The 57671-nt window shown below is 75.7% G+C and carries 55 protein-coding genes and 1 pseudogene (1 of these 56 running past the window's edge); 26 read left to right on the top strand and 30 right to left on the bottom strand.

Features of this window, described 5'->3' with window-relative positions:
- Positions 1-2165 carry the 3' portion of a Z1 domain-containing protein gene (locus tag ACI8AD_RS17265; protein WP_456871748.1) on the top strand. 889 nt of this gene lie to the left of the window's left edge, so only the last 2165 of its 3054 coding nucleotides appear in the window; its start codon lies off the left edge, out of view; its stop codon occupies positions 2163-2165.
- Between the two features lie 590 nt (positions 2166-2755).
- On the opposite strand, the gene ACI8AD_RS17260 is transcribed toward ACI8AD_RS17265, so the two are convergent.
- The 3 genes and pseudogenes from ACI8AD_RS17260 to ACI8AD_RS17250 all read right to left on the bottom strand — a co-directional run bounded on the left by ACI8AD_RS17260 (position 2756) and on the right by ACI8AD_RS17250 (position 3899).
- Positions 2756-3076: a hypothetical protein gene (locus tag ACI8AD_RS17260; RefSeq protein WP_456871747.1), complete on the bottom strand. Its 321-nt coding sequence runs from the start codon at positions 3074-3076 to the stop codon at positions 2756-2758.
- Positions 3077-3357: 281 nt separating this feature from the next.
- Positions 3358-3705 (bottom strand): annotated as a pseudogene (locus ACI8AD_RS17255) (GGDEF domain-containing protein); the annotation flags it as partial.
- A gap of 5 nt (positions 3706-3710) precedes the next feature.
- Positions 3711-3899, bottom strand: a complete 189-nt coding sequence (locus ACI8AD_RS17250; protein WP_456871746.1) for a hypothetical protein — start codon at positions 3897-3899, stop codon at positions 3711-3713.
- Between the two features lie 248 nt (positions 3900-4147).
- Here ACI8AD_RS17250 and ACI8AD_RS17245 point away from each other — a divergent pair, with 248 nt between their 5' ends.
- The gene (locus ACI8AD_RS17245; RefSeq protein ID WP_456871745.1) at positions 4148-5131 is read left to right on the top strand and encodes an NAD(P)H-dependent flavin oxidoreductase; all 984 of its coding nucleotides are present in this window, start codon (positions 4148-4150) and stop codon (positions 5129-5131) included.
- Between the two features lie 26 nt (positions 5132-5157).
- Here ACI8AD_RS17245 and ACI8AD_RS17240 read toward each other — a convergent pair whose 3' ends face one another.
- On the bottom strand, positions 5158-5490 hold the full coding sequence (locus ACI8AD_RS17240; protein ID WP_456871744.1) for a GYD domain-containing protein: 333 nt from the start codon (positions 5488-5490) through the stop codon (positions 5158-5160).
- A 248-nt stretch (positions 5491-5738) separates the two neighbouring features.
- On the opposite strand from ACI8AD_RS17240, the gene phaZ reads away from it, so the two are divergent.
- The 4 genes from phaZ (at position 5739) to ACI8AD_RS17220 (ending at position 10650) form a co-directional block, all read left to right on the top strand.
- The gene (phaZ, locus tag ACI8AD_RS17235) at positions 5739-6974 is read left to right on the top strand and encodes a polyhydroxyalkanoate depolymerase (RefSeq protein WP_456871743.1); all 1236 of its coding nucleotides are present in this window, start codon (positions 5739-5741) and stop codon (positions 6972-6974) included.
- A gap of 25 nt (positions 6975-6999) precedes the next feature.
- Positions 7000-7929, top strand: coding sequence for a hypothetical protein (locus tag ACI8AD_RS17230; RefSeq protein ID WP_456871742.1), 930 nt, complete (start codon positions 7000-7002; stop codon positions 7927-7929).
- A 75-nt stretch (positions 7930-8004) separates the two neighbouring features.
- The gene (locus tag ACI8AD_RS17225) at positions 8005-9549 is read left to right on the top strand and encodes an acyl-CoA synthetase (protein ID WP_456871741.1); all 1545 of its coding nucleotides are present in this window, start codon (positions 8005-8007) and stop codon (positions 9547-9549) included.
- 477 nt (positions 9550-10026) lie between these two features.
- Positions 10027-10650: a hypothetical protein gene (locus ACI8AD_RS17220; protein WP_456871740.1), complete on the top strand. Its 624-nt coding sequence runs from the start codon at positions 10027-10029 to the stop codon at positions 10648-10650.
- A 12-nt stretch (positions 10651-10662) separates the two neighbouring features.
- Here ACI8AD_RS17220 and ACI8AD_RS17215 read toward each other — a convergent pair whose 3' ends face one another.
- A complete protein-coding gene (locus ACI8AD_RS17215) occupies positions 10663-11124 on the bottom strand; it encodes a hypothetical protein (RefSeq protein WP_456871739.1) in 462 nt (153 codons plus the stop codon).
- On the bottom strand, positions 11115-11702 hold the full coding sequence (locus ACI8AD_RS17210; RefSeq protein ID WP_456871738.1) for a helix-turn-helix domain-containing protein: 588 nt from the start codon (positions 11700-11702) through the stop codon (positions 11115-11117). The genes ACI8AD_RS17215 and ACI8AD_RS17210 overlap by 10 nt, the downstream gene beginning before the upstream one ends.
- 8 nt (positions 11703-11710) lie before the next feature.
- On the opposite strand from ACI8AD_RS17210, the gene ACI8AD_RS17205 reads away from it, so the two are divergent.
- The 3 genes from ACI8AD_RS17205 to ACI8AD_RS17195 are packed head-to-tail and all read left to right on the top strand — an operon-like array spanning position 11711 to position 13506.
- Positions 11711-12520: an alpha/beta hydrolase gene (locus ACI8AD_RS17205; protein ID WP_456871756.1), complete on the top strand. Its 810-nt coding sequence runs from the start codon at positions 11711-11713 to the stop codon at positions 12518-12520.
- Between the two features lie 60 nt (positions 12521-12580).
- Positions 12581-13033 (top strand): hypothetical protein, encoded by a 453-nt coding sequence (locus tag ACI8AD_RS17200; RefSeq protein ID WP_456871737.1) that lies wholly within the window; start codon positions 12581-12583, stop codon positions 13031-13033.
- A complete protein-coding gene (locus ACI8AD_RS17195; protein ID WP_456871736.1) occupies positions 13030-13506 on the top strand; it encodes a hypothetical protein in 477 nt (158 codons plus the stop codon). Before ACI8AD_RS17200 ends, ACI8AD_RS17195 begins: the two co-directional genes overlap by 4 nt.
- On the opposite strand, the gene ACI8AD_RS17190 is transcribed toward ACI8AD_RS17195, so the two are convergent.
- Positions 13503-14762 (bottom strand): diguanylate cyclase domain-containing protein, encoded by a 1260-nt coding sequence (locus ACI8AD_RS17190; RefSeq protein WP_456871735.1) that lies wholly within the window; start codon positions 14760-14762, stop codon positions 13503-13505. The genes ACI8AD_RS17195 and ACI8AD_RS17190 overlap by 4 nt on opposite strands.
- 67 nt (positions 14763-14829) lie before the next feature.
- Positions 14830-15579, bottom strand: coding sequence for an enoyl-CoA hydratase/isomerase family protein (locus ACI8AD_RS17185; protein WP_456871734.1), 750 nt, complete (start codon positions 15577-15579; stop codon positions 14830-14832).
- A 119-nt stretch (positions 15580-15698) separates the two neighbouring features.
- On the opposite strand from ACI8AD_RS17185, the gene ACI8AD_RS17180 reads away from it, so the two are divergent.
- Both ACI8AD_RS17180 and ACI8AD_RS17175 read left to right on the top strand, forming a co-directional pair.
- The gene (locus ACI8AD_RS17180) at positions 15699-16763 is read left to right on the top strand and encodes a hypothetical protein (RefSeq protein ID WP_456871733.1); all 1065 of its coding nucleotides are present in this window, start codon (positions 15699-15701) and stop codon (positions 16761-16763) included.
- Between the two features lie 65 nt (positions 16764-16828).
- A complete protein-coding gene (locus ACI8AD_RS17175) occupies positions 16829-18007 on the top strand; it encodes an LLM class flavin-dependent oxidoreductase (protein ID WP_456871732.1) in 1179 nt (392 codons plus the stop codon).
- A gap of 40 nt (positions 18008-18047) precedes the next feature.
- Here ACI8AD_RS17175 and ACI8AD_RS17170 read toward each other — a convergent pair whose 3' ends face one another.
- The 3 genes from ACI8AD_RS17170 to ACI8AD_RS17160 all read right to left on the bottom strand — a co-directional run bounded on the left by ACI8AD_RS17170 (position 18048) and on the right by ACI8AD_RS17160 (position 20095).
- The gene (locus tag ACI8AD_RS17170) at positions 18048-18890 is read right to left on the bottom strand and encodes an SGNH/GDSL hydrolase family protein (RefSeq protein WP_456871731.1); all 843 of its coding nucleotides are present in this window, start codon (positions 18888-18890) and stop codon (positions 18048-18050) included.
- 70 nt (positions 18891-18960) lie between these two features.
- Positions 18961-19533: a TIGR03086 family metal-binding protein gene (locus ACI8AD_RS17165; protein ID WP_456871730.1), complete on the bottom strand. Its 573-nt coding sequence runs from the start codon at positions 19531-19533 to the stop codon at positions 18961-18963.
- Positions 19534-19585: 52 nt separating this feature from the next.
- On the bottom strand, positions 19586-20095 hold the full coding sequence (locus ACI8AD_RS17160; RefSeq protein ID WP_456871729.1) for a hypothetical protein: 510 nt from the start codon (positions 20093-20095) through the stop codon (positions 19586-19588).
- A 137-nt stretch (positions 20096-20232) separates the two neighbouring features.
- On the opposite strand from ACI8AD_RS17160, the gene ACI8AD_RS17155 reads away from it, so the two are divergent.
- The 5 genes from ACI8AD_RS17155 (at position 20233) to ACI8AD_RS17135 (ending at position 24290) form a co-directional block, all read left to right on the top strand.
- Complete coding sequence (locus ACI8AD_RS17155; RefSeq protein WP_456871728.1) at positions 20233-21000, top strand: DUF6308 family protein; 768 nt, start codon at positions 20233-20235, stop codon at positions 20998-21000.
- Between the two features lie 184 nt (positions 21001-21184).
- Entirely contained in the window at positions 21185-21754 is a 570-nt protein-coding gene (locus ACI8AD_RS17150) for a hypothetical protein (RefSeq protein ID WP_456871727.1), read from the top strand.
- Positions 21755-21903: 149 nt separating this feature from the next.
- A complete protein-coding gene (locus ACI8AD_RS17145) occupies positions 21904-22647 on the top strand; it encodes a hypothetical protein (protein WP_456871726.1) in 744 nt (247 codons plus the stop codon).
- 27 nt (positions 22648-22674) lie between these two features.
- A complete protein-coding gene (locus ACI8AD_RS17140) occupies positions 22675-23187 on the top strand; it encodes a DUF1810 domain-containing protein (protein WP_456871725.1) in 513 nt (170 codons plus the stop codon).
- Between the two features lie 47 nt (positions 23188-23234).
- Entirely contained in the window at positions 23235-24290 is a 1056-nt protein-coding gene (locus ACI8AD_RS17135; RefSeq protein ID WP_456871724.1) for a glutathione S-transferase family protein, read from the top strand.
- An 11-nt stretch (positions 24291-24301) separates the two neighbouring features.
- Here ACI8AD_RS17135 and ACI8AD_RS17130 read toward each other — a convergent pair whose 3' ends face one another.
- From ACI8AD_RS17130 to ACI8AD_RS17115, 4 genes are all read right to left on the bottom strand, one after another.
- Positions 24302-24535 (bottom strand): hypothetical protein, encoded by a 234-nt coding sequence (locus ACI8AD_RS17130; RefSeq protein ID WP_456871723.1) that lies wholly within the window; start codon positions 24533-24535, stop codon positions 24302-24304.
- A 328-nt stretch (positions 24536-24863) separates the two neighbouring features.
- A complete protein-coding gene (locus ACI8AD_RS17125) occupies positions 24864-27041 on the bottom strand; it encodes a hypothetical protein (protein ID WP_456871722.1) in 2178 nt (725 codons plus the stop codon).
- 98 nt (positions 27042-27139) lie between these two features.
- On the bottom strand, positions 27140-27874 hold the full coding sequence (locus ACI8AD_RS17120) for an alanyl-tRNA editing protein (RefSeq protein WP_456871721.1): 735 nt from the start codon (positions 27872-27874) through the stop codon (positions 27140-27142).
- Positions 27875-27879: 5 nt separating this feature from the next.
- Positions 27880-28614, bottom strand: coding sequence for a type 1 glutamine amidotransferase (locus tag ACI8AD_RS17115; RefSeq protein WP_456871720.1), 735 nt, complete (start codon positions 28612-28614; stop codon positions 27880-27882).
- A 47-nt stretch (positions 28615-28661) separates the two neighbouring features.
- Between ACI8AD_RS17115 and ACI8AD_RS17110 the strand changes: the two genes are divergently transcribed.
- Positions 28662-29549: a DNA-3-methyladenine glycosylase family protein gene (locus ACI8AD_RS17110; protein WP_456871719.1), complete on the top strand. Its 888-nt coding sequence runs from the start codon at positions 28662-28664 to the stop codon at positions 29547-29549.
- 90 nt (positions 29550-29639) lie between these two features.
- Complete coding sequence (locus tag ACI8AD_RS17105; protein ID WP_456871718.1) at positions 29640-30260, top strand: putative quinol monooxygenase; 621 nt, start codon at positions 29640-29642, stop codon at positions 30258-30260.
- 27 nt (positions 30261-30287) lie between these two features.
- Here the strand turns inward: ACI8AD_RS17105 and ACI8AD_RS17100 are convergent, their stop codons facing one another.
- From ACI8AD_RS17100 to ACI8AD_RS17075, 6 genes are all read right to left on the bottom strand, one after another.
- Entirely contained in the window at positions 30288-31361 is a 1074-nt protein-coding gene (locus tag ACI8AD_RS17100; protein ID WP_456871717.1) for an acyl-CoA dehydrogenase family protein, read from the bottom strand.
- Positions 31358-32527, bottom strand: a complete 1170-nt coding sequence (locus tag ACI8AD_RS17095; protein WP_456871716.1) for an acyl-CoA dehydrogenase family protein — start codon at positions 32525-32527, stop codon at positions 31358-31360. The genes ACI8AD_RS17100 and ACI8AD_RS17095 overlap by 4 nt, the downstream gene beginning before the upstream one ends.
- Before the next feature lie 82 nt (positions 32528-32609).
- Positions 32610-32936 carry a hypothetical protein gene (locus ACI8AD_RS17090; RefSeq protein ID WP_456871715.1) on the bottom strand — a complete coding sequence of 109 codons (327 nt, stop codon included), beginning with the start codon at positions 32934-32936 and terminating at the stop codon, positions 32610-32612.
- 230 nt (positions 32937-33166) lie between these two features.
- Entirely contained in the window at positions 33167-35431 is a 2265-nt protein-coding gene (locus ACI8AD_RS17085) for a SpoIIE family protein phosphatase (protein ID WP_456871714.1), read from the bottom strand.
- Between the two features lie 14 nt (positions 35432-35445).
- Positions 35446-36210: an alpha/beta fold hydrolase gene (locus ACI8AD_RS17080; protein ID WP_456871713.1), complete on the bottom strand. Its 765-nt coding sequence runs from the start codon at positions 36208-36210 to the stop codon at positions 35446-35448.
- A gap of 120 nt (positions 36211-36330) precedes the next feature.
- Complete coding sequence (locus ACI8AD_RS17075) at positions 36331-36462, bottom strand: hypothetical protein (RefSeq protein ID WP_281252231.1); 132 nt, start codon at positions 36460-36462, stop codon at positions 36331-36333.
- 250 nt (positions 36463-36712) lie between these two features.
- On the opposite strand from ACI8AD_RS17075, the gene ACI8AD_RS17070 reads away from it, so the two are divergent.
- Complete coding sequence (locus tag ACI8AD_RS17070; RefSeq protein WP_456871712.1) at positions 36713-37369, top strand: hypothetical protein; 657 nt, start codon at positions 36713-36715, stop codon at positions 37367-37369.
- Between the two features lie 230 nt (positions 37370-37599).
- A complete protein-coding gene (locus ACI8AD_RS17065) occupies positions 37600-39927 on the top strand; it encodes a HelD family protein (protein WP_456871711.1) in 2328 nt (775 codons plus the stop codon).
- Positions 39928-40086: 159 nt separating this feature from the next.
- On the opposite strand, the gene ACI8AD_RS17060 is transcribed toward ACI8AD_RS17065, so the two are convergent.
- On the bottom strand, positions 40087-41319 hold the full coding sequence (locus ACI8AD_RS17060) for a cytochrome P450 (protein ID WP_456871710.1): 1233 nt from the start codon (positions 41317-41319) through the stop codon (positions 40087-40089).
- Between the two features lie 38 nt (positions 41320-41357).
- The gene (locus ACI8AD_RS17055) at positions 41358-42977 is read right to left on the bottom strand and encodes an SIR2 family NAD-dependent protein deacylase (protein WP_456871709.1); all 1620 of its coding nucleotides are present in this window, start codon (positions 42975-42977) and stop codon (positions 41358-41360) included.
- Positions 42978-43074: 97 nt separating this feature from the next.
- Here ACI8AD_RS17055 and ACI8AD_RS17050 point away from each other — a divergent pair, with 97 nt between their 5' ends.
- Complete coding sequence (locus ACI8AD_RS17050; RefSeq protein WP_456871708.1) at positions 43075-44325, top strand: hypothetical protein; 1251 nt, start codon at positions 43075-43077, stop codon at positions 44323-44325.
- 20 nt (positions 44326-44345) lie between these two features.
- On the opposite strand, the gene ACI8AD_RS17045 is transcribed toward ACI8AD_RS17050, so the two are convergent.
- Positions 44346-45002, bottom strand: a complete 657-nt coding sequence (locus tag ACI8AD_RS17045; RefSeq protein ID WP_456871707.1) for a hypothetical protein — start codon at positions 45000-45002, stop codon at positions 44346-44348.
- 135 nt (positions 45003-45137) lie between these two features.
- Here ACI8AD_RS17045 and ACI8AD_RS17040 point away from each other — a divergent pair, with 135 nt between their 5' ends.
- Together ACI8AD_RS17040 and ACI8AD_RS17035 are read left to right on the top strand one after the other, a co-directional pair.
- Positions 45138-45980: a DUF1206 domain-containing protein gene (locus ACI8AD_RS17040; protein ID WP_456871706.1), complete on the top strand. Its 843-nt coding sequence runs from the start codon at positions 45138-45140 to the stop codon at positions 45978-45980.
- 2 nt (positions 45981-45982) lie between these two features.
- Complete coding sequence (locus tag ACI8AD_RS17035; RefSeq protein WP_456871705.1) at positions 45983-46849, top strand: DUF1206 domain-containing protein; 867 nt, start codon at positions 45983-45985, stop codon at positions 46847-46849.
- 71 nt (positions 46850-46920) lie between these two features.
- On the opposite strand, the gene ACI8AD_RS17030 is transcribed toward ACI8AD_RS17035, so the two are convergent.
- The 3 genes from ACI8AD_RS17030 to ACI8AD_RS17020 all read right to left on the bottom strand — a co-directional run bounded on the left by ACI8AD_RS17030 (position 46921) and on the right by ACI8AD_RS17020 (position 49545).
- Positions 46921-47682, bottom strand: a complete 762-nt coding sequence (locus ACI8AD_RS17030) for an SDR family oxidoreductase (protein WP_456871704.1) — start codon at positions 47680-47682, stop codon at positions 46921-46923.
- Positions 47683-47812: 130 nt separating this feature from the next.
- Complete coding sequence (locus tag ACI8AD_RS17025) at positions 47813-49027, bottom strand: acetyl-CoA C-acetyltransferase (RefSeq protein WP_456871703.1); 1215 nt, start codon at positions 49025-49027, stop codon at positions 47813-47815.
- A 152-nt stretch (positions 49028-49179) separates the two neighbouring features.
- Positions 49180-49545 (bottom strand): STAS domain-containing protein, encoded by a 366-nt coding sequence (locus tag ACI8AD_RS17020; protein ID WP_456871702.1) that lies wholly within the window; start codon positions 49543-49545, stop codon positions 49180-49182.
- A gap of 248 nt (positions 49546-49793) precedes the next feature.
- Between ACI8AD_RS17020 and ACI8AD_RS17015 the strand changes: the two genes are divergently transcribed.
- Both ACI8AD_RS17015 and ACI8AD_RS17010 read left to right on the top strand, forming a co-directional pair.
- Positions 49794-50084 (top strand): hypothetical protein, encoded by a 291-nt coding sequence (locus ACI8AD_RS17015; protein WP_456871701.1) that lies wholly within the window; start codon positions 49794-49796, stop codon positions 50082-50084.
- Positions 50085-50292: 208 nt separating this feature from the next.
- Entirely contained in the window at positions 50293-50667 is a 375-nt protein-coding gene (locus ACI8AD_RS17010; protein WP_456871700.1) for a hypothetical protein, read from the top strand.
- A 72-nt stretch (positions 50668-50739) separates the two neighbouring features.
- Here ACI8AD_RS17010 and ACI8AD_RS17005 read toward each other — a convergent pair whose 3' ends face one another.
- Positions 50740-53784 carry a sacsin N-terminal ATP-binding-like domain-containing protein gene (locus tag ACI8AD_RS17005; RefSeq protein ID WP_456871699.1) on the bottom strand — a complete coding sequence of 1015 codons (3045 nt, stop codon included), beginning with the start codon at positions 53782-53784 and terminating at the stop codon, positions 50740-50742.
- 75 nt (positions 53785-53859) lie between these two features.
- On the opposite strand from ACI8AD_RS17005, the gene ACI8AD_RS17000 reads away from it, so the two are divergent.
- Positions 53860-55368: an aldehyde dehydrogenase family protein gene (locus ACI8AD_RS17000; protein WP_456871698.1), complete on the top strand. Its 1509-nt coding sequence runs from the start codon at positions 53860-53862 to the stop codon at positions 55366-55368.
- A 4-nt stretch (positions 55369-55372) separates the two neighbouring features.
- Here the strand turns inward: ACI8AD_RS17000 and ACI8AD_RS16995 are convergent, their stop codons facing one another.
- Together ACI8AD_RS16995 and ACI8AD_RS16990 are read right to left on the bottom strand one after the other, a co-directional pair.
- Positions 55373-55771, bottom strand: a complete 399-nt coding sequence (locus tag ACI8AD_RS16995; protein WP_456871697.1) for a DUF6958 family protein — start codon at positions 55769-55771, stop codon at positions 55373-55375.
- A 104-nt stretch (positions 55772-55875) separates the two neighbouring features.
- Positions 55876-57201: an MFS transporter gene (locus ACI8AD_RS16990; protein WP_456871696.1), complete on the bottom strand. Its 1326-nt coding sequence runs from the start codon at positions 57199-57201 to the stop codon at positions 55876-55878.
- Between the last annotated feature and the right edge of the window lie 470 nt (positions 57202-57671).

Raw genomic sequence — 57671 nt, 5'->3', positions numbered from 1 at the left:
GCCTCCAGCAGGGACTGTCGACACTGGACTTCCGCGCAGGGCACGAGTTGGCGGAGAAGGGACGGCCTCTGTACGAACCGGTCAACCTGTTCCGCAGCGCTGTCCGGTTGGCCGTCGTCAAGAAGAACAGCACGGTACTGCAGAAGCTCGTCGACGACCTCGGCAAGATTCACGCCGACCTGGGCGAGATCCCGACGCTGATCATCGACGACGAGGCCGACCAGGCCTCCGTCAACACCAAGAAGCAGAAGAACCCCACGGCCGAGCAGAAAGAACGCACGGCGGTCAACCAGCGCATCTCGGATCTGCTCAAGCTCCTGACCAGGGCTCAGTACGTGGGCTACACCGCCACACCGTTCGCCAACGTCTTCGTCGACCCCGACGACTCCGAGGACATCTTCCCCAAGGACTTCATCGTCAGTCTCGAGCGGCCGGACGGGTACATGGGCGCTTCGGACTTCCACGACCTCGACGTCGACTTCGCCGGCGAGCCCAAAACCATTCACAACTCGAACGAGAAGGCGTTCGTCCGCGATCTCGTGGCCGACACCAACGATGCGCGACTCGAGGAGCTTCAGGCAGCGCTCGATGCCTTCGTGTTGACCGGAGCCATCAAGCTCTACCGGCGAGGGCCGCTCGGCGAGAAGTTTCGGCATCACACGATGCTCGTCCACGAGTCCGTCAAAATGGACGACCACGCGATCCTCGCGGACAAGATCCGCGAACTGTGGAAGCGAGCCGGCTACGACACCCCGGACGGGGTTGCCCGTCTGCGGAGGATGTTCGTTGCCGATTTCTCTCCGGTCTCGAAGGCACTACACCAGCGAGCAGCTTCGGAGGCCGAGCGAGACGGGAAGGCTGTCCCCGCCGAGCTGCCCTTACCGCCTTCGTTCGATGATCTCGTCGCCGGTGATTGGATCGGTAAGGTGCTAGATCTGATCGATACCGGCACATCCCCGGTCATCGTCGTGAACGGGGCGGCGGAGAAGGACTACGCGCAGGACGCCCTCGACTTCCAAGGCAGCGACGTGTGGAAGATCCTCGTGGGCGGCACGAAGCTGAGCCGAGGGTTCACCGTCGAAGGCCTGACGATCTCGTACTACACGCGCCGCACGCAGCAGGCGGACACCCTTATGCAGATGGGGCGCTGGTTCGGCTTCCGCCGCGGGTACCGCGACCTGGTTCGGCTCTACATCGGCCGAAGCGTGCCCGGGCCCAGGAACACGACCATCGACCTCTACGAGGCTTTCGAGGCTGTCGTGCGCGACGAGGAGGACTTCCGCGAGGAGCTCGCTCGTTACGCCGCGATCAACGAGGTCACGGGCCATCCCCAGGTGCGTCCCGAGGACGTCCCGCCCATGGTCTTCCAGCAGTTGCCCTGGCTGAAGCCGACGGCAACGAACAAGATGTACAACGCCGAGCTGACGACGCAAGGGGCCGGCGGCAAGCTTCAGGACTTCTCCCGGCAGCCGGAGCGCGGCAGCGGGCAGCACAACAAGCTGCACTTCGATCTGGTCCAGCCGCTGCTCAACGAGATGGAGGAAGACGGGACCTTCTCCTACCGCGACACCAACGATCAGGTGCGCACCTACGAGTCGCGCTACGGAGTCGTGACGGCGAAGGTACTCAGGGACATCCTGGCCGGCTTTCAGTGGACACCGAACTACAACTTCGGCCCGCACCTCCGGTTCATCGACGACGCCATCAGCGAAGGCACTCTTACGGACTTCGTCGTCCTGCTCCCGTCGCTGGCGAACACCGTCACGCGACCGGTAGGAAGCCGTCCTGAGGATCTGCCGATTCTCAAGCGCGCAAGGCGTGAGCGTGGCGGTTTCTCCGGAAGCTCGTTCCGACAGCGAGCTGCCGTGCAGACGATAGCCGGAAAGCGGTCGACCAAGAATCGCCAGGACCTCGACGAAGAAGGGGGTCCCTTGGCGGTCAGCCTCCACACGCCGACGCGCGGTGCCCTGTTGCTCAGCTTCGCGTTGGACAGCGGTGTTCCGAACGCCTCACCTGTAGGCCTTCCTCCGGGACCCATTGCCGCGGGGGACGTCGCAACCCTCTTCTCATACGCGCTCCCTTACCTCTCCGCCCCCGTCGGCAGGATCGGGTTCAAGACGCGCAAGTCCGGCGCTGGTGCAATCATCAAGCGCAGCTCAAGCTAACGAAGCTTGTCCTTGGCTTGACGGCGGGTGGCTTGACGTCGCGCAGTTGCACCATGACTGCGCGACGTCAACCCTCAGGCTCGGGTCTTGCAGTGACTTGACCCGCGACTAAACCGAGGCAACTCCTGCGGGCGGGTTTCGAAATCTCGATATTTGTAGGACGCTCGTGTCGAGCTTCCGCCGCCGTACATTTCACTGTCCGCCCTCGGGGGCGGCTCGTCTAGCACCCTTCCAATGCAAGCCATTGCCGGACGCTGTTCGCGCCGGAACCAGCACGGACTGCCGTTTCCCCTCCACCAACACAACGGTCGATCGGTGTTCACTACTCCCGCAGCAGCCACCTACACCCGGTACCACTTCCCCAACTTCCCACATCGCGCGGCCGGTGCAGAGTGGGTAGCCGTGGTTGACCAATTCAACGTCCTCCGCGCGTCGTCAGCTGCCCGTACCGCACTCCGATGCAACCTGGCCCATGACGACGCCGACCGGTCAAGCATCGCCCAACAGTGCAATACGGCCAACTACGAATGTCAGGAGGATGGAGGCGCGCCTTCCGAGGCTGCCCGGAAGTTGCTGGAAAGGGACGCCAGTCACAGTCGGTCGATCCAGGTCGCTTCAGCGCGGTCGTCCCAAGCCGATCCGCCGCTCCTCTGCGGCGTTGCCACGGAAGCGAGCGACGACAGGACCCGCAGCGCCTCCGCACGCGTCAGCGACCGCAACGACTCGACGGGTCGGTCGACGATGGCTTCGATCGCCTGTTGGCGCTCGGCCATCGTCGTCAGGCCAAGGGTGGTGAGCGCTGTCCTGATGTCATTGACCAGCCAGTCGGCGATAGGAGCCTCGGTCGGAACCGCCTGAACCGGCTCCTCCGGGGATGCGTCGCCGCCGAACAAGGAGAGCTCGCCTGACACGAGGCGATGCTAGGTGGTCACGCCGGGGATCCCGCTCAACGGCCAAACACTCAAGGACGTGGAGGAGGTGGCGGCGAACCGACGGAGCCGGCGGCGACCGAGCCAGCCGGCTGAGTGCGCCAGGCAAAGCTACGGCCGCGTCTGCGCCGCTGCAGGCTGGGTGACAGCCGTCCAAGCCCACGGCACCCTCATGACTTCGTCGCGGACGTCGCCTCTCGCCACCGGGATGGCTCCGGATTGGCAACCACAAGGCGGGTCGGCTCGAACGCCAAGTTGCGGCCTCAGCGCAATCTCGGCTGCTCCCGGAGTCGACCATGCAGGACGCCGCGGCCGCGCTCCCTGGCGCCGTACATCGCCCGGTCCGCCAGCGAGAGAACCTCGTCAAGCATCGTTCCAGGTGAGGCCATCGCCAGCCCGATGGAGGCCGACACCCGAACTATCCGCCGTCCCACCTCGACCTCGTCCACCCGGACTGCAGCCAACCCGTGACCGATGGCCTCTGCCGTCGCCGCGTCCACCCCGGGTAGGACCGCCACGAACTCGTCCCCGCCCAGTCGGCCGACCACGGCCCCCGGCAGCTCCCGCTTCACGTGCCGGCGCAGCCGGACGGCGAGCCGAACGAGCAGCTGGTCCCTTACCGCGTGCCCGCAGCGGTCGTTGACCTCCTTGAACCGGTCGACGTCGACGAACTACACCGCTCCCCGACGGCCCGCGCCGCCCGGCCGGTGCCGAACAGGGGGCTGCGGTTGGCCAGCCCGGTCAGCGGGTCCTGCCGCACCGAGCGCAGCAGCGCCTGCTGCCAGCCGTCGGCCCGGATCGCCACCGCGGTCAGCCGGTCCAGCGTCTCCCGCGACGGCGTAGAGGTCGGACGCCTCTGCGTGCCCCCCGGCAGCCGGTACCTCGCAATCCCGGCCGAGCGAACTGGTTGCCGACGGTGGACGAGTACGACAGGCGTCGGAGGGCAGCGTCCGCACGCGTCGACGGGAGGTGCAGCCCTCCCGTGGGTCCAATCCTGATGAAGAGTCCGATGGACGCCTTGACGGCGCCGGCTGGCGGCGGGACCGTCCCGCCGTGCGGACGCGCTTCACCGAGCTGGTCGGCTGCACGGTGCCGGTCCAGCAGGCGCCGATGGGACCGGTGTCCCCGCCGGACCTCGCCGTGGCGGTCGCCGACGCCGGCGGCGTCGGCACCGTCACCGCGCTCGGCACCCCGCCGGAGGCGCTGCTGCGCCGGGTCGACAGCATGCGCGAGCGGACCCAGGGGGCGCTGGCGGTCAACGTCCTCACCACGGACGTCGACGACGGCCTGCTCGCCGACCTCGCCCGGAGAGTGCGGCTGGTCGACTTCTTCTGGCTCGACCCGTCCCCCCGTCAGATTGGGATCGCCCACGAGGCCGGCGCGCTCGTGAACTGGCAGGTCGGGTCGCTCACCGAGGCGCGCGCCGCCGTGGACGCCGGCTGCGACCTCGTCACCGTGCAGGGCATCGAGGCCGGTGGCCACGTCCGCGGCCGCGAGCCGCTGCTCCCACTGCTCAGGAAGGTGCTCGACGCCGTCGACGTCCCCGTCCTCGCGGCCGGCGGCATCAGCGACGGGCGGGCGCTCGCCGCCGTCCTGAAAGCCGGGGCCGACGGCGCCCGCATCGGCACGGGGTTCATCGCGACGACGGAGTCCGGCGCCCACCCGGCGTACAGGCAGGCCGTTGTCGACGCCACCGGCGACTGCACCGAGATCACCGGCGCCTTCGCCACCGACTGCCCGCTGTGCGCCACCAGCGCCCGGGCGCGGGTGCTGCGCCGCGCGGTCGAGCGGCTCGCCGAGATCGACGACGACGTCGTCGCCCGGGTGGGCCGCGGCCGCATGCCCGTGTGGTGCGGCTCCGGGATCCCGCCGATGGCCGGCGCCGAGGGCCACGTCGACGCCATGGCCATGTACGCCGGCGCCGGCGTCGGCGCAGTCACCGAGGTCAAGCCGGCCGCCGACGTCGTGGCCGAGCTGGTCGCGCACCTCGAACGGCACGACGGCGCCGATGCCGCTCCGGATGGCCTACAGGCGTAGCGGCGGGCGCGGGCGGACCCGGCCGCTCAGGTGCCGGGTGCACGGAAGACGGCGCGGCCGGTGCGCACCTTCCCCAGGATCGACTGCAGCTGGTCCTGGTCGAACAGCTGGTGGGTGCCCAGCGTGCGCACCGTGCCGGTGCTGGCCGAGGTGAGCGTCACCGCCTCCGCGGTCTCGGCGTCCGGCGCCTCGAGGACCACCATGCCGTCGGCCTCGCCGAGCATCCAGTACAGGGCCTCCAACCGCGCCCCCACGGCCTCGGCCGACGCCCGCACCGCGGCGGTGCGGTCACCGGGCTGCTGCACCAGCCGGTCCCACGTGTCCGGCAGGTAGGCGAAGAAGATGACGAACTTCGGCACGGCGTCCACCTCGTCCCGGGTTGTCGGGCCGCCGATTGCACCAGCGGTCCCCCCGCGGCAGACCGACGCGGACCGCGGCCCCCGGGTCGGCCGAGCGCGCCCGGACACGCCGCAGCAGGACGGGCACCGTCCGCCGTGCCAGCGACGCGCCGCCGACACTCTGATCACCGCGCCACCGTCCCCGGTTGCGGTTACGTTTCCGCAGGGTGACACACGTCACTCCACCGCCCACAGGGACAGGCAGGCCGATGCTCTACACCGCCTACGAGCTCAACCGCCGCGCGGGCGCCCCCGCGGTCGCCGCGACGGCGCTCACCGCCCGGGCGCTGCACGCCCTGCCGGGCCCGCTCGCCACGAACCCCGCCGTCCGGCACGCCCGCGCCGCCTGCGAGATCCTCGCCAAGGCGCGCCCCACCCACGACCGCCCCGCCTACGGCATCGACACCGTGCGGGTCGACGGCCGCGACGCCGACGTCGTCGAGCGCAACGCCATGACCACGCCGTTCGGCACCCTGCTGAACTTCGCCAAGCCGGACGTGCCCGGCCAGCCCCGCGTGCTCGTCGTCGGCCCGATGTCCGGCCACTTCACCACGCTCATCCGGCCGACCATCCGCACGCTGCTGAGCGACCACGACGTCTACGTCATGGACTGGCACAACGCCCGCGACATCCCCACCGCCCACGGGCGCTTCGGCCTTGACGAGTACATCGCGCACGTCATGGACGCGCTGCGGCACCTCGGCCCCGGCAGCCACGTCGTCGCCGTCTGCCAGCCCGCCGTCCCCGTGCTGGCCGCCGTCGCGCTGCTCGCCGCCGACGACGACCCCGCCCAGCCGGCCAGCCTCACCCTCATGGCCGGGCCCATCGACACCCGCATCAACCCCAACCGCGTCAACACCGCAGCCGCCACCAAGCCGCTCGAGTGGTTCGAGCGGCGGCTCATCGACACCGTCCCCCGCCGGTACGCCGGCGCCGGGCGGCGGGTCTACCCCGGCGTCGTGCAGCTGACGGCGTTCATGTCGATGAACCCGCGGCGGCACTGGGGCGCGCACGCGCAGATGTACCGCGACCTGGTGCGCGGCGACACCGCCGCGGCCGCGGCCACCCAGGCCTTCTACGACGAGTACGGCGCGGTCATGGACGTCCCGGCCGAGTTCTACCTGGAGACGGTCGACCGGATCTTCATGCGGCACGAGCTGCCCCGCGGCCGGCTCACCTGGCAGGGCCGGCGCGTCGACCCCGGCGCCATCCGGCGCACCGCGCTGCTCACCGTCGAGGGCGCCAACGACGACATCTGCTCCCCCGGCCAGACCGAGGCCGCCCACCGGCTGTGCACCGGCATCCCGGCCGAGCGCAAGCGCCACCACCTGCAGCACGGCGTGGGGCACTACGGCGTCTTCAGCGGCTCCCGCTGGGAGGCCGAGATCGCCCCCGTCGTCCGGGAGTTCATCGCGTCGGCCGACCGGGTCCCCGCCGCACACTGACCGGCGCGCCGCCGTCGCGCTCGCCGTGCTGCTCGCGGCCGGCTGCACGGGCGGCGTCGACCCGCACGTTCCCCGGGTCCTGGACACCGTCGACCTCGACGCCGCCGTCGGCACCGACGTCGTCGTCCACGACCTCGCCGGCCCCCTCGTGCTCGTCGGCGACGACGACCGGCGCTGGCTGGTCCCCCTCGACGGCGGCGCCCCGACCGCCGTCGACCCGGGCGGCGAGCTGGTCGTCACCGGCGACGGGCCACCGCTCGTCGTCGGCACCGCGCTGACGCCGGTCGGCGGCGCCGCCCTCCCGCTGCCGATCGACGGACCGCCCACCGCCGCCCTCCTCGACGGCGACGCGCTCGTCCTCGCCCGCGGCACCCGGCTGGCCGCCGTCGACCCCGCAACCGGCGCCGCCCTGGCCACCGCGGAGGCGCCCGCCCCGGTCACCCACCTGGCCCGCGCCCCCGGCGGCGGCCTGCTCGCGCTGGCCGACGACCCGGACGACGGCGTCCTGCTGCTGCGCCTCACCCCCGACCTGCAGCCGGACGGCGACCCCGTCACGGTCGTCCCGGAGCTAGTGGGCACGCCCACCGCGCTGCAGGTGACGGACGACGGCACCGTCGTCGTCGCCGCCCACGTCAACGTGGCGCGGGACGCCGGGCGGCTGGTCACCGTCGCCGGCGGCCGGGTGCGGACCGTCGCCGAGCTGGAGGGCACCGACGCCACCGCCCTCGACGTCGCCGTCGTCGGCCGGACCGCCTACCTGGTGCTGTCGGCGTCGTACCACCCGGCCGAGCTGACGGCGGTCGACGTCGGCACCGGCGAGCGCACCGGCGTCGTCGGGCTGTGCGACGGCGCCGGCGCCTTCGGGGCCCTCGCGGCGGACGGCGCCACGCTGACCGTCGTCGGCTCCTGCCTCGACACCGACGGGCCGACGACCACCGCCTTCGTCCTGGGCTGACCGGGCCGTCCGCCTCTGTCGGCGCCGTCGCCGTCGGCGCCAGGATCCGGACCCACCCGAACGGAGGCCAGCGCCGTGTACCTCACCCAGGGTCTGCACCGCCACGTCCAACAGCGACCGGACGACGTCGCCACCGTCTGCGCCGGCCGCACCCGCACCCACGCGGAGTCGGTCGACCGGATCGCGCGGTTCGCCGGGGCCCTCCAGCGGCTCGGCATCCGCGACGGCGAGCGCGCGGCGATCCTGTCGCTGAACTCCGACCGCTTCCACGAGTTCCTCGCCGCGACGCTGTGGGCCGGCGGCGTCGTCGTGCCGGTCAACATCCGGTGGAGCGTGCCGGAGATCGCGGAGTCCCTGGACGAAGTGGACGCGCAGGTCCTCGTCGTCGACGACCTGTTCGCCGGGCACGTCGAGGGCATCCGGGCGGCCCACCCGGCGCTGCGGGAGGTCGTCCACACCGGCGACGGCCCCACGCCCGACGGCATGCTGTCCTTCGAGCAGCTGGTCGCCGACACCGAGCCGGTCGAGGACGCCCGCCGCGGCGGGGACGAGCTCGCCGGCGTCTTCTACACCGGCGGCACCACCGGCCGGTCCAAGGGCGTGATGCTCAGCCACGAGAACCTGCTGACGTCGTCCATGGGTGGGCTGGCCACCGAGCACTTCACCCGCGACGGCGTCCTGCTGCACGCCGCGCCGATGTTCCACCTCGCGGCCTTCTCCACCTGGGTCAGCGGCGGCGTGCTCGGCGGCACGCAGGTGATGATCCCGGTGTTCGACCCGGTCGCGGTGCTCACCGCCGTGCAGGAGCACGCCATCACCGACCTGCTCCTGGTGCCCACGATGATCCAGCTGGTGGCCGACCACCCGCGGGTCGACGAGTTCGACCTGACCAGCGTCCGCCGGGTGATGTACGGCGCCTCACCCATGTCCGACGCGCTGCTCGGCCGGGCGGTGAAGACGCTGCCCAACGCCCGCTTCATGCAGGCCTACGGCATGACCGAACTCGCGCCCGTCGCGACCCTGCTGACGGCCGAGGAGCACGAGGACCCGCGGCACCGGCGCTCCGTCGGCCGCGCCGCCCCGCACGCCGAGGTGCGCGTGGTCGGCCCGGACGACGCCGAGCTGCCGCGCGGCGAGGTCGGCGAGATCGTCGTCCGCGGCGGCCACCTGATGCTCGGCTACTGGAACCGGCCGGAGGAGACCGCCGAGGCGCTGCGCGGCGGCTGGATGCACACCGGCGACGCCGGGCGGATGGACGACGAGGGCTACGTGTACCTCACCGACCGCATCAAGGACATGATCATCTCCGGTGGGGAGAACGTGTACTCCGTCGAGGTGGAGAGCGTCGTCGCCCAGCACCCGGCGGTGGCCACGTGCGCCGTCATCGGCGTCCCCGACGAGACCTGGGGCGAGCGCGTGCACGCCGTCGTCGTCCCGGCGTCCGGTGCCACGGTGACGCTGGAGGAGCTGCACGACTTCTGCGAGCAGCGCATCGCCGGCTACAAGGTGCCGCGGTCGATGGAGCTGGTCGACGCGCTGCCGCTGTCGGCCGCCGGGAAGGTGCTCAAGCGGACACTGCGCGAGCCGTACTGGGCCGGGCAGGAGCGCGCCGTCCACTGACGCGCCTGCTCGGCCGGCGTCCTCAGGTGCCGGTGCGCGCGGCCGCCGATCCCGGCCAGCCGGGGCCGGGCAAGCTGCCGCGCCGCGACGACGCCCGGTCGGCTCCCCCACCCGCGACGACCCGCAACGGCGCCGTGTGCGGCCGCCTCGGACGGGGCGGCAGGTTGTCGCGGCACCACCGCTCGCAGTCGGCCAGCAGGTTCCCTGTGGACGGCGCGCGGAGAGGCCTACCGGAGGACGTGCCGGACAACGCTGCGGGCTCCCTGGACGAGACGACGGTCGCGGGGTCCTCGATCCGGCACGGGCGCGCGGCGAGGACGACCGGCTCACGCTAGGCCACGACGCCCGTCCGGCCGTGGCACGAGCGCCCCGGCGCGCCCCCGCTCCGTTCCCCTGGCCCCGCCCGGACGGGACCGGCAGAGTGGGCCGCGCGGCGGCGCCGCAGGGGCGTCCCGTCTCATCGCGAGGAGCGGCGGCATGCACGCACGGTCGACCAGCATCCGGGGCAACCCCGCCCACCTCGACGCCGCCATCGGCTACGTGCGCGACGAAGTGCTCCCGGCGTCCGAGCGGGCGGAGGGCTGCGTCGGCCTCTCGCTGCTCGCCGACCGCGGAGCCGGCCGCTGCATCGTCGCCACCGCCTGGCAGGACGAGCGGGCCATGCGGGCGACCGCCGCGGAGGACCGCACCGTCCAGCACCGCCTGCTGCACACCCTCGGCGGCGAGCACGCCGACGTCCAGGAGTGGGAGATCGCCGTCCTGCACCGGGACCGCCCGGCCGGGGACGGCGCCGGCGCGCAGGTCACCTGGGCCCGCATCGCGCCCAACCACCTCGACGACCTGCTCGACGCCTACCGGGACAACCTGCTGCCCAAGCTCCGCGAGCTCCCCGGTTTCTGCAGCGTCAGCATGCTGGTCGACCGGCGCGCCGCCCGGACCGTCAGCGTCACGAGCTTCGAGAACCGCGACGCCGCGGGGCTGGTGCGCCGGCACGCCCGCTCCCTGCGCGAGCAGTTCGCCCAGGCCATGGGCGCCAAGATCGTCGACGTCGCCGAGATGGACCTCGTCCTCGCCCACCTGCGGGTCCCCGAGACCGTCTGACCGGTCCCCGGGTCAGGCGTCCCCGCGAACACGAGTCCGGCCGGCGCGGAACAGGGTCGTGGCCGTGGCTGCGGCCGCGGTCGCCGCCGCCGCCGTGATCGGCTGGGCGTTGTAGCGCTGCCGGTTGCGGTCCCGACGCATGCGGTCGTAGTGCTGGGACACGGCGTTCTCCGGTGGGGTGTCGAAGATCGCCGCCAGGAACCGGCCGAGGGCGTCGTGCTGGCCAGGGCCGTGCCTGGTGCGGAAGCCGTACGCCGCGAGCATGGCCTCGCCGACGTCGTGGGCGGCGTCGTAGGCGAGGTTGTAGCGGTTCTGTGCGTGCACGACGTTCGGCAGATCGCTCAGCGCCGTCTCCGCCTGGTCCAGGAACGCCGCACACCGCTGCTCGTCGACGGGGACCCGCTCGAGCCGGTGCTGTGCCACGAGGTCCTCGACGGCGCGCTGCTGGGCCGATGTGAGGGGTGTCACCGCCACGGCAGGTCCCCGAGGACCGGCACGACCGGGCTGCGCCGGACCTGGGCGAGGAAGCCGCTGTGCCGCTCGAGCTCGTCCGGAGTCATGATCGTCGCGTTCACCTCGCGGCCGACCTGGTCGCCGACGCGCTGACACACCTCGTAGACGGCCATGGGGTCGGGAGTGCCGACCACCATGAGGTCGATGTCGTTCGGCGCCTCACCGGGTTCGCCGCGCATCCGGGCGGCGAACGAGCCGTAGAGGAACGCCGCGTGCACGCCGGCGACGGCGCCCAGCTCGGCGGCCAGGAGCGGGACCGGGCCTGCAGAGACCAGCAGCAGGTCCCGGACCGGCCGGGTCAGCGGGGATCCGGGGTTGGGCCGGACGAACCTGGCCTGACCGACCCGCCGCTCGGAGAGCAGCCCGGCCTCGAGCAGCCGGCGCACCTCGCGGTGGACCGTGCCGTACGCCAGCCCGGCCCTCGTGGCCAGCTCGTTGAGGTTGAGCTCGTCCTCCGTCGACAGGAACAGCTCCGCCAGCAGTCGCGCCTGTCCGTCCGAGCGGAACAGTGGCGCGACCAGCGGCGGGGCAGTTCTCACAATGATGGATACTACTCTCCACTATTGAGAGGTCAAGTTCGGCGGACGTCCTGGACGACTTCGCCGAGCACTTCGCCGCCGGTGGGCTCGGCGTGCTGGTCTACGACAACCGCAACCTGGGCGGGTCCGACGGCGAGCCGCGCGGGGAGATCGACCCGTGGCAGCAGGTCCGCAACTACCGGACGGCGATCACCTGGGCGCAGACCCAGCCGTGGTGCGACCCCGACCGCATCGGGATCTGGGGGTCCTCGTACTCCGGTGGCCACGTGCTCGTCGTCGGGGCGATCGACCGCCGCGTGAAGTGCGTCGTCTCCCAGGTGCCCCTGGTGAGCGGGCTGGCCAACGCGCGGCGGCTGATCCGCGCCGACCAGTTCGCCGACCTGCGGGCGGTGTTCGACGCCGACCGCGCCGCCCGCTACGCGGGCAAGCCGCCGGAGATGATGCAGGTGACCTGGGAGAAGGACCCGGCCGAGGTGTGCGCGCTGCCCACCGCCGACACCTCGGAGTTCTTCTTCGGCCCGATCCAGGAGCGGGCGAGCACCTGGCGCAACGAGGTCACGCTGCGCTCGGTGGAGATGTTCGTCGAGTACGAGCCCGGCGCCTACATCGCCGACATCGCGCCGACCCCGCTCATGGTGGTGGTGGCCGCGCAGGACCACCTCACCGTCGCCGACCTCACCCTCGAGTACTACGAGCGGGCCCGGCACCCGAAGGAGCTGCTCGTGCTGCCGGTCGGCCACTTCGAGGCCTACACCGGCGAGGCGTTCGCGCGCTCGGCGCCCGCGCAGCTGGACTGGTTCCGCCGACACCTGACCTGACCGTCGGCGGCCTGTGGAAAACCCGGGGGCGCGTCCTCCGGGGCTGCCACGGTGGGCCGCGTGACCACACCTGCGCTCGCCGACGTCCCCGTCCGTTCCTCCCAGGCGCTGACCCGCCGCTGGGTCTCCCTGCTCACCCCGCTGACCTCCGTCCGCCGCAGCCTCTGGTTGACCTGGCTGGGCGCCGACGGCCGGCAGTCCCCGGTCGTGCTCCCCGTGGACGACGTCCCGGTCGAGCCCGACCGGGGACTGCTGAGCAGGGTGCTCGACGTCCACGCCGAGGTGGGCACCCACCTCACCGGTGACGGCGCCCACCTGGCCCTGGCGCTGTGCCGTCCCGGCGAGCCGGTCGAGACCGACGACGACGGCGAGTGGGTGGGCGCCCTGCACGAGGTCCTCGACGGCGCGCTCGACGGCACCTGGAGCCTGCACCTGGCCGCCGGAGGCCGGGTCGAGCCGCTGGTCGACGTGCCGTCCTCCTTCCTGCTGCGGGCCGGGGACAGCCGGCGGTGACGGCGCCGGACGGCTGGTCCCCCGGCCCGGGCGACTGGATCGTCGACCCGCACGCCCGCACCGGGCGCTCCCCCGCCCTCGCGGTCGCCGGCGCGGTGCTGCTCGCGCTGCTGCTCGCCGCGGCCGGCGTCCTCACCCACCGCGCCCTCGCCCCCGACCCGGACCCGGACCCGCCACTGCAGGCGGTCGAGGAGCACCCGGCCGTCCAGCGCCCCGACTGGCTGCTCTCGTGGCGGCAGCTGTGCGCCGCCACCCAGCGGCAACCGGAGGCAGCCGACCGGCCCGTCCGCATCGAGGACGCCGTCGAGGCCCTGGTCGAGCAGTACGACGCCGGCTACACCGTCTCGGTCGGGGAGGTCCGCCGGACCTCGTCGCAGACCTGGGCCGTCGACGTCGAGATCGGCCGCGACGGCGACACCCACCACGTGGACCTGCTCGTCGTGGACGACGGCGGTGGCTCCCGCGGGTGCTAGCTCGCCAGGCCCTCGGGCTCGACGACGTGCAGCACGCCGCGGCCGCGCTCCTTCGCGCCGTACATCGCGCGGTCGGCCAGGGAGAGGACCTCGTCGAGCCTCGCCCCCGGCGCGGCCATCGCCAGCCCGATGCTGGCCGACACCCGCACGGTGCGCCGTCCGACGTCGACCTCGTCGACCAGCGCGGCGGCCAGCCCGTGCCCGAGCGCCTCGGCGGTGGCCGCGTCGACCCCGGGCAGGACAGCGACGAACTCGTCCCCGCCGAGGCGGCCGACCACGGCACCCGGCAGCTCCCGCTCCACGTGCCGGCGCAGCCGCTCGGCCAGCCGGACCAGCAGCGCGTCGCCCACCGCGTGTCCGCCGCGGTCGTTGACCTCCTTGAACCGGTCGACGTCGACGAACAGCACAGCACCGCCGGGCGCCAGCGCCACCCGGCCGGTGTCGAGCAGGTGGCTGCGGTTGGCCAGCCCGGTCAGCGGGTCCTGCCGGGCCGAGCGCAGCAGCGCCTGCCGCCACCCGTCGGCCCGGCTGGCCACCGCGGTCAGCCGGTCGACGGCCTCCTGCAGCCGCACCCGCTGGGCGGCGTCGGCGTCGGCAGCCGCTGCCGCCACCGCGTCGGCCAGCACCTCCAGCACCTCCGCCAGCGGCAGCCCGGCCGCCACCGCCTCCAGCACGCGGCCCTGCACACCCAGCAGCTCGCCGTCCCACCGGTGCGCGGCCACCTGCCGCCGCAGCGACAGCACGCCGCGCACCAGCCGGACCTGGATCTCGAGCACCTCCTGCTCGGCCGGCGTGTACTCGCGCGGGACGTCGTCGACGACGGCCAGCGCGCCGAGCACGAAGCCGTCCTCGTCGACCAGCGGCACCCCGAGGTAGGAGCGGATCACGCCTGCGGCCACCGCCGGGGTGTGCCGGAACACCGGGTGGGCCAGCGCGTCGGGCACCTGCAGCGGCGCCCGCAGCGCCACCACGTACGCGCAGAACGACTCCTCGTCGCGCACGTGCGAGTACGGCACGTCGACGCCGCGCTCGGCCGGGTAGCACTGCTCGTCGGTGCCGACCAGGTTGATCAGCGCGATCGGCGCGTCCACCGTCCGCGCCGCGTAGGACACCACCGCGTCGAGGTCAGCGATCCCGGCGTGCCCCGGCATCCGGTAGCTGGCGAGGGCGGCGAGCCGTCCGGCGTCGGCGACGGCGGGACGCGGGTCGGGCAGCACCGACGTGGACGGGCGGGGCGTCGGGACGGCGGCGCTCACGTGTAGTGACTCTAATTGCCGACCGTCACCGTCGGAACACGAAGCGGCGCGGGTCCCGAAACCGGCGTCAGTCCTGCCGGGCCTGGCGGCGCATCGACCACATCTGCGCCGGACGCTCGAACTGGGTGGCGACCTCCCAGCTCACCGCGCCGTTGACGACCTCCTTGCGGAAGTTGCCCACGGCCACCCGCGCCAGCTCGGGGTCGGCGGCCACCCGGCGGGCCAGCTCGAGGGCGCGGTCCTCCACGGCGGCGTCGTCGAGGGACTCCCACGCCAGCCCGAGCTCGACCGCGCGGCGCCCGTCGACCTCCTCGCCGAACAGCGCCATCGCCGCGGCCGCCTCCCGCCCGATCAGCCGCGACAGGATGACGAAGTGCCCGCCCCCGGGGTGCATGCCGCGCTTGAGGAAGCCGGCCAGCAGCCGGGCGTCGTGCGCGACGATCCGCAGGTCGGTGGCCAGCAGCATGTTCATGCCGGCGCCCACGGCCGACCCGCGCACGGCGGCGATCGTGGGGACGCGGACCTGCCCGAGCCGGTAGAAGGAGTCGTAGATCCGGCCCATGCCCTCGTAGGCGTCCGGCGCCGCGGGGTCCTTGCCGGCCCAGGTCAGCGTGCCGACGTCGCCGCCGGCGCAGAACGACCGCCCCACCGCCCGCACCACGAGCGCGCCGACCTCCGGCCGGGCGTCGACCTGCTCGAAGACGTCGATGAGCTCGCCGGCCATCTGCGGCGTCAGCGCGTTGCGGCGGTCGGGCGCGTTGAGCGTCACCACCGCCACGCCGCCGTCGACCTCGAGCAGGACCTCGGCGTCAGCCACCAGCGCACCTCCGGACTCCGGGCCGGCCCCGGCGCCGGCTCCGCTGCCGAGCATCAGACCACGCGGTTGCCGCGCCGGTCCGGGCGGCCGGACACTCGGCTCCCGACCCCGGAGCCCGCATGCCGACCACCCGCCGCGCCGCCGCCTGTGCCGTCGTCGCGCTGATGGCTGCTACCGGGTGCACGGAGGTGCGGGGCGACCCCGTCCCGGCGCCGCGGACGTTCGAGGAGCTGCGGGCCATCGTCGACCTCGACGCCGTCGCACCGGCCGGCGTCGACGTCCTCGACCTGGCGGCCGGGCCCGAGGGGGCGGTCGCCCTGCTCGCCGACACCGCCGACCCGGCCGTCACCTACCTCGCCCCGGTCGACGAGGACGGCGTCGGTGAGCTCCGGCGGCTCGACGGCCCCGCCGACCAGCTGTTCGTCACCGACGACGGCACCGCCGTGGTCACGGCACCCGGCCGACTGACGACCGTCCCGCCCGGCGGGGAGCCGGCCGTCACCGACCTCGACGTCGCCGGGGACACCACCGCGCTCTCCCCCGACGGGCGCAGCCTCTACCTGGCCACGCAGAGCCGGCTCGCGGCGGTCGACCCCGCGACCGGCGACGTGCGGGCCACCGCCGACGTCGACGCCGGCCTCACCGTCCGCGCCCTCGCCGTGAGCCCCGGCGGCGGGCCCACCGCGCTGCTCAGCGACGCCCGCGCCGTCGACCTCGCCGACGTCGCCGTGCTGGGCACCTGGTCGGCGGACCTGGCGCCGGGCGACCTCGTCGAGCTGGCGCCCGACCGCCCGGCCAGCATCCCGAACGCGCTGCGGATCGCCGACGACGGCACCGCCGTGGTCACCCTGACCGCGGGCTCGGGCGAGGACCCCTTCCGGGTCGTCACCGTCTCCGACGGGGAGGTGACGGCGTCCCACCGCATCCCCGGCACCGACAGCCCGCTGGCCGACCTCGCCGTCTCCCCCGATGCCCGCGTCGCCTACCTGCCGGTGGCCGGGTTCGAGGTGGAGTCCGGCGTCGTCACCCTCGACCTCGCCAGCGGTGAGCAGCTCGGCGCGGTGCGGGTGTGCGAGGGCCAGGCCAGCTTCGGCCGCGTGGCGCTGAGCGGAGACCGGCTCACCGTGATCGGGTCCTGCATCACCGCGGCGCCGTCGTCGTCCACTGCTTTCGTCGTGGCCTGAGGGCATGGCCTCCGGGGTGTGACGTGCACCACTATGGGCCCATCCCCGACCCGAGGAGGACCCTCATGGACCGGCTGCGTTTCGGCACCTTCCTGGCCCCGTTCCACCCGCCGGGGGAGAACCCGACGCTGGCGTTGCAGCGCGACCTCGAGCTCGTCGAGCACCTCGACCGGCTCAGCTACGACGAGGCCTGGATCGGTGAGCACCACTCGGCCGGCACCGAGATCATCGCCTCGCCCGAGATCTTCATCGCCGCGGCCGCCGAGCGCACCCGGCACATCAAGCTGGGCACCGGCGTCACCTCGATCGCCTACCACAACCCGCTCTGGGTGGCCGAGCGCATGGTGCTGCTCGACCACCTGACCCGCGGGCGCGCGATGCTCGGCTGCGGGCCCGGCTCGCTGCCCACCGACTCGATGATGCTGGGCCTGACCCCCACCGACACCCGCGAGCTGCTCGAGGTCGACCTCGACATCATCATGCGGCTGCTGCGCGGCGAGACGGTCACGCAGAAGACACGCACGCACGACCTGGTCAACGCCCGGCTGCACCTGCGGCCCTACACGCAGCCCTGCTTCGAGATCGCCGTCGCCGCCGTCGCCTCCCCCACCGGGCCGCGCATGGCCGGCCGGCACGGCGTCGGGCTGCTGTCGATCGGCGCCACCCTGACCAAGGACGGCTTCGACGCGCTCGCCCACCACTGGAACGTCGTCGAGGAGCGGGCGGCGCACTACGGGCAGACCGTCTCGCGGCGCGACTGGCGGCTGGTCGGGCTCATGCACATCGCCGAGACGCGGGAGCAGGCCTACGCCGACGTCCAGTTCGGCATCGAGACGTGGTTCCGGTACTTCCAGAAGACGGCGGCGTTCCCGCAGATGGCGGTCGAGGGCGGTGACGCCAAGGAGATGATCGACTTCATCAACGAGGCGGGCATCGGCGCGATCGGCACCGTCGACGACGCCCGCGCGCAGGTGCAGCGGCTGTGGGACCAGTCCGGCGGTTTCGGCGCCATGCTGCTGCTCGGCCACGAGTGGGCCAACCCGCAGGCCACCAAGCGGTCGTGGGAGCTCATCGCGCAGCACGTGATGCCGCACTTCCAGGGCGGCGAGGTCAGCCACGCGCAGCAGACCCTGGGCGCCAAGGAGTACGCCATGGGCAAGCGCGAAGACTACGCCGCCGCGCAGCTGCAGGCCGTGGCGACCATGACCGAGCGCTACGAGAAGGAGAAGGCGGGACAGGCCTGAGGACGGCGGTGGGGTGGCGGCGGCGCCGTCACCCCACCGCTCACCTGGCCAGGGTGGCGTAGAGCTCCCCGGCGATCACCTCGTGCCCCTCCGCGTTCGGGTGCAGGCAGTCCCGTCCGCCGACGTGGTCCTCCGGCCCGAGGGCGCCGTACAGGTCGGTCACCTGGGCGCCGGTGGCCGCGGCGACCTGGCGGATGACGTCGTTCAGGCCGCTCTGCACCGACAGCACCCCCGGGACGGTCCCGCCCTCCAGGACGACGTCCGCGATCGTCGGCGCGGCCGGGTTGATCCCGGTCAGGAAGCAGGAGCCGATCGGGTTGTAGTACGTCGTCACCACGACCTCGGCGTCGCGGCCCGCGGCGGCGACCAGCGATCCGAGGATCGTGGTGAGCCGGTCCTCGACGCCGGCCAGCACGGTGTCCACCGTGGCCTGGCAGCCCGCCGGCGTCGCGGTGGTGATGCAGGCCTGCGCGATCGGGGCGAAGACGTCGTTGCCGCCGACGGTCACCGTGACGACCTCGACGTCGTTCTTCGGGTCGCGGTCGGCGTCGCGGGCCGCGATGAGCTCCAGCGCCGCGGGGAGCTGGAGCTCGAGCAGGGTCGACGTCGTCGCGCCGGGCACCGCCAGGTCGACGAGCTGGAAGTCGGCGAGCGACCGCCCCGTCGCCTTGTCCGCCGCCGGGTTGTAGTCGGCGTCGAGCAGCTCCTCGAGCAACTGCGGGTAGCCGGGGGCGGTGGGCACCGCGCCGATGCCGGCAGCGACGGAGTCACCCAGGGCGAGGTACACCGGCGTCCCGAGCGGGGCGTCGTCCTGGGCGGCCGCCGGTGCGACCGTCACGAGCGGCAGCAGCGCCGCGATCCCGACCATCAGCTGCCTGCGCACGGTGTCCCCCTGTCCCGCGGTGTGCACGCACCTCAGCACCGTGCTGCGGAACCGGCCAGGGTCGAAGGGCTCAGCCTGGAGGCCGCCAGGACGGGTCGCGGCCGGTGGCGCCGAGCAGCCGGTGCAGCGCCGGGGCGTCGGCCGGCACCGGCACGACCGGTCCGTACAGGCCGGGCGGGCGGTCGTCGCCGAAGGACTCGGCGAACGCGCGGCACGCCTCGGCCGCGGCGTCGTCGACGTCGTAGGGCTGGCCAGTGGCGACGGCCAGGTCCCAGCCGTGCACGACCACCTCGTCGAGGGCGACGACGGCCGCGACGCCGGCGGGCATGTCCACGCCTCCGGCGCGTGCGGTGCCCTCGTGCGCCGCCGGGTCGCGCCAGGCGGCGGCCAGCGCGTCGAGCTGCGCGGGGATGCGGGTGCGCCAGTCGGCGGGCAGGTGGGCGGGGTCGGCGGAGCCGGTGCCCTCGACCGGCGTCTTCTCCGCGGCCATCCGGAACGCGTGGGTGAGCCCGGTGAGGTGGTCGAGGAGCCCGGCGACGGACGTGCCCTCGCACGGGGTCGGCGCGGTCAGCTGCTCGTCGCGGATGCCGGCCACGACGCGTGCCACCTCGGCGGTCGCAGGGCCCAGGTCGATCGTCTGCACGTTCCTCAGACCGCCCGGCCCGCCCGGACTCATCGGGGCCGGGCTGCCGCCGTCAGGCCGGCTCGGCGCCGAGGGCTCCGCACAGCGCGGCGTTGAACTCCTCGAAGGTGTTGTTCCCCGCGGCCACCTCGACGTCCTGCGTCCCGAGGTCGAGCACCTGGCGACCCGCGGTCAGCACGAGCTCGCCGCCGTCGGGCAGGGTCGCCTTGCCGACCAGTCCCTGCCGGACGGAGACGCCCTCGTCGTAGAAGTCGACGACCCGGAAGTGGCCCTCGTAGGTCGTCTGCGTCCCCGTCGGACCGGTGAGCGTCCCGCTGTAGGAGACGTTGCGCACCTCCTGCACGACGCGGTCGCCGTCGCTGAACGTCTGGATCCTGAGGCGGATGTCGAAGTCGCTGACGGTCACGTCCGGGCAGGGCCCGTAGGGGAAGGTCAGGTCCTCGATGACGAGCGTCGTCGGCCGGCTGGGGGTCAGCGGTGCGGCCGCGGCGGGAGCGGCCACCGCCGCGACGAGGCCGGCGGCCACGGCCGGGACCAGGACGAGACGACGCAGGCGGGCCATGGGGACCTCCGGCACAGGCGGGTCGCGGGCTCGGGCCCGGGAGGAGAGCCTCCTCCCGCTCCGGCAGCTCGCCCAGTGCCCTTGGACCCGGCACGCCTGGACTCATCGGCGCCGCGGACGGGGTACCAATGACAGACGTGACAGGGGGACGAGGGGGCGGTGCCGCCCTCGTCCTCCCCAGCACCGGCCCCGATCCGATCCCGCTGCCGACCGCGCTGGCCGCCGTCCTCGGGTACGCGCGGGGCCGCCGTCCGCTGTTCTTCCGCTCCCCCAGCCACCCGCACGGCCGGTGGGTGCAGGTGCTCGCCTACGCCCACGACCGCTTCGACGGGCAGCCGCCCGAGACCGCCGACTCCCCCACCGACCGCGACGTCCTCGTCGCGGAGGGCTTGCACGGCCGGCTCGACCCGGCCGGGTGGCGCCGGGTGCGCACGGCGCTCGACGACGTCTGGCCGCTGGTGGGCGCGCTGGTCGACCGGGCGGCCGGGCGCGCGTTCTGGGAGCTGCCCGCCGACGAGTTCTCCGTGCTCATGGAGCCCGGGACGGTGGGCGCGGCGCTGCGCGAGGTCGGTGACCGGCACGTGCGGGCCGTGCTGCACTCCCGGCACCCGGCGCTGGTGCCCCTGCTCGACGGCGTCACGCGGCGGCAGCTGTACGGGCACGTGGGTGAGGGCGACAGCGGGCCCGAGGCCGTCGTCCACCGGGAGCTGACCGCCAACGCCGCCGCGTTCACCACGCTGGAGACGGCGACGGCGACCCTGCTCGGGCGGCCGCTGACCCGGCTGCGGCTGCACGACGTGCTGCTGTGGCTGGCCGGGTCGCTGCGGATGACGCACGCGGTCGCGGTCGGGCGGGCGCTGGCGGCCGACTCGGAGCAGGGCCTGGAGGCGCTGCTGCCGGCGTGAGGGGGCTCTGCAGTTGATCATCGGGTTGGTGCCGCTGACACGCGCGGGCACGCCGCTGCGGGCGGCAACGACCCGATGATCGACGGCGACCGGGCAGCCGTTCGGGTGGCTCGTCCACAGGGGTGACCGGCGTTCGCCTCCGTTCTGGTTATCGTCCCCAGCCGTGCGTGATCACCGTGGGGGGATGCGACTGGCGGCTGCGGCCGTCGCACTCGGGACGACGCTGCTCACCGGCTGCGGCAGCGCGGACGCCGAAGCCCCCAGCACCAGCCTGCCCTCGGCCACGTCCGCGGCACCGACCACCGAGGCGCTACCCGTGGTCGGGCCGGCCGACTTCCCCGTGCCGCCGGAGGCGCGCACCCAGGACGCCGCCGGCGCCGAGGCCTTCCTCCGCTACTGGATCGACCTGCTGAACCGGCAGCAGGCCATCCCCGCAGGTCAGCCGCTGCGCGACCTGGGCCCGGAGTGCGACGAGTGCCTGCGCATCGCGAAGAACCTCGATGATGCGGCGGCCGCAGGCAACCGATACGTGGGCGGCGAGGTGAGCCTCAACGATGTTCCACCGCCCGTCTTCGATGGAGACACCGCCGAGTTGAGCTTTGGTGCCCGACGCGAGCCGGTGTCGCTGGTCAATAGCGCTGGGCAAGTCCTTGAGGAACGACGCGAGGCGGCCCCCAACTTGGGGTCCGGTCTCGTCCTCGCTTGGTCGGCTCCCACGCAATCATGGACAGTCACGGCGTTTCAGCTCGGATGAAGAAACTCGCCCGCGGACTACTGGTTCTAACGCTGCTCGGCGTACTGGTCGTCACCCGCGACGGATCCGCCACTGCCTGCACCTTCTTCGACTGCGGAGAGACCGACATTGGCAATGGTGACGTTGGCGTCGGCTACACCAGCGGAGCGGTGGGCTCCGTCGTCGGCGCGAGCGCCGCGGAGATCGTCGACTACGTCTGGCGCCTGCGGCCTCCCTGCGTGATCGCGGAGGACGGTGGCGACCTGTGCACCCCGTTCGACTTCCAGGACTGTCCGGCAGAGCCCGGACAGGTGGTCCGCTTCCTCACCGTGCAGCAGCGGCCGGTCGTCCGGCCGGACGGGACCGCGGTCATTCCGGTGCCCGCAGGTTTCCTCCCGGGTGACCTCCTCGGCGCCTGGACCGACGTGCGCACGGCCTGCATCGACATCACTGCGCTCAACCCGCCACCGTCGCCGGAGGAGGTCTTCACCTACTTCCAGCGCCTCCCGCTCCCGCAGCTGACCACCCAGCACGCGCCGCCGGGCGACGGCCTGTCCGGGCTGCCGGTCGTCTTCTGGACCGACTCGCCGGCCACGCAGACCTTCACCGTGGACATCCGCGGCTTCACCGTGGTGATCGTCGCCCGGGCCGAGCAGTACACCTGGCGCACCGGCGACCCGGCAGCCCCGACGCTCACCAGCACCGAGCCGGGCGGCGCCTACCCGGACCACGCCGCCGAGCACCTCTACCGGTCCGGCACGTACTCGGCGAGCCTGACGGTGACCTGGGGTGCGACGTTCACCGTCGACGGCAGCGCGCCGGCCGACGTCCCCGGCACCACCACGACCGACGGCCCGCCCGCGACGTTCGACGTCGTCGAGGCCACCGCCGTCCTCACCGACCCCTACGACTGAGCCCATGGGTCGTCGATCATCGGATGCGTGCACGACGACGCGCCGACGACGGGCGTGTCGTGCGGCAAGCAGACGATGATCAACAAGCCGCGCGCGAACCACCACCTCGGGAGCGCACCCATGACCGACCCGTTCGACCTGCAGCGCTTCGTCGACGCCCAGGACGGCACCTACCCGCAGGCCCTCGCCGAGCTCCGTGCCGGGCGCAAGCGGAGCCACTGGATGTGGTTCGTCTTCCCCCAGGTGACCGGGCTCGGCCGCAGCCCGACGGCGCAGCACTACGCGATCAGCGGCCTCGACGAGGCCCGCGCCTACCTCGCCCACCCGGTGCTCGGCCCGCGCCTGGTCGAGTCCGCGCAGGCGCTCACCGAGATCGACCGGCGCGACCCGGAGGCGGTGCTCGGCCCCATCGACGCGGTCAAGCTGCGCTCGTCGATGACGCTCTTCAGCCACGCCGACCCGGGGCAGCCGGTCTTTCGCACCGTCCTCGACCGGTACTTCGGCGGGCAGGAGGACGAGGCGACGACGTCCCGGCTGTAGGCCGCCCTGCCGCGCGGTGGCACGCGGCGTCGGCCAGTCTTGATCGTGTGAGCGACAACAGCGGTTCCGGATACGTCAGCGACGGCCAGGAGTACAGCCGCGACACGAACTACATCACCGACCGGATCACCGCCGACGGCTCGAGCCCGTGGCCGGTCGAGGCCGACCGCTACCGGCTGGTCATCGCTCGCGCCTGCCCCTGGGCCAACCGCGCGGCCATCGTGCGCCGGCTGCTCGGCCTGGAGCCGGCGTTCTCGATGGGCATCTGCGGGCCCACGCACGACGAGCGCAGCTGGACCTTCGACCTCGACCCGGGTGGTCACGACCCGGTGCTGGGCTACGAGCGGCTGCAGGAGGCCTTCCTCGCCCGCGACCCCGAGTACCCGCGCGGCATCACGGTGCCGGCGATGGTCGACGTCCCGACCAAGGCCGTCGTCACCAACGACTTCATGCAGATGACGCTGGACTTCTCCACCCAGTGGACGGCGCACCACCGCGACGGCGCCCCCGACCTCTACCCCGAGCACCTGCGCGACGAGATGGACGACGTCATGCAGCGGGTCTACACCGAGGTCAACAACGGCGTGTACCGGTGCGGCTTCGCCGGTTCCCAGGGCGCCTACGACAAGGCCTACGAGCGGCTGTGGACGGCGCTGGACTGGCTGGAGGAGCGCCTCACGACGCAGCGCTACCTCATGGGCGACACGATCACCGAGGCCGACGTCCGGCTGTTCACCACGCTCGCCCGCTTCGACGCCGTCTACCACGGCCACTTCAAGTGCAACCGGCAGAAGCTGTCGGAGATGCCGGCTCTGTGGGGCTACGCGCGCGACCTGTTCCAGACGCCGGGGTTCGGGGACACCACCGACTTCCCGCAGATCAAGGAGCACTACTACGTCGTCCACGCCGACATCAACCCGACGCAGGTCATCCCGATGGGGCCGGACACCCGCAACTGGCTGACCCCGCACGGCCGCGAGGAGCTCGGCGGCTCCCCCTTTGGCGACGGCACCCCGCCCGGCCCGGTCGCGTCCGGCGAGGAGGTGCCGGCCGACCACGGTCCCGGGGGCATCGGTCACCGTCCCGACGACGAGCGGGGATGACCACTCGGCGGTCAGTCCCCGCCGCCACCTCCGCCGCCGTCCCCACCGCCGCCGTCGCCACCCCAGCCGCCGGAGTCGGAGTGGCCACCGTGGTGGCCGTCGGACCAGGAGGAGTCGCCGTACGACCCGCCGTCGCCCCCACTGGACCGCGCGTGCCGGCCGGGTGGCCGCGACTGGCTCAGCCGTGAGCTGAGCACCATCAGGAACGCCCCCACCAGCACGGTCACGATCACGAAGGCCGTCACGGGCGGCACTGTGCACGACGCCGGGCCCGTGCGGGAGTGGTCACCGCGCGGTGGTGTCCGCGGCGTCGTGGTGTCAGGTCGACGGGGGCGGAGGCGATGGCGTCACCACCGCCCCCGTCGTCCTGGGGTGTGGGCGGGGAAGTCAGGGGTGCCGGGCTGACGGCCGGCCGTCGCGCGGAACCCCCAGCCCCGATACCTCCCCGCCCGGTGGCCCCGGCCCAGTGCTGGCCAGGTCGGGGTCACGCCCGGGAGGGCGACGCACGGCCGGCGGTGCGGTGCGGGGTGGCCCCGACCTCGCCCGGCGGCTGGTGCGCGCCCGGCAGGGAGGTCAGTCGGGAGAGAAGGACGGGTCGCGCAGGTGGGCGGACGCGACGGCGGCGGCCGCCGTCGGCGCCGGGACGAGCGAGAAGGCGGCCGGCGGTGCCGCGGACGGGCAGACCGCCGCGACGGCGGCGAGCGCGGTCGACGACGACAGCGTCGGCGCGGCGGGCGCGGCCGGCGGGGACTCCGGCGACGCGGGGCGGCCCGGGTCGGGGAGGCGCGGCGTCAACGGCAGGTTGCCGGCCGCTGGCCTCGACGCCGGGCTCGAGTCGGTCACCGGCTGGGTGCGCGCGGCGTCCCCACCGCCGGCCGAGCGGGCGGGCGGTCCGACCAGCGCCACGATGGCCGACCCGCACCCTCCCGGGTCCGCGAGGACGACCTGCACGGGGGTGCCGACGACGGCGGCAACGGCGGACAGCGCCGCCCCGACCACGACGTCGGTGGCCGCGGCCGTGGTCGTCGGAGTGGTCGTCGTCGAGGTGGTCGCAGTCGTCGGGGTCGTCGCGCTCGTGGCGTCCGGCACCTCGGTCTCGTCGGACGCGACGGCCGGCTCCGCCGGGGCACCGGCGGTGTCGGTGACCTGCTCGACGACCGGTGCGATGACCTCGACCACCGGCTGGACGACCTCGACCACCGGCTCGACGACCTCGACCACCGGCTGGACGACCTCGACCACCGGCTCGAGGACGTCGGGGACGACCGGCGGGAGGACGTCGAGGACGACCGGCGGGAGGACGGGGTCCACGACCACCGGAGGAACCACATCGACCACCGGCCCGGCCACGTCGGGCAGGGGCACCGGGACGACGGGGACCACCGGCGGCAGACCCGGCTGCTCGGGGATCGCCGGCACGTCGATGACCGGCGGGACGACCGGCGGCACGACGTCGGGCAGGGGCACCGGGACGACGGGGACCACCGGGTCGACGATCGGGACCACGGGCGGCAGCTCGGGCAGGCCGGGGGTCCCTGGGAGGACGACGACGGGCGGGACCCCGGGATCGACGACCGGCCCGACGACGTCCGGGACGACGTCCGGGACGGGGACCACGACCGGCGGGAGCACCGGAGGATCGACGGGCAGCACCACCGGAGGGATCACCGGCGGGTCGACAGGCAGCACGACCGGCGGCAGAGCCGGCGGGTCGACGGGCAGCACGACCGGCGGCAGAGCCGGCGGGTCGACAGGCGGCTCGACCACCGGCGGCAGCGCCGGCGGGTCGACAGGCAGCACGACCGGCGGCAGAGCCGGCGGGTCGACGGGCAGCACGACCGGCGGCAGAGCCGGTGGGTCGACAGGCAGGACGACCGGCGGCAGCACCGGAGGGTCGACGGGCAGCACGACGGGCGGCAGCACCGGCGGACCGGCGTGCTCGGGCGGTCCACCGATCGGCGGGACCTCGACGATCGGCGGGAGCTCGACGACCGGGGGGACCTCGACCACCGGCGGGACCTCCACCACCGGCGGGACCTCCACCACCGGCGGGACCTCCACCACCGGCGGGACCTCCACCACCGGCGGGACCTCCACCACCGGCGGCAGCTCGGGACCACCGGGAGCGCCCGGGCCACCGGCGGCCGGCGGCAGCTCCGGACGACCGGGCGGCGGACCCGGACGCGTCTGCGGTCCGGCCCCGGGAGCGGCCGCGTCGACGACCGGCTCGGCGACCTCGGCGACCGGCTCGGTCACCGTCTCGACGACCTCGGCGACGGGCTCGGTCACCGGCTCGACGACCGGCTCCACGACCTCGGCGACCGGCTCGGTCACGGTCTCGACGACCGGGAGCACCGGGTCGGCGGGCGGCTCCGGCGTCTCCGCGGGAACGTCGACGACCGGAGCAGGCGTCTCCGCGGGAACGTCCACCGGAGCAGGCGGCTGCACCGGAGCGGACGGCTCCACCGGGACGTCGCCAGCCGGAGCAACCGGCTCCACCGGGGCCTCCGGCACCGCCTCGGCAGCCGGCTCCAGCGGGATCTCCGGCTCCGCCGGGGCCTCCGGCACCGCCTCCGCGACCGGCTCCACCACCTGCGCGGCGTCGTCGACGGTGGCCGTCACCTCGTCCACCGCACCGCCGACGGGAGCGAGCGGGTCCTCGGCCCGCGCTGGGGAGGACACCAGGAGCACCACGGCGTACAGGCCGGTCACCAGGCAGGCGAGCAGCAGGATCCTCTGCAGCCACGGCACGGCAGCTGCAGGACCCGCAGCCGGTGCCGAGTCTGCTCCCCGCACACGAGCAGACTAGAGCGGTTGAGTTCCGACCGCTCGTGGATCACAAACTCGCATCACACGATCCGGATCCGGATCCGGCGGAACCCCCGCCCCTTGCTCTCCAGCTTGACCACCTCGACCCGGCCGACCATCGACGTCGACGCGACGTGCGTGCCGCCGTCGGCCTGCAGGTCGAGGCCGACGATGTCGACCACGCGCACCTGCTCGATGTCAGGCGGCAGCAGGTCGGTGGCCGTGCGGATGAGGTCGGGGATCGCGTAGGCCTCGTCGCGCGGCAGGGTGCGCACCTCGATCGGCCGGTCGGCGGCGATCTCGGCGTTCACCGCCTCCGCGATGCGGTCGCGGAAGTCGGCGGGCACCTCGGGCAGGTCGAAGTCCATGCGCGCGGTCAGCGGCTCCATGTTGCCGCCGGTGACCTTCGCCCCGAAGTCGCGCAGCACCACCCCGGTGAGCACGTGCAGCCCCGAGTGGGTGCGCATGAGCGCGGTGCGCCGCTCGTCGTCGAGCGCGCCGCGGACCGCCGTCCCCGGCGGGGGCACGGGGTCGCCCTCGACGGGGACCAGGTACAGGTCGTCGCCCTTGACCGTGCCGGCGATGCGGGTGCGCACCCCGCCCCACAGCAGCACGCCCTCGTCCGGCGGCTGCCCGCCGCCGCCCGGGTAGAAGGCCGACCGGTCGAGGACGACGCCCCGCTCCGGGTCGACGGCGACGACGGTCGCGTCCCACTCGCGGACGGTCGGGTCGGCCAGGTCGAGGCGGTGGGTGTGGCCGTGGTGGTCAGCGCTCACGCCGCTCATGCTGCCGGTGCGGCGGCCGGCCCGGTGAGGGCGTCGGCGCGGGCGAGGAACGCCGCGACCAGCCGCGCGCACGCCGCGGCCGCCTCGGGCGCCCGCTCGGCGATCTCCCGCCGCAGTCCCGGGACCAGCGCGGCGGCCTCCGGCGGCGGCGGGCCGGTGAGCGCCCAGGTCTCCTCCCACGCGGCGAAGGCGCCCGGGTCGATCTCCGGGTGGAACTGCACGCCCAGGTGCGGGCCGTGCGTGAACGCCTGCACCGCGCGCCCGGTCCGCGCGACCTCGACAGCGCCGGGCGGCACGGTGAACCGGTCGCCGTGGTACTCGAACCACGGGCCGGCCGGCACCAGCGCGGGGTCGGCGGTGTCGACGTCGAGGAAGCCGTGCTCGCCGGCCGGGGCCTGCGACACCTCCCCGCCCAGCACCCGCGACAGCGCCTGCCCGCCGAAGCAGACCCCGAGCACCGGCGTGCCGGCGTCGACCGCCCGCCGCAGGTAGGCCAGCTCGGTCCCGAGCCACGGCACCGCGTCGTCGTAGGCGGCCGCCCCGGAGCCCATCACCACGAGCGTGCGCAGGCCGGCGGGGTCGGGCAGGTCGGTGAGCAGCGGCGACGGCCCCACGGTGGTGCCGACGACGACCGTGAGCCCCTGCGCCTCCAGCGCGGGCCGCAGCGTGCCGGGCAGCCGGGCGCCGCGGGAGGGGTCGGCGTCGTGGACGAGGACGAGGGCGGTCTGCACGGGTGCAGTATCGGCGGGTGCCCGCCGCGCCCCGATCCTCCGTCCGCGTGGTGCCGACCGGGGACGTCGACCTCGCGGCCACGCTGGGCTCGGTCGTCTGGCTGCCGCGCGACCCGACGGCGCGGCTGTCCCCCGGGCGGTTCGAGCGGGCCACCTGCACACCCGAGGGCACCGGGACCGTCGTCGTCACCTGGGAGCCGGGCTCCGGCACCGCCCGGGTCGAGGCGTCCGGGGACGGCGCCGGGTGGCTGCTCGACCGCGCACCCCGGCTGCTGGGCTGCGAGGACGACGTGACCGGCTTCGACCCCGCCGGCCCGCCGCTGCGCGACCTGTGGCGGCGGCACGGCCGGCGACGCATCGCCCGCACCGGCACGCTGTGGCACGACCTGGCCTGCCTGGTCGTGCAGCAGCGGATCAGCCGACTCGACGCCGCGGAGCAGTGGCGCCGCCTGGTCACCACCCACGGCTCGCCCGCTCCCGGCGTCCCCGGGCTGTGGGTGCCGCCGGCACCGGCCACGCTCGCCCGGCTGTCCTCCCCCGCCCTGCACCTCCTCGGCCTGGAGCGCCGGCGGGCCCAGACGCTCGTCGCCGCCGGCGCCGCGCTGGCCGGGCACCAGGACCTCGCCGACGGCGACGTCGCGGCCGGCACGGCGGCGCTGCGCGCCCTCCCCGGCGTCGGCGCGTGGACCAGCGGCTGCCTGGCCGCGCTGACCTGGGGCGACCGCGACGCCGTGGTACCCGGCGACAGCGGCATCCCGTCGCTGGTGACGTGGGTGCTCGCCGGCCGGCCGCGCGGCGACGACGCGGCGATGCTCGAGCTGCTGGCGCCGCACCGGCCGCACCGCTACCGCGTGCTGGGCCTGGTGATGGCCAGCGGCCGCCGGCCGCCGCGGACCTCGCCGCGCGGCCGGCGGGAGGACATCACCCGCCGCTGACGGGCGGGGGCTTCCGCTGGCACCGCCGGCCGAGGAAGCTGAGGCACGCGGCGGTGCCGCGCGGGTGCCGCCGTCCGACAGGAGGACGGCATGTACGCACGCTCGACCACGCTCACCGGCACGCCCATGACCATCGACGACGGCATCGCCTACGTCTGCGACGAGGTCATGCCGGCGATCACGGGCATGCCGGGCAACGTGGGCCTGTCCATGCTGGCCGACCGCGAGACCGGGCGCTGCGTCGTCACCTCCTCCTGGCGCGACCGCGAGGCGATGGCCGCCAGCGAGGACGGGGTCAAGGGGCTGCGGGAGCGGGCCGGCAGCATCTTCGGCGGCCCGCCCGAGGTGCACGAGTGGGAGATCGCGGTGATGCACCGCCGCTCGGAGGCGCCGTCGGGCGCGTGCACCCGGGTGACGTGGACGCGGGCCGACCCCGCCGACGTCGACCGCATCCTCGACGCCTACCGGACGATCATGGTGCCGCGGATGGAGGGCTACGGCGGCTTCTGCAGCGTGAGCCTGTTCCTCGACCGGGAGCAGGGCCTGGGCGTCTCGGCGGTGACGTTCGAGGACCGCGAGTCCATGGCCGCCAGCCGCACCCACGCCCGCGCCAGCCGGGACGACTTCGCCCGCCTCATGCGGATGGAGGTCGTCGACCACGACGAGTTCGACCTCGTCCTCGCCCACCTCCGCATCCCCGAGACGGTCTGAGGCGCCAGCCGGCCGGCGCCCGGGAGCTCACACCACCCGGGTGAAGGCCGGCCAGACGTCGTCGGGGGCGGCGGCGACCAGGCCGGCGCCGAGCGTGCGCGCCCAGGAGAGCTCGGTACCCGCCTCGTCGCGCCACGACCAGCAGCGCCGGGTGAGGTGGTGCAGCCGGTGCTCCTGGGTGAAGCCGATGGCGCCGTGCACCTGGTGGGCGAGCTTGGCGACGGTCTCCACGGCCTCCCCCGCGCGCACCTTCGCGGCCGCGGCGGCGAGCACCACGGTGTCCGCGCCGCGGTCGAGCGCCTGGACGGCGGCGTCGACGAGCGCGGCGGTGGCGGTGACCTCGCCGGCCATCTGCGCGAGCTCCACCTGGATCGCCTGGAACTTGCCGAGCGGCCGGCCGAACTGCACCCGCTCGCCGGCGTACTGCACCGTCCAGGCCAGCACCTGCTCGAGCGCGGCGGAGACCTGCACCGCGCGGGCGAGCGCCGCGCGGGCCCGCACGAGGTCGACGGCGGCCGGGGACAGCAGCGCACCCGGTACGCCGACGCCGTCGAGCACCAGCGAGCCGCGCGGCTCCCCGGCCAGGTTGACCGCCCGGGAGGCGTCGAGGCCGGCGGCGTCGACGACGGCGAGCACCGCGCCCTGGATGCCGGCCGGCGGCGCGGCGAGCACCGCGACGTGCCGGGCGACGCCGGCCCACGGGACGTCGGTGGCGGTGCCGGTGAGGACGAACCGGCCGGGGCCGTCGCCGTCGTCGGAGGGCTCGGCGGTGACCGCGCCGTCCAGGGCGACCGTCAGCGGCTCCTCCGGGGAGGGCAGGTCGAGGTCGGCGGCCAGCAGCGCGGGCCCGGCGACGAGGAGCTGCTCGGCCACCGGCACCGCGCCGGCGCCCGCGGCCAGCGTGCGCACCACCGCGACGGCGTCGGCCAGCTCGCCGCCGGAGCCGCCGGCCTCCTCGGGCAGCCCGACGCCGGTCAGCCCCGCGTCGGCGAGGTCGGCCCACAGGCCCTCGTCCCACGGCCGCTCGGCGGTGAGCACGAACGGCTCGTGCCCGGCGAGGATCTCCCGGACGGTCGCGACCACCAGGTCCTGGTCGCTCATCGCAGCCCCAGCCCGCGCGCCACGATCCCCTTGAGGATCTCGTTGGTCCCGCCCCGCAGCGTGTAACCCGGCGCGTGCAGCTGCGCCTCGGCCAGCGCCCGCCCGAGTGGGTCGGGGCTGTCCAGCGACGCCGGCACGTCGGCCACCCGCCGGACCTCGTCGACGACGTCCTGCTCGAACGTCGTCCCCACGTCCTTGACCAGCGCGGCCGGGATGTCGGGCAGCTCCCCGCGGTCGAGCGCGGCGGCGATGCGCAGCGACAGCTGCCGCAGCGCCAGCGCCCGCGCCGACAGCCGGCCGAGCACCGCCAGCTGCGCGGGGTCGCCAGAGGCGGCGGCGCGGCGGCCGAACTCGGCCAGCAGCGGCCAGGTGGACAGGAACCGCTCGGGCCCGGACCGCTCGTAGGCCAGCTCCGCGGTCACCTGGTGCCAGCCGGCGCCCTCGACGCCGAGCAGCATGTCGCCGGGGACGACGACGTCGTCGAACACGACCTCGTTGAAGTGGTGCCCGCCGTCGAGGATGCGGATCGGGTTGACCGTGATGCCCGGCAGCGACAGGTCGACCAGCAGCTGGGTGAGCCCCTGGTGCTTGCCGCGGGGGCCCTCCCCGGGCGGGCCGGAGCGGACCAGCACGATGCCGTAGTGGGAGTGGTGGGCGTTGCTCGTCCACACCTTGGCGCCGTTGACCACCCAGTCGCCGTCGGCGTTGCGGGTGGCGCGGGTGCGGATGGAGGCGAGGTCGGAGCCGCTGTCGGGCTCGCTCATGCCGATGACGAAGTAGCACTCGCCCGCGGCGATGCGCGGCAGGATCTCCTTGCGCTGCGCCTCGGTGCCGTAGCGCAGCAGGTTGGGCCCCGACTGGCGGTCGGCGATCCAGTGCGCGGCCACCGGTGCGCCGGCGGCGAGCAGCTCCTCGGTGACGGCGTAGCGCTCCTGCGCGGTGCGCTCGTGGCCGCCGTACTCCCTCGGCCAGGTCATGCCGAGCCAGCCGCGGGCGCCGAGCTTGCGGGAGAAGTCGGGGTCGACGCCGGACAACCAGGTGTCGACGTGGGTGGTGAAGGTGCCGGCGGCGAGCTCCTCGGCGAGGAACTGCCGCACCTCGAGGCGGACCTGTTCGGCGGCCTCGGACGGTGGCGCGGGCGCCAGGGTCAGCTGGTCGGTGCTCATGTGGACTGCGGTCCCCCCACGTCGGCGTGGCAGTGCTCCGCCACGGTTGTACAGCGCACCGGGCGGTGCGCGCCCGGCAGGGTCAGCGGCGGTCGTCGCCCGGGAGGCGGTCGGCGGCCAGCTGGCGCAGCTCCGCGACGGCGTCGCCGGCGGCCGTGGCCAGCCGGGTCGCCACGCCGGACACCAGCCGGCGCAGGACGGCGGCGTCGAAGCCGAGGAACTCGCCGATGCCCACGGCGACGTCGACGCCGGGCAGCGCGCGCGGCGGTGCCGGCGTCGCGGCCTGGTCCGGCGACCAGCGCATCGCGTCGGCGGAGACGGTGAGGTCGCCGCCGGCCCCGTCGAGGGCGTCGGCGAGGTCGTCGCCGGGCGCCCGCCGCGGGGCGTCGTCCTCGTCGCCAGGTCCCACGGCCGCCTCCTCGGTGTCGGCTACGGGGATGGTCCGCCCGGGCGGCCCCGGCCGCTAGGGGGTGTCTGACGGACCCATGCCGACGGGAGCGCCGGTCAGGGGGTTGCTCCGCAAGGCCGAGGCGTCGCCGGATACCGGGTTCGTATCCGGCGGCGCCTCGAACGCAGCGGAGCGCCGCCTGGGCGGTGCTACCGAGGCTGGAGGTCCGTCAGACACCCCCTGGAGGGGTCTCAGGCGAGCCGGGTGAGGGCCAGCAGCGCGACGTCGTCGGCCCGGCGGGGGCCGGTCAGCGCGGCCAGCAGCCGGTCGCAGAGCTCGTCCGGGTCGGCCGGGGCGCGGCCGGCGCCCTCGACGGCGACGGCCCGCAGCCGGGCCAGGCCGGCGTCGAGGTCGGCGGTGCGGCTCTCGACCAGCCCGTCGGTGTAGAGCACCAGCGTGGCGCCCACCGGCAGCTCCCCCGACCACTCCGGCGCCGGTCCGGGGGGCGCGCCCAGCAGCCGGCCGGGGACGACGCCGAGCAGCTCGGCCCGGCCGCCGCCCACCACCAGCGGCGGCAGGTGCCCGGCCGAGGCGATCCGCAGCGCCCCGGTGGCCGGGTCCAGCCGCGCGAACAGCGCCGTGGCCATGCGGGGCAGCCCGAGCAGCGGCCAGCTGCCGTGCAGCCGCTCGACCAGCTCCGCCGGGCCCGGCCGGTCGGCCAGCAGCGCCCGGTGCACGCTGCGCAGCTGGCCCATGGTCGCCGCGGCGGTGACGTCGTGGCCGACGACGTCCCCGACGGCCAGGGCGACGTCGCCCTCCGGCAGCGGGACGACGTCGTGGAAGTCACCGCCGACGTCGGCGCCGCGGCTGCCGGGCAGGTAGCGCACCGCCAGCGCGAGCCCGGGCACGTGCGGCGGTACCGGCGGCAGCAGGCTGGCCTGCAGCGCGTGCGAGGTGCGCGACTCCAGCTCGACGCGGGCGGCGACCTCCAGGCCCTGCGACATCTGCAGCGCGAGCTGCTCGGCGGTCTCGACGTCGGCCTCGGTGAACGGGCCGCGCCGGGTGTCGTTGCCCAGGGTGATGACCCCGAGCGGGCGGTTGTCGGCGACCAGCGGCACGCAGACGAGGTCGGTGAGCTCCAGCGCCTGCGTCACCGCCAGGTGGCCGGGGCCGGTGACCATGCGCACGAGCCGGCCGGCGTCGACCCCGCGCAGCCACACCGTCCGCCGCCCGGCCATCGCCTGCACGCTGGGGTGGTTGCCGTCGCGGCGCGGCAGGTGGTGGTCGCGCAGCTGCTCGACCAGGTGCCGGCGGGCGGGGTCGGCGTGCGCCACCACCGGCTCGACCAGCCCGCGCTCGGTCAGCACGTCGATCACGCAGACGTCGGCCAGCCGGGCCACCGCCAGCGCGGCCAGGCCCTCCACCGTCTCGGTCATGCCGTGCCCGGCGGCCATGAGCCGCGCGGCCTCGAGCAGGAACGCCGAGCGGTCGGCCTGCCGGACGGTCTCCTCGTACAGCCGGACCCGTTCCAGCGCCTGACCGGCCTGCCGGCCCAGCGTCGCGAGCAGGTCGGCGTCGGCCGGGGCCAGCGCGCCGCGGGTGCCGGGCTCGCTCAGGCTGATCAGCTCGCTGTCGTCGGTGACGCCGAGGACGAGGACCAGCGCCCCCAGGTGCCGGTCGTCGGCGGCCGACACCGGGACGACGACCACCGACTCCTGCCCGGCCTCGGCCATCGTCGCGGCCAGCTCCGGCCACCGCTCGCGCAGCCCCGGTCCCAGCGGCACCGCCCGCACCCCGCCGGTGCGGACCAGCTCCACGCCGTCCTCGGCTGCCGTGACCAGGGCGGCCAGCAGCTCGGGGGCCAGGCCGTCGGCGGCGGCGAGGGCGACCGGCACCGGCCGCCCCTCCGCCACGCGACCGGGCCGGTGCACCGCCAGCCACAGCCCGGCGCCCCCGGCCTGCAGCGCGGTCCGGGCACGGCGGACGACGACGTCGGCGACCTGCTCGGCCGAGGCCGCGGCGGCCAGCTCGGAGACGACGCGCTGCAGCGTGCGCGCCCGCGCCTCGGAGTCGGCCGCGGCCCGCTGCGCGGTCAGCAGCGCCCGCTCGTAGCGCCGCCGCGAGGTGGCCTCGAAGACCGTGGCGCGCACCAGCAGCGGCCGGCCCTCGTCGTCGCGCACCTCGACGGCGTTGACCAGGCAGGGCAGCACCGAGCCGTCGTCGCGGACGACGTCGAGGGCCACCTCCCGCACCGCCCCCTGCAGCCGCAGCAGCGGCGCGAGGTGGGTCTCGTAGTAGACCCGCCCGCCGGCGCTGAGCAGGTCGGGCAGCCGGCGGCCGAGGACCCCCTCGGGCGGGTGGCCGGTCCACGCGCAGAAGGTGCCGTTGACCTTGACCACCCGCCCGTCGGGGACCATCGACAGGTAGCCGCACGGCGCGTTCTCGTAGAGGTCGGCCGGGTCCTCCTCCAGCAGCCGGGCCAGTCCGGCCAGGCGCTCCTCCTGCTGCTCCCCCACGGTGCCGGTCCGCCTCAGCGCTCGAGGAACGCCCGGATGGCCGCGACCGTCTCCTCCGGCGCCGACAGGTGCGGGCAGTGCCCGGTCGCGGCCAGCTGCGTGAAGACGCTGCCGGGGACCTGCTGGTGCACGTAGCGGCCGACCGGCTCGGGTGCGATCGAGTCGTCGGTGCACTGCAGGACGAGCGTGGGCACGCGGACGGCGGGCAGGTCGGCGCGGTTGTCGGAGAGGAACGTGACCCGGGCGAACTGGCGGGCCACCACGGGGTCGGTGCGGCAGAAGCTCGCGGTCAGCTCGGCGGTCACCTCCGGGTTGCCCGGCCCGGCGACCACCGGGGCCAGTGCCGCGGCCCACTGGTCGGGGTTGCTGTCGAGGGAGTCCAGCAGCGCGGCGACGTCGGCCCGGCTGAAGCCGCCGGTGTAGCCCTCGTCGTCGACGTAGCGCGGGCTGGGCCCGACCATGACCAGCGCGCCGAAGTGCTCCGGTGCCCGCAGGACGGCGAGCACGCCGATCATGGCGCTCACCGAGTGCCCGACGAAGACCACGTCGTGCAGGTCCAGCTCGCGGCAGATCGCGACGACGTCGTCGGCGTAGCCGGCCAGCGACGCGTACCGCTGCGGGTCGTAGGCGCCGATGTCGGAGCCACCGGAGCCGACGTGGTCGAAGGTGACCACCCGGTGGTCGACGGCGAACTCCGGCGCGACGGCGCGCCACATCGTCTGGTCGCAGCCGAAGCCGTGCGCCAGCAGCATCGGCCGGGCCGCCTCCGGACCGCTCACGCGCAGACAGTTCCGCGTGACCACGCTCACCGCTCCGACCGTAACGGACGGAGGCGTCCCTGTCCCCGTCCGGTCCGGCAGGGCCCCGGGACACGCCGGTGCGGCGCGCCCGGCCCCCTGCTACCAGCGGGAGGTGCCGCAGTCCCGGCAGCGCTTCTTCACGGTCGTGGTCTCGCCGGAGCAGTTCGGGCAGGTCCAGGTGGCCCGCTCGGCGGTGCGCCGGGTCGTGCGTCCGGTGACGGTGGTGCTCATCGGTGTCTCTCCCCTGTCGTCCGGGAGCCCCCGACGGTAGGCCGCCGGTATGACGGGGAGGTGTCGATCAGGTAGCCGACGGTGACGGGCCTCCCCGGGCTCGGGGCCATCCCGCCACGCGGGACTGGGAGGGCACTGGGACGCGGGTGCAAGTGGGCCTCCCAGTCGCGCTGCAGTCCCGCGCAGGAGGCGGGCGGGAGCGTCCTCCCCAGCGAGCCGGACCGCGGCTCCCCACCGAGGAGGCACTGCCATGACCCGCACCCGCCTGACCCGCACGCTGCTCCGCGCCGCCGTCCCCACCGCCGCCTTCGCCGCGGTGGTCGCCACCACCGGCACCGCGTCGGCCGACTCCTACGCCTACAACGCCTACGACACCGACGCCAACGGCTACATCGACCTCTACGCCTTCGACGACAGCGGCGACGGCTACGAGGACACCTGGGCGGTCGACTGGGACGAGAACGGCCTGACCGAGCAGGTCGCCGTCGACACCGACGGCGACGGCTGGGCCGACACCTTCGCCTTCGACAGCGACGAGGACGGCTACGTCGAGGAGGTCGGCGTCGACACCACCTACAACGGCCTGCCCGACGTCTGGGGCGCCGACACCGACTACGACGGCTACGTCGACGCGGTCGCCTACGACTACGACGACGACGGCTACGCCGACCACTCCGAGCTCGCGACCTCCGCGTCCTACGCCTACACGTCGGTGAGCTACGTCTTCGCCGAGGCCGACGGCTGGGCCTACTGGGAGGTCAGCGTCGAGTACGGCTACGGCCTGGTCTCCGAGCAGACCGCCGACAGCGGCATCGACGCCAAGACCGGCGCCCTGACCATCACCGGGAACACCGCCGACGACGACGCGGTCGACGCCGCCGCCGACGCCCTGCGGACGCTGTTCTGAGCCCGCACCGGTGAACGCCGCGGCCGGCGCCGGCCAGGAGGACGTGGGCTCCCCCGTCCTCCTCCCCGGCGCCGGCGGGCGCGTGTCCGGCAGCGGCACACGACACGCGTGCGAGAGGTGACAACAGCCGGGCGGAGAGCGCAAGATGGGCGGTTGCCGCACGGTCCCGGAATGGCACGGGAATGGCGGCGAGAAGTAGATCGGCAACCATTCTAGCAGAGGGAAGTGCATTGCCGGCCACCCCGTCCGACGTCGTCCCCGACCCCGAACTGGCCCGCGAGCAGGAGTACGTCACCGACCTCTACACCCGCCTGGACGCCGCCCGCGAGCTCGCCGCCCGCCGGATGCGCCAGGCGATCACCTGGCCCGCCGTCGACCCGCAGGCGCTGCAGGAGCGCGACGCCACGGTGCGCTTCCACGGCGAGCGGGTCGTCGCCCTCGACGCCGCCGAGGCCGGGCTGTGCGTCGGCCGCATCGACCGGGCCGACGACGGCGGCGCGCTCTACGTCGGCCGCATCGGCCTGCCCGCCGACGACCCGGGCGGTGACCCGGCGCTGGTCGACTGGCGGGCGCCGGCCGCGCGGCCGTTCTACACCGCCACGCCGGTGCACCCGCTGGGGATCGTGCGGCGCCGGCACATCCGCACCCGCGGGCGCACCGTCGTCCGGCTCGACGACGAGGTGCTCACCACCGGCATCGCCGGTTCCGGGCTCACCGGCGAGGCGGCGCTGCTGTCGGCGCTGGACGCCTCGCGGACCGGGCGCATGACCGACATCGTGCGCACCATCCAGGCCGAGCAGGACCGGATCATCCGCAGCGACGCCGCGGGCGTGCTCGTCGTCCAGGGCGGGCCGGGCACCGGCAAGACGGCGGTGGCGCTGCACCGGGCGGCCTACCTGCTCTACACCCACCGCGAGCGGCTGGCCCGCCGCGGCCTGCTCGTCGTCGGCCCCACCCCGACGTTCCTGCGCTACATCGCCGACGTGCTGCCCTCCCTCGGCGAGACCGGGGTGCTGCTCGCGGGGCTGGGCCAGCTGCGGCCGGGCCTCGACGCCCGCGGCGAGGAGTCCCCGGAGACGGCCGCGGTCAAGGGGCGGCTGGAGATGGTCGACGTGCTGCGCGCCGCGGTCGCCGCCCGCCAGGTGGTGCCCGAGGCGCCGGTCGAGCTGGAGGTGGAGGGCTACCGGCTGCGACTGCGTCCCGTCGACGTCAGCCGCGCGCGCACCGCCGCCCGCAAGGCCGACCCGCTGCACAACCTGGGCCGGCCGGTGTTCGTGCAGCGGGTCGTCGACACGCTCACCCGCCGCTACGTCGACCGGCTCGGCGCCGGCGTGCAGGCCGGCCGCGACCTGCTCGACCGGGAGGACATCGCCGCGCTGCGCCGCGAGGTGGCCGCCGACCCCGCCGTGCGGTCGCTGCTGGCGCGGCTGTGGCCGGTGCTCACTCCCGAGCGGCTGCTCACCGACCTCTACGCCGACCCCGCCCGCATCGCCGAGGCCACGCCGGGGTGGTCCGACGCCGACCGGGCGCTGCTGCACCGGCCGCGCGGCAGCGCCACGGGACCGGCGCAGTGGACCCCGGCCGACGTCCCGCTGCTGGAGGAGGCCGAGGAGCTGCTCGGCTTCGACGACAGCGCCCAGCGCGCCCGCGCCGACCGCGACCGGCAGCGCGCCCTGCGCCGGGCGCAGGAGACCCTCGACGTGCTGCACGGCTCCCGGTCGGTGGACCTGGAGGACGAGCACCTGGCCGCCGAGGTGCTCAGCGCCGGTGACCTGCTGTCGGCCGAGGACCTCGCCGACCGGCACCGCGAGCTCGACCTGCGCACCACCGCCGAGCGGGCCGCCGCCGACCGGACGTGGACCTTCGGCCACGTCGTCGTCGACGAGGCCCAGGAGCTGTCCCCGATGGCGTGGCGGCTGCTGGTGCGCCGCTGCCCGACCCGGTCGATGACCGTCGTCGGCGACGTCGCCCAGACCGGCAGCCTGGCCGGCACCGACCGCTGGGAGGAGGTGCTCGCGCCGCACGTCGGCAGCGCCTGGCGGCTGGAGGAGCTCACCGTCAACTACCGGACGCCGGCGGAGGTCATGGCGGTGGCCGCCGAGGTGCTGGCCGCCACCGGCACCGGCCTGCGGCCGCCGCGATCGGTGCGCACCGGCGGCGCGCCCCCGGTCGCGGAGGTCACCGGGGAGGCCGGGCTGGCCGCCCGGGCCGCGGCCGTCGGCGCCGACCTCGCCGGGCACGAGGGGACGACGGCGCTGGTCGTGCCGCCGAGCCGGCGCGACGACGTCGTCGCCGCGCTGTCGGCGCTGCGGCCGGACGTGCAGTCCGGGCCGGACGCCGACTCCTCGCTGGGCCCGGTGGTGCTGCTGCCGGGCGAGGCCAAGGGGCTGGAGTTCGACTCCGTCGTCGTCGTGGACCCGCAGGGGGTGCTCGACGAGGGCGTGCGCGGCCTCAACGACCTCTACGTGTCACTGACCCGGGCCACGCAGCGGCTGACCGTGCTCTCCCCCGGCCCGCTGCCGGCGGTGCTGGCCGGGCTGGGCGCCGTCGCGGCGTAGCGGGCGGCCGCTCCCGCCCGTCCTCGGCCGGGGGTGCTGCGGGGGGCAGTCGTGCTCTGTCCCCACCTGGGGGCAGAGCACGACGATCGTGCGAAGAGTTCTCTGCACGTCCACGTGCTCTGCCCCGCGGTGCGGGGCAGAGCACGAGCGCCGCCGGGACTACCCCCGGGCGGCGGCCGGGCGGAGGACGACGCCGCTGGCCGGGCGGGCCGGGATGCGCCGCAGTGAGATGGTCAGGTCCTGGTCGGCGGGGATGTCGAGGGGCAGCCGCGCCAGGCAGGGGGCCAGCGCCGCGAGCAGCGCCACTGTGATCTGCTCGCCCGGGCAGCGGTGGCCGGTGCGGGGGTCGCCGCCGCCCTGGGGCACCAGCTCGTCGGCGCCGATCTCCCGGCCGAGGAAGCGCTCGGGGCGGAAGGCGTAGGGGTCCTCCCACAGCCGCGGGTCGTGGTTCTGCCCGTAGAGGTCGAGCAGCACCATCGCGTTGCGCGGGATGGTCTGCCCGCCGAACTCCAGGCGCCGTGGTGCCCGGCCGCCGATGAAGGGCGCGAACGGGTAGAACCGCCGGACCTCGTGCGCCCACGCCTCGGCGAACGCCGGGTCGGCGCCGGCCAGCCGCTGCCGGTACTGCGGCCAGCGGGCCAGCGCGTGCCCGGAGAAGGCCGTGAACCAGGACACCGCCGTCGTCGGCCGGATGACGTTGAGCAGCTCGACGGCGGCCAGCCGCGGGTCGAGCAGGCCGCCGTCGAGGTCGCGGTGCGCGGCGGTGACCTGCAGCGCCGACCCGGACGGTGCGTCGAGCTCGCCGGAGCGGACCCGCTCCACGATGCCGGCCAGCCACCGCTCGCGCCGTCCCCGGGCCCGGCGGGCGCGCCAGTGCCGCGGGCCGGCGGTGGCGAAGCCGTCGACCATCGCGCGCAGGTCGGCGGCCAGCGCCGGCACCTCCGCGTCGGACACCGGCACGCCCGCCCAGCGGGTCACCGCGCCGGCGATCACCTCCGACGACGCGTCGAGGAGCACCACCTGCGGCCGGGTGGCCCACTCCCGCGCCGCGTCGTCCCAGGCCGCGGTCGCGCGCTGCACGAGGGCGTCGATGCCGGCGGGGTCCATGAGCACTCGGACGAACAGCGCCTTGCGGACGCGGTGCGCCTCGCCGTCGAGGGTGTGCACCGCGCCCTTGCCGAACAGCGTCCCCTGCACCGGCTCGGGGATGGCGTGCGAGCGGCGCACGTGGTCCTCGTCGTAGAGGAAGCGGGTGGCCTCCGGGCCCTCGATCCCCACCGCGGGCAGGCCGGCGAGCCGGGTGCCGACCGCCTGCCCGCCGTGCGCGCGGCGCAGGTCGGGCAGCCAGGCGTAGCCCTTGGCCAGCAGGGCGAGGGAGTTCTCCAGACGCATGGGTCGGCCCGTGCCCCGGACCGGGGGGCGGCAACCGCTCAGCCGGGGCGCTGGGACTGCAGCCGGTCGTCGCGCGGCTCGGTCGCCGTGTCGGGCGGCGCCGCCCCGTCCGGGCGGTCGTCGCGCCGGCCCGCCGAGCGGCCGTGGCCCAGCCGGCGCAGCAGCGCGGCGACCTCGCCGGCGGCCGACGTCGTCGCCGTGCCCTCCGGCAGCCGGGTGGCGACCTCCTGCAGCGCCTCGGCCAGGCCGCGCTCGTCGGCGTCGAGCATGCCGCGGTAGGCGGGATCGAGCAGGTAGCCCGTCGGCGGGGTGGACAGGCAGCCGATGAGGTCGAGCAGCACCTCCAGCCGCCGTGCCGCCTCCGCCGGGGAGGTGTCCCCGCTGGCCATGGCGACCGTCTCGACGTCCTGCTCCCACAGCCGGCTGCGGGCGACGTCCTCCTGCAGCGCCAGCACGGTGCCCGACGGACGCGACTCCCGGGAGCCCTGCACGGCGCTGCGCACCTGGTGGGCGATGCGGATCAGGTCGTCGTCGAGCATCGAGGTGCCCACGAACAGCACGTGCCGGGTGAGCAGCAGCGAGTGCAGGACGCCGGCCAGCGCGGCCCGCGAGTCGCCCAGCTGCAGGTACTCCTCGCGGGTGAGGACGACGCTGTCGGGGTGTGCGGCGTCGCCGTGCAGCTTGAGCAGCCAGGGCCGGCCGGGCCGCGCCTCGTCGTAGGGCAGCACCGACAGGTCGCGGCCGATGTCGGTGGCGGCGAGCTCCACCAGCGGGTCGTAGTTCGTCGTCACGAACTCCTGCACCGGCAGGTCGGCGATGAGCGCGTGCGCCAGCGCGTAGGGGCCGGGCCCGAAGCGGTCCTGCACGAACTCCTCCAGCCGCTCGCGGCCCAGCTCGCGGGCCAGCAGCGCCGCGGCGTCCTGCGGCGGCAGCCGGGACAGGCCCTCGCGCAGGTCCTCGCCCAGGCCCGAGTGCCCGGCCAGCTCGCCGAGCAGCTGCTCCCACGTGGGCAGGCCCGCGGCGGCGCTCACGCCGGCGCCGATGAACAGCGCCAGCTGGCCGCGCCGCGCCCGCTCCCCCAGCTGCTCGGCCAGCACGCACAGCGGCTGGGGCAGGTCCCAGCCGGTGCCCTCCCCGCGGCGGATCCGCTGCGCGGCGGCCAGGTCGCTGGACCCGCGCAGCACCAGCGCGACGTCGAACCCGTGCTCGTCGGCGGCCTCGCGCAGCACCGGCAGCAGCTGCCGGATGAGGTCACCGCGGCGCCCGGCCGCACCGCCCCAGCCGGTGCCTAGCGCCGGCAGGCCGACCAGCCGCCGGGCCCGGCCGTGCACCGGCTGCGCCACCTCCCGGCCCGCGACGGCGGCCAGCGCCTCGCGGGCGCCGTCGAGGAGCCAGTCCAGGCCGCGGCCGTCGTCGTCGACGGTGTCGAGCAGCCAGGCCTGCCGCGGCCCGCCGCCCGGTACCGGCAGCACCCGCTCGTCGCCGCACCACGCGAGGTCGACGCAGACCCCCTGCTCGTCCTCGTCGCGCACCAGCTCGGCCGGCAGCAGGTCCCGCCAGCTCGCGGCCACGCGGAGGGTGCGCCCGGTGGGCACCAGCACGTCGTCGCAGGACAGGCGGGTGAGGTCGGCGCCGACCACGAAGACGTGTCCACTCACGCCCGGGGACCTACCCCCGGGACCCGCCCTCCGGAACGGCCGCGCCCGCAAGTCGTCCGCAGGACCGGTGCAAGCCCGCCCGGCGAGGGTCGCGACCGTGATCCCCCGCCGCCTCGTGCTGCCCGGCTGCCTGGCCGCCGCGCTGCTGCTCCCGGCCTGCGCCGCCGCCGGAACCGGCACCGCGACCCCGCCCGGCCCCGGGACGCTCGCGGTGTCCGACGTCCCCGGCCGGCCCGGGGACCGGCCGCCGGCGCGCCTGACCGAGGTGCTCGGCTTCGCCGACCTCGGTGCCGACGCCGGCCCGGCGGTCGCCGCGGTGGCGCTGGCCGCCGACGGGGGCAACGGCGTCCTCGTGTGGCTCGACCGCGACCCCTCCGACCCGGCCGCGGGCGCGGTCCTCGTCGACGTCGGCCCGGTCACCGCCGACGGCGGCGGGGAGGGGTCCCCGGTGACCCCCGAGCCGGTCTCGTCCGTCGCGGTGCCCGCGGTGTCGGAGCTGGTCGACCTGCAGGCCACCGCCGACGGCGTGCTGGTGGTCGGCGAGCTGACACGGCCCGACAGGGCCGCCGGCTGGGGGCTGCTGCGGGTGGACCCGAGCGGGCGGACCGACACGGTCGCCGTCGACTCCCCCGAGCTGGCCGGCAGCCGGACCCGCGCCACCGTCCTCACCGAGGGCGGGGACACGCTGGTGCTCGCGCTCGGCGCCGGGGCGAAGGCGCCGCACCTGGTGGCCGTCGACGCCGCCGACGGCGGGGTGCTGGCCACCACCAGCCTCGCCGTCCCCGGCGCCACGACCGCGCTCCCGCAGGACGTGGCCGTCGCACCTGACGGGGACCTGGTGGTGGCCCTCGACGCCGACGTCGACGTCGAGGGCGTGCAGCCGCGCGCGGTCCTCACCACCGTGGACGCCGCGTCGGCCGAGGCGCCGGGCGGGCCGGTCGACCTCGGCTCCGGCGAGGGGGCCAGCGGCGCCGGGGAGGTGGCCGTGGGCGGCGACGGGACCGCCTGGGTGACCGTGGCGGGCTGGGACCCGGCCGACCCCGCCGACGTCACGTGGCGCCTGGTCGGCGTGTCCGGCGACGTGCTGCAGGAGATCGACCTGCCCGCCGGCGCGGTGCCCGGCGGCGACCTCGCCGTCGACCCGGCCGGCGCGACCGCCTACCTGCCGGGCTCGGTCGCGGGCGTGCCGCACCTGTTCGTCGTCGACCTGGCCACCGGCACCACCGAGCCGGTCCGGCTGGCCGCGGCCGGGCAGGCGGCCGACGTCGCGACGGCCTCCGACGGCGCGACGGTGTGGGTCAGCGGGGCCGACGGCGCAGGCCGCCCGGGGGTGTGGCTGGTCGGCTGAGCCGAGCGGTCCGGCGCGGGTCAGGCGCCGCAGCCGCCTCCCGAGCAGGCGCAGCCGGCGCACCCGAGCGGGCGGGCCGGCACCGGGCGGCGGGCCACCTCGCGCAGTCCGGCGGCGGCCACCAGCAGCGGCACGGCCGCCAGCCCGGTCACCAGCGCGGCGACCACGGCGGCGACGTCGGCGGCGCGGCCGGTCCCCTGGGAGGCGGCGGTGGCGGCCACCAGGCCGCCGACGAGCACCGCCCACACCAGCAGCGCGGTGCCGGCGCGGCGGGCGGCACCACCCCGCGCGAGGGCGATCCCGGCACCGGCGAGCAGGACCAGCGGCACGCCGAGCAGGAGGACCCAGCCGGTGGCGGCGGCCGACACCGCCGCCACCACCGCCGCCGCGATCCCGCCGGCCACGGCCGCGGCACCGGCGGGCACCGACCCGGCCCGCAGCAGGACGGCGCCCCGGCCGGCGGCGAGCAGCCCGAGGCCGCCGAGCAGCAGGCGGGCACCGAGGTCGCCGGTGACGACGGCGGCCACCGCGAGCACGACCAGGACGACCCCGAGCGCCGCCCGCACCGGCCAGGCCCGGCGGGCGGTCTCCCGCTCGGTGGGCGCGCCCGCCGCCGTCCGTGCCGGGGTCCGCGCCGTGGTGCCTGCCGTGCTGCGTGCTGTCGTCGGTGTCGCCACGGGCCCAGTGTCCCGCACCCGCGGCCGGCGCCGCGGGCACGCCCGGCCGACGGCGGACCCCGTTCGACCCGCGCGGTGATCGCAACCGTGCCACGCTGATCACCACACGGGGGTGCGCACGGGAGGGCGGCGACGATGAGCGGAACCGGGTCGGTCACGGGTGCGGCCGGGCGGGCGGGGAACAGCGACGCGCTGGAGCACCTCGCCCGCATCGGCCTGATCGCCTACGGCCTGGTGCACCTGCTCATCGCCTGGATCGCCCTGCAGCTGGCCTGGGGCGGCGGCAGCGGCCAGTCCGCCGACCAGTCCGGCGCGCTGGCCACGCTGTCGGAGTCCCCCGTCGGCAAGCCCCTGCTGTGGGTCCTCGCGGTCGGCCTGGTCGCACTGGCGCTCTGGCAGGCCGCCGAGGTGCTGCGCTGGCGGTCGGGCTGGTCGGCGAGCGGGGACGCGCGGAAGAAGGCGCTGGGCAGGTCGGCCAAGGCGGTGGCCAAGGCGGTCGTCTACCTGGCCCTGGCGGTGCTGGCGTTCCGGTTCGCCACCGGCGGCGGGCAGTCCAGCTCCGGTCAGCAGCAGCAGACCGCCGCCGGCGTCTTCGGCTGGCCGGCCGGGCGCTGGCTGGTCGGGCTGGTGGGCCTGGTGGTGGTCGGCGTGGGGGTCTACCACGTGGTCAAGGGCGTGACGAAGAAGTTCCTCGAGCAGGTCGACCTCGCCTCCGCGCCGCCGAGCGCCCGGCGCCTGGTGACCCGGCTGGGTCAGGTCGGGTACCCCGCCAAGGGCGTCGCGCTGGGCGTCGTCGGCGCGCTGCTGGTGTACGCGGCGGTCACCTTCGACCCCGCCAAGGCCTCCGGTCTCGACGGCGCGCTGCGCACCATCCTCGACGCGCCGTTCGGGAAGTTCCTGCTCACCCTGGTGGCCGTCGGCATCGCGGCGTTCGGCGCCTACTGCTTCGTGCGGGCGCGCTACCCCGAGCGCACCTGAGCGTGCCGCGCCCGCGCGGCGTCCTCGGCCGGGTGCAGCGGGCGGTCCGGGCCGCGCGGGGCGTCACCGACCACCCGGTGCTGCGCGCCCTCGCCCGCGTCGGACTGGTCGCCTACGGCGTGGTGCACCTGCTCATCGGCTGGCTGACCTGGCGGGTGTCCCGCGGGTCGGAGGCCACCGACGCCGACCAGACCGGGGCGCTGCAGACGGTGGCCGCCGGCCCCGGCGGTGCGCTGCTGCTGTGGGCGATCGGGCTCGGCCTGCTGGCGCTGGCGCTGTGGCAGGGCGGGGAGGTGCTGCTGTGGTGGCACGGCCTGCTCGACCCCGCGCACCGGACCCGCACCGCGGTGGTCTGCGCCAAGTGCCTGGCCAAGGCCGCCGTCTACGCCGTCCTCGGGGTCACCGCGCTGCTGTTCGCCGTGGGTGCGGAGTACGAGGCCGACGAGCGGCTGCGCGAGCTCACCGGGGAGACGCTCGAGGTGCCCGGCGGCGCGGTGGCGGTGGGCGCGGCCGCGGTGGGCGTCGTCGCGGTCGGCGCCTACTCCCTGTGGCGCGGGGCCACCGGCGGCTTCATGCGCGACGTCGACCTGCCCGCCGCGCCCGACCGGTGGGAGCCGGTGATCGAGGCCGTCGGGCGGGTGGGGTACGCGGCCAAGGGCGTGGCGTTCGGCGTCGTCGGCGTGCTGCTGTTCCGCGCCGCGACGACCGCCGACGTCTCGACCGCCACCGGCCTCGACGGCGCGGTGACGACGATCGGCCGCTCCGGTGCGGGGCCGGCGCTGCTCACCGTGGTCGCGGTGGGGTTCGCGGCGTTCGGCGTCTACGCGCTGGCCCGCGCCCGCTACCCCGACCGCGACCCGTCGCAGTGACGTGCTGGAACGGCCCTCGTGCAGGGTCCCGCGCCGAGCTCGCGAGGCGTGGGGGGCACGGGGGTCCTTCCTCAGGTGCGGGGGCCGCCGGCGACGTAGACGACCTGGCCGGAGACGAAGCCGGCGCCCTCGCTGACGAAGAACGAGACGGTGTGCGCGATGTCCTCGGGCACACCGGCCCGGGCCACCGGGATCGCCGCCGCGCGCTCGGCCACGTACTCCTCCCAGTTCCGGCCGATGCGCTCGGCGGTCGCCTTCGTCATCTCGGTCTGGATGAAGCCCGGGGCGATGGCGTTGGCGGTGACCCCGAAGCGGCCCAGCTCGATGGCGAGGGTCTTGGTGAACCCCTGCAGCCCGGCCTTGGCGGTGGCGTAGTTGGCCTGGCCGCGGTTCCCCAGCGCCGAGGTCGACGACAGGTTCACGATCCGGCCCCACCCGGCGTCGACCATGTGCTTCTGGCAGGCGCGGGTCATGAGGAACGAGCCGCGCAGGTGCACGGTCATGACCAGGTCCCAGTCGGCGTCGGTCATCTTGAACAGCAGGTTGTCGCGGGTGACCCCGGCGTTGTTCACCAGCACCACGGGCGGGCCGAGCTCGGCGGCGATCCGGTCGACGGCGGCCTGCACCTGCCCGGCGTCGCCGACGTCGGCGCCCACCCCGATCGCGTGCCCGCCAGCGGCCTCGACCGCCTGCACGGTGCCGGCCGTCGAGGCCTCGTCGAGGTCGAGCACCGCGACGGCGAAGCCGTCAGCGGCCAGCCGCACGGCGGTGGCCGCGCCGATGCCGCGGGCGGCTCCGGTGACGACGGCGACGCGGGCGGGGGACGCGCTCATGGCCGTTCTCCTCGGGTCGGGGGGGCTGCCGGGTGACGTGCTGGAACGGCCATCCTTCAGGGTCCCGCGCCGAGCGCGCGAGGCGTGGGGGGAAGGGTGGTCCTTCGTCCGCCCGGCGGAGCGGTCGGCGTCAGGCGACCCGCTCGAGCACGGCGGCCAGGCCCTGCCCGCCGCCGATGCACATCGTCTCCAGGCCGTAGCGGGCGCCGCGGCGGTCCATCTCGCGGGTCAGCGTGGCGAGGATCCGCGCGCCGGTGGCACCGACCGGGTGGCCCAGCGAGATGCCCGACCCGTTGACGTTGGTGCGCTCGAAGTCGGCCTCGGTGAAGCCCCACTCGCGGGTCACCGCCAGCACCTGGCTGGCGAAGGCCTCGTTGAGCTCGATGAGGTCGATGTCGGAGAGCTTGAGGCCGGCGAGATCCAGCGCCTTCGCCGTCGCCGGCACCGGGCCGATGCCCATGGTCCTCGGGGGGACGCCGGCCACCGCCCAGGAGACGACGCGGGCCAGCGGGCGCAGCCCCAGCTCGGCGGCCTTCTCCGGCGAGGTGACCACGCACGCCGCGGCGCCGTCGTTCTGGCCGCTGGCGTTGCCGGCGGTGACGGTGGCCTCCGGGTCGTCCTTCCCCATGATCGGCCGCAGCTTCGCGAGGGTCTCGACGGTCGAGTCGGGGCGGATGTGCTCGTCGCGGTCGACGACGGTGTCGCCCTTGCGGCCGCTGATCGTCACCGGGACGACCTCGTCGGCGAAGCGGCCCGCCTCGGTGGCCGCGGCGGCGCGGCGGTGGCTGCGGACGGAGTACTCGTCCTGCTCCTCGCGGCCGATCGAGTACTCGCGGCGCAGGTTCTCGGCGGTCTCGAGCATGCCGCCGGGCACCGGGTGGTGCTTCCCGCCGGCGGTGACGCGGCCGCGGGCCAGGCCGTCCTGCAGCAGGACGCCGGGGCCGGCCTTGACGCCCCACCGCATCGCGGTCGAGTAGAACGGCGCGTTGCTCATCGACTCGGCGCCCCCGGCCAGCACCACCTCGGCCGAGCCGCTCTGCACCTGCATCGCGGCGTAGAGGACCGCCTGCAGGCCCGAGCCGCAGCGGCGGTCGACCTGGATGCCGGCCGCGGTCACCGGCAGGCCCGCGTCGAGGGCGGCGACCCGGCCGAGGGCCGGTGCCTCCATCGTCGGGTAGCAGTGGCCGAGGACGACGTCGTCGACCGACTCCGGGGGCAGCCCGGTGCGCTCCAGGAGGGCGCGCAGGACGGTCGAGGCGAGGTCCTGCACGGGCACGTCCCGCAGGGACCCCCCGAAGCCCCCCACCGGGGTCCGCAGCGGCTCACAGATGACCGCGTCACGCACGGCGTCCTCCTCGGCTCGTGGGTGCCGGCCCGCGTCCGGGCGGCTCGGGAGGCAGTCTGCTCCTCCGCCGTGGGCAGCACCCGACGTGCCCAGGGGCCGACGTGCCCAGGACCCGACGTGCTGGGACGACGGCCCTGCAGGAGGGTCCTCCGTTATGCGGCGCCGGCGCCCGGTACGACGAGCTCGACGCCGAGCAGGTCCCACAGGCCGGTGACCTGCAGGGCGCGGCTGACCGCGCGGGTGCCGACGAGGACGCGCATGGGCGAGCCGGCCTGCTCGGCGGTGCGGTGCGCCACCGCGAGCACCGACAGGCCCGCGGAGTCGAGGAAGGTGACGGCCTCCAGGTCCACCACGACCGCCCGCGGCGCGCCCGCGAAGGCGTCGTCGAGTGCCCCGCGCAGGGCCGGGGCGGTGGAGCAGTCCACCTCGCCGGCGCAGACGATGCGCACGGCGCCGTCCGTGGGAACGGTCTCGACGGTCAGCAGCTCGCTGGTGGGACGAGGGGAGACAGTGGTCACGGTGCGCCTCTCGGCTGAGGGCGAACCCGTGCGTAGGACAGCAGGTGGTGAGCCGTACCAAGCGCGGAGTCCGGCAGGACGTGCACGGCTGGTGGTTTGAACCGCACCCCGGACGGTAGGCGCGGGGCAGGGGGGGCGCAAGGCCCCGACGGTGTGTCCGCGCACCTGAGCGGGCCGGTCCCGGCCCCGGCAGGTGCGCTGCGTCACGACCCGGCGCAGGGGTCCCCGGAGCGGGGATACTCGGGCGCGTGAACGGGCGGCTGGTGCTGGCGGGCGTGATCTGGGCGGCGGCGTCGGTCCTGGCCTTCGTGGCCGGCGGCAACGCGCTGCTCGCGCTCGGCCTGGCCGTGTTCGGGCTGGTCCTGCTCGTCGTCCTGGCGATGGCGAGGGACTGGGACGACCACCCCGACTTCGAGGAGCGGGAGATGGCGCGGGCGCGCCGCCGCCGGGAGAAGTGGGAGCGCAACGCCGGCGCGCGGGCCAAGGACCGCGCCCGCTGGGAGGCCCACCAGGCGCGCAGGGCCGGCCGGGACAGCTAGCCGGCGGAAAACCCGTCGACGCCGCGGGCGCGCCGCCCTACCGTCGTCGACGTGCGCCTCTGAGTCCTCCTCGTCCCGACGCCTGCGTCCTCCGCCGACGCCCGCGGGTCGAGCCCCCGGCTCCCCGCTCTCCTCCCGCCCGGCATCCGGGCGCCCCTCCTGGCTGCCGGCTGTCCGCGGCCGGTCCGACCTCCCTCCGGAGGCCCTCGTGTCACGTCCCGTCCGTTCCTCGTCCCCCGCGGCCGCCGAGGCCCGCGCCACCCTGTCCGCCGACGACGCCGCCGCGTTCGACCGGCTGACCGCGGGGGTGCTCGCCTCACCGTCGGGGGCCCTGGGCGCCGTCCTGCGCGCCTGCCTGCCGGGCGTGTCCGGCGTGCGGTGGCTGCGCACCGCCGGGCTGCCGCCCACCGCCCGGGCCGGCGCGCTCACCGCCGAGCAGTGGCTGTCGCTGTACCGCTGCTGGTCGGCGGAGACGGCCGGTGCCCGTTCCGCCCGCGCCCGCGGCGGTGCACCGCAGCGGGCCGGCCGCCCGTCGGCGCACGGCCACGCGCCCGGCGCGCTGGCCGCTCCCCGCTGGAACTGACGGAAGGACCTCCCGGCCCCCCGGCCCTCGCACGCTCGGGCCGGGACCCTGCGGGGAGGCCGTTCCCGTCCCTCACCAGGCGGGGCCGACCGCGTCCTCCGCGGCGAGGTCGGCGGCCCGGCCGGGTTCGGCGAACGCCTCGGCCAGCGCCTGCCGCAGCGGCCAGGCGCCGGCCCGCCAGGCCAGCGCCCGGCCGAGCGCGGCCGGGGTCCCGTCCACGTGGTCGACCGCGCCGTCGGGCCACCAGGCCACCGGCCGGTCCCCCACCAGCAGCCGCTCGTGCACGGCGACCTCCGCCGGGAGGGCCGGCAGGCCGAGGCGGGCCGCGGCGAGGTCCGCGCCGGGCACCGCGGCCCACGGTCCGCGGCGCGCCGGGGTGCTGGTGACCGTGGCCCGCACCCGCTCGCTGAGCAGCGGCAGGTCGAGCAGGTCGGCGACCGGCCCGGGGGTGCCGCCGGCGGGCACGAGCGGGCCGTCGGCCAGTGGCTGCAGCCACGGCGCGTCGAGCACGGCGACCGGCTCGCGGGCCGGGTCGGCGACCCGGTCCGGCGCCACGCGCACCCGCGCCGGCGGGTCGACGTCGAGACCGTCGAGGGCGACGGCCAGCCGCGCGTACACGTCGCGCAGCACGGCCGGCAGCACCGTGCACGCGGGGTCGCCGAGCCGGTCGAGCAGGTCCAGCGCGGCGTCGGGGTCGGCGAGCACGTCCTCGACCGTGGCGGCCGGCCGCAGCCGCGCGAGCACCTCCGGCGGCGCCTGCGCCGGCTCGTAGAGCCCCGCGAGCTCGGTGCCGTCCGGTGCCCGCAGCCGGTCCGGACGCCGCCCGTCGAGCACCGGGTGGGTCGACAGCCACCAGCGCAGGTGGCCGGGCACCGGCACGCCGTCGAGGACGACGTCGGCCCAGGCCTCGTCGGGCAACGCGGCGAGCAGCGGCAGCGCGCCGGCCCAGTCGGCGACGAGGTCCAGGTCGCGGACGGCGGTCAGCGGCGGCCACGCCGGCGGCGGTGCCCCGGGCGGCAGCCGGTCCAGGACGGCGTCGGCCCAGGCGTCGGCACCGTCGACGTCGAGGTCGTCGGGGTCCTCGGCGCGCACCGTCGCGAAGGTCGTGAGGACGCCGACCGCCCGCAGCGCCGCGGGGTCGTGGGCGGCCGCGAGGTCCGGGTCGAGCACGCCGAGCGCGCCGTCCTCCAGCACCGCGGCCAGCGGCGCCCCGGGCAGCAGCAGCTCCCCCGCAGGTGCCCACGCGCCCTCGGCGTCGGGCAGCGCGAGCTCGGCCAGCCAGGGCAGGTCCCCGGGTGCGAGCCCGGCGGCGGCGACCAGGGCGAGCACCGCGGTGGCGAGGTCGGCGGGGTCGGCGTCGTCCCACCCGTCGTCGACCGCGTCGACGGACCGCTCGACGACGGCCCGCACGGCCGGGTCGGCCAGCACCGCGGCGGCGGTGGCCGGGCGCGCGCCGAGCCGCTCCAGCAGCCGCCGGGCCGGCAGCGGCGCCACCGCCTCGGGGGCGGCGATGCGCAGCGCGAGCGGGCCCAGCCGGTCGACCGGCAGGCCCTCGTCGGGCAGCAGCACCCCGCCCGGGCCCGGCGCGGTGCGGCCGTCGGCCAGCGGTACCGGCAGCGCACCGAGCTCCTCGCGGTCGGCGTGCTCCAGCGCGGGGTAGAGCCGCGCCCACCACGACGCCGGCCGGGCGATGCCGGTGACCGCCTCGACCACCTGCGCGGTGCCCACCCGCCGGACGCCGAGCGCGGCCAGCGCCGGGGCGCCCTCGCGCCGCGACCACTGCGCCGGCAACAGTCCCGGCAGCACGCCGGTGAGGACGCCGACCAGCTCGTCGGTGCCCGCGTCGAGGACGGCGGCGCGGGCGGGCGTCAGGCGCTCCCCCTCCTCCGGGTCGGCGGCGGGCAGCCACGCCGTCGCACGCAGCCGGTCGAGGACGGCCGAGCCGAGGGCGGCGTCGAGCGCGGCGGCGGCCAGGCCGACGCGGGGCACCAGGGCGAGGACCGCGGGGTCCGGGGACAGCGCGGCGAGCAGGTCGGCGTAGACCTCCGCGGCGACGGCGGTGAGCGCCTCGGTGACCGGGCCGGGGGCGACGTGCCGGCGGTCGGGGCCGAGCGGGAACGGCGCGATCAGCCGCACCGGCAGCGACAGCGGCTCGTCGCTGGGCGTGGGCGCGTGCAGCACCTGCCGGTCCGGCAGCGGTAGGGGGCGGCCGTCGTCGTCGAGGGGCACCGCCCAGGTGAGCGTCCAGCCGCGGCGGGCGCGCTCCTCGACCGGGCGGTCGGCGAGCAGCTCCCCGTCCAGCTCGCCGCTGCGCTCGGCCAGCCGCCAGGTGGTGGTCGTGTCGCCGTCGCGCAGGCGCGCCAGCGGCGGGGTGCGGGTGCAGGCGAGGGTGCGCGAGGCGCCGTCGACGACGACCTCGACCTCGGTCAGCCCCGGGAGGGCGAGCAGCAGCCCGGCGTCGAGCGCCGTCAGGGCCGCCCGGACGGCGGCCCGCGACCCCGCGCGCAGGGGCAGCACGACCTCGGTGGCGTACCCGGCCGGCGGCGGGCCGTCGGCCGGCCACGGCAGCCGGAGCACCGGGACGACGCCCTCGCGGCGGGCGACCTCGCCGGCCAGCGCGTCGACCCCGGCCACCTCGGCGCGGGTGCGGGCGGCGCTGAAGCGCACCCCGCCGTGCCGCGAGTGCACCGCCGGCTCGTCACTGACGGCCAGGACGGCGGCGAAGCCCACCCCGAACCGGCCCACCGTCGCGATCGGGGGCCCGCCCGGGACCACGGACCTGCCGACCGTCTCGACCTGGTCCCGCTTGGCCGAGGCCCGCAGGCTGGCCAGCCCGGCGACGCCGGCGGCGTCCAGCGGCGCCCCGGTGTTGGCGGCGTGCAGCACCTCTCCCCCGCCGCCCACCTCGGTGAGCTCCAGCCGCAGCCGGCCCGGGACCCCGGCCCGGACGGCGGCGTCGGCGGCGTTCTGCGCGAGCTCGACGAGCAGCCGGTCGCGGTAGCCGCCGCGGACCAGGTCCTCCTCGGCGTTGGCGTCCTCCCGGAACCGCGCCGGGGAGTCGCTCCAGGCCGCCAGGACCCGGCGGCGCAGCTCCGCGGTGTCGAAGGGGTCGGCCACGGCGGCCAGCATGGCAGCGTGCCGGACCCGCGGTCGGCGCCGGAGCAGGGGCTACGCACGGGTAACCTGCGCCACATGTCGCTCGCCGAGCAGATGGACACCACCGCCGACGCCACCGAGACCCTCGAGTCGACCGACCCGGCCACCGGCGCGGTCGTCGGCGTCTTCCCGGTGCACGACGCGGCCGCCGTGCGGGAGGCCGTCGAGCGGGCCCGCCCGGCCGCGCAGCGGTGGGCCGCCCTCGGCTTCGACGGCCGCCGGCAGCGGCTGGCCGCCTTCCGCGGCCACCTCGCCCGCGAGCTGCACGCGCTCGCCGACCTGGTGCACCGGGAGAACGGCAAGCCGCACGCCGACGCCGTCCTCGAGACCACCCTGGCGATCGACCACCTGGCCTGGGCCGGCGCGCACGCCCGGAAGGTGCTGGGCCCGCGCCGCGTGCGCGCCGGGATGCTGGCGGCCAACCACGCCGCCTACCTGGAGTACCAGCCGCTGGGCGTCGTCGGGGTCATCGGCCCGTGGAACTACCCGGTGTTCACGCCGATGGGCTCGATCGCCTACGCGCTGGCCGCCAGCAACGCCGTCGTCTTCAAGCCCTCGGAGTACACGCCCGCCGTCGGCGCGTGGCTGGCCGCCGCGTGGCGGACCGCCGTCCCCGACGCCGCCGACGTCCTCCAGGTGGTCACCGGGTTCGGCGAGACCGGCGCGGCGCTGTGCCGGGCCGGCGTGGGCAAGCTGGCCTTCACCGGCTCGGCGCCCACCGGCCGCAGGGTCATGGCCGCGTGCGCCGAGACGCTCACCCCGGTGCTCATGGAGCTCGGCGGCAAGGACGCGATGATCGTCGACGACGACGCCGACGTGGCCGCCGCCGCCGACGCCGCCGTCTGGGGCGCGATGAGCAACGCCGGCCAGACCTGCATCGGCATCGAGCGGGTGTACGTGACCGCGCCCGTCTACGACCGGTTCGTCGCCGAGGTCGGCGAGCGGGTGCGCGACCTGCGCCCCGGCTCCGACGACGGCGCCGCCTACGGCCCGATGACGATGCCCTCGCAGGCCGACGTCGTCCGGCGCCACCTCGACGACGCCACCGCGGCCGGCGCGCGGACGCTGGCCGGCGGCACCGTGGAGGGCGTCTTCGTCCCGCCGACCGTGCTGCTCGACGTCCCCGAGGAGTCGGCCGCGGTGCGGGAGGAGACCTTCGGGCCGACGCTCACCATCACCCGGGTGGCCGACGCCGAGGAGGCGCTCGAGCGCACCAACGCCACCTCCTACGGCCTGGCCGGGGCGGTGTTCTCCCGGTCGAGGGCGCGCGCGATGGACCTCGCCCGCCGGATGCGCAGCGGCATGACCAGCGTGAACTCGGTGCTCACCTTCGCCGGGGTGCCGTCGCTGCCCTTCGGCGGCGTGGGCGAGAGCGGCTTCGGCCGCATCCACGGCGAGGACGGGCTCAAGGAGTTCACCCGCGCCAAGGCGATCACCCGCCAGCGCTTCCCGCTGCCGGTCGACCTCATGTCCTTCAGCCGCCCGCCGGCCGCCGCCGACGCCCTGGCCCGCGTGATGAGGCTGGTGCACGGCCGCCACCGCTGAGCCCTCATCGCGGCGGAGGCGCCTCGGGGGATCGCCGGCGGATGCGCTGGGGGCTCGAGCCGGGTGCCCGCTCGATCTCCCCGCGCGCCTCGAGGTCGACCTTCGTGTAGGTGCAGTAGTTGCGGACCCGTCCCTTCGGGAAGAGCGGGTGCGTGGCGTAGCGCTCCTGGGCGGTGGCGACGACGTCGCGCAGCAGCACCCAGCCGTCCGGGCCGGCGAGGTCGTCGAGGGTGTCGAGGACGTGCGCCCGCATGAGCTCGTACTGGGCGAGGTCCATCGTCCAGCCGTCCAGCCCGCCGGGGCGGGTCGCGTTGAACACCTGCACCCGGCCGCGGGCCCGCGCCTCGGCGTCGGCGTCCCAGGCCGACCGGGGCACCGGCGCGCTGTGCGGATCGGCGCTCACCGGACCCCCGGGGTCCCGGGCCGGACCCACTGCGGGCGTTCCTCGCGCGCTGCGGGCCCTGCAGGACCGGCAACGGACGAGCACCGCCGGCAGTGCGCCACCGCTCAGCCGTGGGTGGTCGCGGCCGAGGCGGTGGTCGGCTCGCTGGGCACCGCGGGTGGGGCGGCCGGTGCGGGTCGACGGCGGATCGAGATCGACAGCACCGCGGCGACCAGGCACAGCGCGCCGGCGCCGAACCAGGCCAGGTCGTAGGAGCCGGTGACGTCGCGGACGACGCCGCCGCCGAACGCGGCCACCGCCGAGCCGACCTGGTGCGCGGCGAACACCCACCCGAACACGACCGGCGCCCGCGCGCCGAAGTGCTCGCGGCACAGCGCCAGCGTCGGGGGCACCGTGGCCACCCAGTCCAGGCCGTAGAAGACGATGAACGCGATCATGCTGACCTGCAGGTCGGGTCCGAACAGCGGCGGCAGCAGGAACAGCGAGAGCCCGCGCAGCGCGTAGTAGGCCAGCAGCAGCACCCGCGGGTCGACGCGGTCGGTCAGCCAGCCCGAGAACACGGTGCCGGCGATGTCGAAGACGCCGACGACGGCGAGCAGCGTGGCCGCCGTCGTCACCGGCATGCCGTGGTCGTGGGCGGCGGGGATGAAGTGCGGCTGCACCAGGCCGTTGGTCGACGCCCCGCAGATGAAGAAGCCCGCGGCCAGCAGCCAGAACGGCCGCGACCGCGCCGCCTCCACCAGCCCGCGGACGGCGCTGCGGGCGGCGCCGGTGCGCACCGGGTCGACGTCGTCGGCTGCGGTCCCGCCGTAGGGGACGGCGCCGACGTCGCGCGGGCGGTCGCGCAGCAGCCAGGCCACCAGCGGGACGACGGCGAGCGCGGCCGCCGTCGTGCCCAGCGACGCCGCGCGCCAGCCGCCGGAGGTCTCGGCGACCGCGGCGACGACGGGCAGGAACACCAGCTGCCCGGTCGCGCCGCCGGCGGTGAGGATGCCGCTGACCAGCCCGCGGCGGGCGACGAACCAGCGGCCGGTGACCGTGGCCACCAGCGACAGCGCCATCGACCCGGTGCCCAGCCCGACGGCGAACCCCCACAGCAACACCAGCTGCCAGCTCGCCGTCATGAACACGGTCAGGCCGCTGCCGAGCGCGGTGAGCAGCAGCGCGCCGAGGACCACCCGCCGGATGCCGAAGCGCTCCATCAGCGCGGCGGCGAAGGGCGCCGTCAGCCCGTACAGCGCCATGTTCACCGCGACGGCGGCCGAGATCGTCGACACCGACCAGCCGAACTCCGCGCGCAGCGGGTCGATGAGCACGCCGGGCACCGCCCGGAACGCCGCGGCGCCGACCAGCGCGAGGAAGGTCACCGCCGCCACCCACCAGGCGGGGTGCACGCGGGAGGCGGTCCGGACGGGTGCGGCGGTGGTCACGACCGCAGAGCATGACCGCCTCTCCCGACCCCTGACCAGTGGCCCGCAGGACAACAGGTGCAAGGATCCGGCCATGCCCGCTCCCGTCCCGCACGAGGTGGTCGTGCTCGCGGTCGACCGCGTCGTCGGCTTCGAGCTCGGCCTGCCCTACCGGCTGCTCGGTCTGGCCGAGGACGACGCCGGCCGGCCGCTCTACCGCGTGCGCGTGGCCACCCTCGACGGGCGCCCGGTGCGCACCGCCGACGGGTTCTCGGTGCTGCCCGAGCACGACGGGTCGGTGCTGGCCGAGGCCGGCACGGTCGTGGTGCCCGGGATCATGGGCGGCCCCGTCGTCCGGGAGGGTCGGGTCCCCGAGGATCTCGCCGCGGGGGGGGGGGGGGGGGGGGGGGGGGGGCGGGGGGGGGGGGGGGGGGGTGGGGGCGGCGGGGGGGGGGGGGGGGGGGGGGGGGGGGGGGGGGGGGGGGGGGGGG

The organism is Geodermatophilus sp. SYSU D00766, assembly GCF_054049915.1.
This window is presented reverse-complemented; position numbering and strand designations above follow the sequence as displayed.

Coding starts and splice junctions, on each gene's coding strand:
- phaZ (WP_456871743.1), top strand. CDS start 5,739: ATGCTCTACACCGCCTACGAGCTCAACCGCCGCGCGGGCGCCCCCGCG.
- ACI8AD_RS17220 (WP_456871740.1), top strand. CDS start 10,027: ATGCACGCACGGTCGACCAGCATCCGGGGCAACCCCGCCCACCTCGAC.
- ACI8AD_RS17180 (WP_456871733.1), top strand. CDS start 15,699: ATGCCGACCACCCGCCGCGCCGCCGCCTGTGCCGTCGTCGCGCTGATG.
- ACI8AD_RS17175 (WP_456871732.1), top strand. CDS start 16,829: ATGGACCGGCTGCGTTTCGGCACCTTCCTGGCCCCGTTCCACCCGCCG.
- ACI8AD_RS17160 (WP_456871729.1), bottom strand. CDS start 20,095: ATGGCCCGCCTGCGTCGTCTCGTCCTGGTCCCGGCCGTGGCCGCCGGC.
- ACI8AD_RS17150 (WP_456871727.1), top strand. CDS start 21,185: ATGCGACTGGCGGCTGCGGCCGTCGCACTCGGGACGACGCTGCTCACC.
- ACI8AD_RS17105 (WP_456871718.1), top strand. CDS start 29,640: ATGTACGCACGCTCGACCACGCTCACCGGCACGCCCATGACCATCGAC.
- ACI8AD_RS17100 (WP_456871717.1), bottom strand. CDS start 31,361: ATGAGCGACCAGGACCTGGTGGTCGCGACCGTCCGGGAGATCCTCGCC.
- ACI8AD_RS17095 (WP_456871716.1), bottom strand. CDS start 32,527: ATGAGCACCGACCAGCTGACCCTGGCGCCCGCGCCACCGTCCGAGGCC.
- ACI8AD_RS17075 (WP_281252231.1), bottom strand. CDS start 36,462: ATGAGCACCACCGTCACCGGACGCACGACCCGGCGCACCGCCGAGCGG.
- ACI8AD_RS17070 (WP_456871712.1), top strand. CDS start 36,713: ATGACCCGCACCCGCCTGACCCGCACGCTGCTCCGCGCCGCCGTCCCC.
- ACI8AD_RS17060 (WP_456871710.1), bottom strand. CDS start 41,319: ATGCGTCTGGAGAACTCCCTCGCCCTGCTGGCCAAGGGCTACGCCTGG.
- ACI8AD_RS17040 (WP_456871706.1), top strand. CDS start 45,138: ATGAGCGGAACCGGGTCGGTCACGGGTGCGGCCGGGCGGGCGGGGAAC.
- ACI8AD_RS17030 (WP_456871704.1), bottom strand. CDS start 47,682: ATGAGCGCGTCCCCCGCCCGCGTCGCCGTCGTCACCGGAGCCGCCCGC.
- ACI8AD_RS17000 (WP_456871698.1), top strand. CDS start 53,860: ATGTCGCTCGCCGAGCAGATGGACACCACCGCCGACGCCACCGAGACC.